Origin of the sequence: Proteus sp. G2609 (genome assembly GCF_963896135.1) — a bacterium.
Lineage (GTDB): Bacteria > Pseudomonadota > Gammaproteobacteria > Enterobacterales > Enterobacteriaceae > Proteus > Proteus mirabilis.
Genome location: NZ_CAWQNB010000025.1, coordinates 173,015 through 225,123, shown reverse-complemented (window position 1 = coordinate 225,123; position 52,109 = coordinate 173,015). Strand labels below are relative to the sequence as shown.

The following is a 52,109-nucleotide window of genomic DNA, read 5'->3' as shown; positions in this document are numbered from 1 at the left end:
ACAACGAGGACGCATTATAGGGAGTTTTCTGAGGCTGGCAATAGTTTTTTGAAAAAAAATGTTTGTTTGTTGGTTAATTAAACGAAGTGCCTATTTTTTGTGGCTTTTAAGCCATTTTGGCAAGTCGGCTAAGCTATCTAGAACAAAATCTGCACAAGTTTCGGCCTCTTCTGTAATCGCTTTTCCTGTGCGAACGAGAATTTTATGCCCAACGCCAGCCGCTTTTGCTGCCAACATATCTTCTTTTTTATCTCCCACCATATAAGAAGATGCCATATCGATGTTTAATTGTGCTTTCGCATCCATAAACATACCTGTTGCAGGTTTACGACAGTCACACTCTTTTTTGTATTCTTCTATAATTGCATCTGGATGATGTGGGCAATAATAAATACCGTCTAAATCGACGCCTCGATCAGCTAAAGACCAATCCATCCATTCAGTTAAATGTAAAAACTGATCTTCACTATAATACCCTCGACCAATACCTGACTGATTAGTCACTAGCACTAAAGCATATCCCATGGCTTTTAATTCAGCCATTGCTTCAATCACACCTTCGATAAATTCAAAGTTATCAATTTCAGATACATAACCATGATCGATATTAATCGTTCCATCGCGATCTAAAAAAATCGCAGAAATCCCCTTGCTCACAGCATTACTCCTTTTAGATATTTGCGCTTAGTATCGCATGTTTTTTCTTATATAGAGAAGCATATCCACCTTTCTTTCTTTTATTGACTATTATTACCTATTACGCTTCTGCTCTTTTTTGTTGACTTGGACGTCTAGACGCCTTAACATCTATTTTAACTCGGGCAGAATAGCGTGAATGTCCCATATTCTACTTATATAAAGAACAAGATGATTAAACTGACGAATATAAATAAAGTATTTAAGCAGGGAGCGCGTTCAATACAAGCGCTATCAAATATTAACCTGCATGTGCCACAAGGGCAGATTTTTGGTGTGATTGGATCGTCAGGTGCAGGTAAAAGTACTCTCATACGCTGTGTAAACATGTTAGAAAAGCCGACATCAGGTGAAGTTTGGGTTGATGGTCGTGATCTAACAAAATTATCTGATAAAGAATTAACCAAAGCACGTCGTGGCATTGGCATGATTTTCCAACATTTTAATTTACTGTCCTCAAGAACGGTATTTGATAATGTTGCCTTACCTCTAGAACTTGATAACACGCCGCGTGCAGATATTAATAAACGTGTTAATGAGTTATTAGAATTAGTGGGTTTAGCAGATAAAAAAGAGTATTACCCTGCCAATTTATCAGGGGGACAAAAGCAGCGTGTTGCGATTGCTCGAGCATTAGCTAATTCACCAAACGTTTTATTGTGTGATGAGGCAACTAGTGCTCTTGATCCTGCAACGACACGTTCTATTTTAGAACTGTTAAAAGATATTAATCGTCGTTTAGGGTTAACTATTTTACTTATCACTCATGAAATGGATGTTGTAAAACGTATTTGTGACCAAGTTGCCGTGATCAGTGGTGGTCAATTAGTTGAAAGTGATGCGGTAAGTGAGGTTTTCTCTCACCCTAAAACACCCGTTTCTCAAGCATTTATTCAATCAACATTACAATTGGATATTCCTGACGATTATAAAGAACGTATGAAGCCAGAGTGGGAAGAAGGCTTATTCCCGCTGTTAAAGCTTGAATTTAATGGGTTATCTGTTGATGCGCCATTAATGTCTATTGTTGCTCGTCGTTTTGATGCTGATATTAATATTTTAAGTTCTCAAATGGACTATGCCGGTGGAGTAAAGTTTGGCGTGATGCTAGCAGAATTACACGGTAAAAATGGTAACACAGAAAAGTCTATCGCGTTTTTAGAAGAGCATCATGTGAAAGTAGAGGTTCTCGGTTATGTCTGAAGGAATGATTTATTTATTAATTAGTGGGATCTGGGAAACCTTAGTCATGACATTTGTCTCAGGCTTTTTTGGTTTTGTCATTGGATTACCATTAGGTGTCTTACTTTATGTGACTCGTCCAGAGCAAATTATGGCGAACTCACCCGCTTATAAAGTAATTTCTGCTTTAGTTAATATTTTTAGGGCCATCCCTTTTATTATCTTATTAGTTTGGATGATCCCTTTTACACGTATGGTAGTAGGAACATCCATTGGTTTACAGGCGGCTATCGTTCCGTTAACTGTAGGAGCTGCACCTTTTATTGCACGTATGGTAGAAAATACCTTATTAGAAATACCTCATGGTTTAATTGAAGCTTCTCGTGCCATGGGGGCAACACCAATGCAGATAATCAAGAAAGTTTTATTACCAGAATCTTTACCAGGTTTAATTAATGCTGCAACCATTACACTCATTACATTAGTCGGTTATTCCGCAATGGGGGGCGCTGTGGGTGCCGGTGGTTTAGGTCAAATTGGTTATCAGTATGGTTATGTGGGCTATAATGCCACAGTAATGAATACCGTCATTGTACTACTTGTTATTCTTGTTTTTATCATTCAGTTTATTGGCGATCGTTTAGTTAAACTGACAACACATAAATAAATGAATTAAAGGTTTCTATTCATCTACTATCTAATCAATAAATGTAGTTTGTATGAAACCTTTTATTTAACCAGTTCAAAGAAAGGGTAAATCTATGTCATTGAAATTTAAATCACTTGCTGTAGTCAGTGCGTTAGTCGGTGCTTTAGCTTTAGCAGGTTGTGGCGAAAAAGAAAAAGATCCCAATCATATCCGTGTGGGGGTTATTTCTGGTTCTGAACAACAAGTTGCTGAAGTTGCTAAACAAGTCGCTAAAGATAAATATGGACTTAATGTTGAACTCGTCACTTTCAATGACTTTGTCATGCCTAATGAATCATTAAGCCGTGGTGATATTGATATTAATGCCTTTCAACATAAGCCTTATTTAGATCAACAAATCAAAGATCGTAATTACAAAATTACGGCTGTAGGTAATACCTTTATTTACCCTATTGCTGGTTATTCTAAAAAAATAACGGATTTAGCAGATTTACCCGATGGTGCACAAGTGGCTATCCCTAATGATCCAACTAACTTAGGTCGTTCACTGCTACTTTTAGAAAAAGTAGGATTAGTGAAATTAAAGGAAGGGGTTGGTTTATTACCGACTAAACTGGATATCATTGAAAATCCGAAAAACATACAATTAGTTGAGTTAGAAGCACCACAATTACCGCGCTCTTTAGATGATCAAAAAATCTACTTAGCGGTTATTAATACAACCTATGCGAGTCAAGTTAACTTAACTCCAGCAAAAGATGGTATTTTTGTTGAAGATAAAGATTCACCTTATGTCAATATTATTGTTGCCCGTGAGGACAATAAAGATGATGAAAATGTGAAGAAATTTATTCAATCTTATCAAACAGATGAAGTTGATAGCGCTGCGAATAAGATTTTTAACGGTGGTGCAGTAAAAGGTTGGTAATCATCTCACAACTCAACTTAATAATAAAAAAGGCGGACATTTGTTCGCCTTTCTCTTTTTTACTGGGCTAATTTGCATTAAATTAGGGCGGTTTAATTTTTGTATAGACAATAATAAAGAGGATATACCCATGCACATGCGCTTGCTACTTATTGGCATTATAGCGCTGTTTATGACCGGCTGTTCAATGCAGAAATCATCTGATGTTGATCAGTCTAAGTTTACGGATATGCGTTTAAATAAACCTGGCCAACCACAAAAGCCCAAACAGCAAACTTTATCTCCTGTTCGCATTGTTGAAAAAACAGAAGATCTTTTAGGTGCGCCTTTTAAAGATTTAGGTGTTGTTGCCGGTGAATCTTGCCGACAAACACTACAAGATCCACCCGCAAGCTTACCTGCTGCGAAAAAAAGAATGGCTATCAAAGCGGCTTATAAAAATGCGAATGCAGTTTTATTACATGAATGCCAAATAGTCACAGGAATGGGTTGCTATCAATCGGCAATCTGTGAAGGTTCAGCACTATTAATTACTCAATGAATAGCTACCAAATAACATCTATAGGGCATATTATCAGCCCTTATAAAGAGAAATTTGCCGTTCCTCGCCAACCTGGATTAGTCCAGGATGGCGTAGGCCAGCTAATACTACACACACCTTATAATCATCCTGATGCAGTAAGGGGCTTAGAACAATTTAGCCATCTTTGGTTATTATTTATTTTTCATCAAACAGCGCAACAAGGTTGGCATCCATTAGTGCGCCCACCAAGATTAGGGGGGAATAGCAAACTCGGGGTTTTCGCCACTCGCTCAACTTTTCGCCCTAATGCTATCGGCATGTCATTAGTCGAGCTAAAAGATATCATTATTGAAAAGCAATCGGTGATCTTGCAACTAGGCAGTCTAGATCTTATTGATGGAACCCCCATTATTGATATCAAGCCGTACCTTCCCTATGCTGAATCTATTGCTGGTGCAACAGCAGGCTTTGCCCAATATGCTCCTCATGAAGAGATGGAGATTCTTTTTTCTGAAGATGCCACACAGCAGTTACAATATTACTCTCATCAATATCCTCATCTTATGCGATTTATCACTCAAGTATTGCAACAAGATCCGCGTCCTGCTTATAAAAAAAGCGAACAAAGTGATAGAGTATATGCCGTGCATTTACTGGATTTTAATATTCGTTGGCAAGTCAATGGGCAGCAAACACTTGTTCTTAGTATAGAACCGCGCTAACTTGCACTTACTAACATTGAAACTTCTTGTCTTTAAGCAAATCAGATTGAAAAAAATGCTTTGCCTCTTTTGGCAAACCTAAGTCACTGGTAGACTAAAGACTTTCTCTATTTATATTGATGTAGACTGGCCTGACAGTCAGCCTAAGTATTTTTGTTCTAATGGAACCTAATAATGCGTACTAGCCACTATTTGCTCTCTACTTTGAAAGAGACGCCTGCTGATGCCGAAATTGTCAGCCATCAACTCATGCTTCGCGCAGGTATGATCCGTAAACTCGCATCTGGTCTTTATGATTGGATGCCGACCGGTGTTCGTGTCCTGAGAAAAATTGAGAAAATTGTTCGTGAAGAGATGGACAACGCAGGCTCACTTGAAATTTCAATGCCGGTTGTTCAGCCTGCTGATCTATGGCAAGAAAGTGGCCGTTGGGAACAATATGGCCCAGAATTGTTGCGTTTTACAGATCGCGGTGAGCGTCCTTTTGTTTTAGGTCCAACCCATGAAGAAGTGGTGACCGATATTGTTCGTAATGAAATCACCTCTTACAAACAACTACCACTCAACCTTTACCAAATTCAAACTAAATTCCGTGATGAAGTACGCCCGCGCTTTGGTGTTATGCGTTCACGTGAGTTTATCATGAAAGATGCCTATTCATTCCATATCTCTCAAGAGTCTCTACAAGAGACTTACGACAGAATGTATCAAGCCTATAGCAATATCTTTACTCGTATTGGTTTAGACTTCCGTCCAGTATTGGCTGATACAGGCTCTATTGGTGGTAGTGCCTCTCATGAATTCCAAGTATTAGCAGATAGCGGAGAAGATGATATCGTATTCTCAACAGCATCTGACTATGCTGCTAATATTGAATTAGCAGAAGCGGTTATGCCAGCAACACCTCGCTCACCAGCAACAGAAGAGTTACGTTTAGTAGATACACCAAACGCAAAAACTATTGCTGAATTAGTTGAACAATTTAATCTGCCTATTGAAAAAACAGTTAAAACACTTATTGTTCATGCAACTGAAGAAAGTGGTCATAAATTAGTGGCTTTATTAGTCCGTGGTGATCATGAGCTCAATGAAATAAAAGCAGAAAAATGTAGCATTGTCGCTTCACCTTTAGTTTTCGCGACTGAAGAAGAGATCCGCCAAGCTGTTAATGCAGGTCCAGGCTCTCTTGGTCCAATTAACTTGCCATTACCAATCATTATCGATCGCGCTGTATCTGTTATGAGCGATTTTGGTGCTGGTGCAAATATTGATGGTAAACACTACTTTGGTATTAACTGGGAGCGTGATTTACCTCTTGCTGAAATGGCGGATATCCGTAATGTTGTCGAAGGTGATCCAAGCCCAGATGGTAAAGGTACTTTACTTATCAAACGTGGTATTGAAGTCGGTCATATCTTCCAACTAGGTAAGAAATATTCTGAAGCATTAAAAGCGACGGTACAAAACGAAGAAGGCCATAACCAAGTTGTGACTATGGGTTGTTATGGTATTGGTATTACTCGTATCGTTGCAGCGGCAATCGAACAAAATCACGATGCTCGTGGTATTATCTGGCCTGATGCTATCGCACCTTTCCAAGTTGCCATTTTACCAATGAACATGCATCGTTCTTATCGTGTAAAAGAAGTAGCAGAGAAACTCTATGCTGACTTACGTGCACAGGGTATTGATGTATTATTTGATGATCGCAAAGAGCGCCCAGGTGTGATGTTTGCAGATATGGAACTGATTGGTGTACCACACACCATCGTGATTGGTGATCGTAATCTGGATAACGAACAAGTTGAGTATAAAGCACGCCGTAGTGATGATAAATCGCTGGTCAATGTGAATGATGTTGTTGCCTTTATTAAAGAGCAACTGGTTTAATCCATTTAATATTGTTTAGCCCTTATGGGCTAAACTGACCAAACTTAACGACTGCTGTTACCACTTTTGTTAACGTAAAAAAAACCGCTTTATTTAAAGCGGTTTTTTTATAATGAATTAACTTCTGCTATTACGACGGCTATTGCAAGAGCCATGACGATCAAAGCGTGGTTTATTATCGGTAACCACTAATGCACGATCATACTGTCCATCTTCCATTGAAGGACGAATACTATAGTAACCTCTGACCTCTAGATAGACAGGTGTTCCGCCATCAACGCCTGTAGCAAAATAGCCTTTTTCTAATACTAATCCATCAGCGGCATAGACACGTCCAGATTGGCAATCTTTAAAGGTTCCAGCGTCAGCAAAATAGGTAAATTCCCCCGCTAACTGCTTAGGTTGAACCTTTGCTAAGGTATAATTAAGACCCGAATTAATTACATTACCATCGATATCCAACATAACTAATTTATCTTCACGAGGTAAATAGTAACTCTTCTCGCCATAACTATTAGTCAAGGTCAGTTTATCTTTACTTAATGACCAAGTACCTGACTCAAAAAAACTTCGATTGTCATCAGAAGTGCCTTGGTAACTTTGCTCCATTACATAAGAGCCATCTTGATTGACAAGAATAGTCGTGTCGATACCAGAACAATCGGCACAAGGTAGAATACTGTTATATGTTTGATCAACAATTTTACCATCGAGTGACAGGCCAATATTATTCTGGCAGCCTGACATAATAAATAACCCTGCAGCAATGGCTGCAAATAAAAGTTTTTTCCCCATCATCAACTCCCTAAGTTCTGGGTACTTTCTAATTTCTCGTTTTCAATGCTAGTTTAGCATTTTTTTAAGCAAAAAGGGTGAATAAAACCCCCTTTAAGATAATTACACTACGTTTTAGTATAAATTCTTAAATCTTGTCGCAGAATGCACTATTTCAGAAAATTATCACAATAACTATTGTGATCACTTCGAATAACAGCATAATGATTTTATTCTGAATTATTCACTGGCGGCAATACCGCCACGAACGAGTGGTGAGGGAATATGTCAACAAATACAGAATATCAACCAATTAATTGTGATGATTATGAATATTTGGAGTTAGCTTGCCAACGAGGCTTAACACTCCATATTGAATTACATAATGGTGAGCAAATTGATGGTGTCGCAGATGATCTCTTTTTAAGTAAAAAAGTTGAATATCTGAAAGTAAAAACATCTGAGGGTGCAAAAGATTTACGACTGGATATTATTGCCAGTTTTTCTCATCCCGAACTTGGCACTATCATAATCAAATCTGAATAACTATTTACATAAACAACCGCCGTAATTGGCGGTTGTTTACGACGCTTGCCACTCAATTGTTATACTTTGTTCTGTTGTTGCATTTCCCTCTAAAGTCACAAAAGTATTAACCGCTGCAATTAATGTATCGTTATAATAAATCAATGGGATACGAGTTCTTTGCCATGGGGCAATATTAAGCTCTTGCCAAATTTTCTTGCTTGATCTGGCCAAATCTCGCCCAACAATACGTAAAGATGAAGCCGTTAAGCCAAAACGAACCGTCACTTTTTCATCTGCTAACGGTGCTCTGCAGATTGTTTTACCGCTATCACGACTCACCGCTAATATCCCTAACTGATTAGGCAAAATTAAAGGTTGTGATAATGACCATTCGATAACCCTATCCGTTAGTTCTTCCATAACTGGCACAAGATAGAGGCGTTGTTGATAACGCCTAACTTCATCTTGGAAAAAACGTAACCGTGGCTCTGCATCTGCTTTAGCTAAAGCAACTTCTTGCCATAGCCGCGACAATTGAGATCTTGATGGCATGCTTTTATTACATTTAGCAAACCAACGACGCAATAATGCATTACGTTTTATTTCGCTACAGCGAGACAATAAATTGATATCTAAACTCTGATGCTCATCAATCAATTGCTGCAATTCTACATCGAGTAACTCATCTAAGAGCGCTTCTTGTTCACCACACAGTGCGGCACTACGAGTGACAGCTTGAGAAAAATGTGGCCAGCGCTGAGTCAATAGAGGCATAACATGTAAACGTAAGAAATTGCGATCATAGCGATCATCTTGATTACTATCATCCTCAATCCATAATAAACCGTGCTCATGTGCATAAGCTTCGATTTGCTCACGTGTGATATTAAGTAATGGTCGTAATAAATACCCTTGTTCAAAAGGCATTTTTGCAGGCATTGAAGACAACCCAGCCGGTCCACTACCGCGTTTAAGCGCTAATAGGAAAGTTTCCGCTTGATCATCTTGATGTTGTGCCGTCACTAAAACTTGATTAGGCTGTAAATATTGGCGATAAGCTTGATAGCGCGCTTCTCTGGCACCCTGCTCAATTCCCCCTTCTTTCCCATTGACTTGTACTCTTTCACTGATAAAACTGACCTGCCAGTTATGACAAAAATGTTCGCAATGCGTGAGCCAATCATCGGCTTTTGAATTCAATCCATGATGAACATAAATTGCCGTTAATTCTAAAGGAAGTTGATATTTATCACGTAAGCAAACCAACCCATGCAATAAAACGGTTGAATCAACTCCACCACTAAAACCCACTAAAATATGAGCATGAGAGCCAATTTGTCGTTTAATTTCGTTAATAAGAGGACAATTTTTCAGTTCCATAGCATTATCAGTTATCGAGGAATTCAATGGGTTATGTTAAGCCTTTCCATTGCATTTTGCACGAACACAACCTTTCGCCGCAACATAATAAAAAAGAAAGCAGAATATAGCTTTTCACTTAAGCTGATAACGATACTAAGAAAATTCTGTCCTCATCGCTGTCATGGGTTTAAATTATGCCGTAAAACCACCATCAACGAGATAAGAAGCCCCTGTGACAAACGAGGCGGCATCACTTGCTAAAAAGGCAACAACATTAGCCACCTCTTCAGGTGTACCTAACCGACCAATAGGGTGTAAAGCGACGAGTTTTTGTTTGTCTAATTCACGCCCCTCTAATAAAGGAGTATCAATATAGCCTGGACAAACAGCATTAACACGAATACCTTGACTGGCATAATCAAGCGCTAACGTTTGTGTGAGTAATTTAATGCCCCCTTTAGAGGAGCAATAAGCAGGAAATGCATGCTGGCCGACAAAAGAGCAGATTGAACTACAGTTAACAATAGCGCCTGTGGTTTTAGTTTCTAACCAATGTTGAATAACCGCGCGGTTAATAAGAAATAGTCCATTAAGATTAACATCAAGCACTTTTTTCCATTGATCGTAATGTAATTTATCGGCAACGGTATCGGTTAAAACCCCCGCATTAGCAAATAAAAAATCCACTTTGCCATAATGTTTTACTACATGCTTAACCAGTTGTTGATTATCTTGCTCATTGGCGGCATCCATTTGTACAAATTCTGCGGAAAACCCTTTATCTTGCAAATACTTTTGTGCTTTTTCCCCACGACCTAAATGACTTCCTGTAATAACAACCGATGCCCCTAGTGATAAAAATTTTTCAGCGCTAGCTAAACCGATACCACTATTACCTCCGGTGATAATGCCTACTTTGTTGCTAAATGAAATCATAACTTTTCCTTCTTTGATTAACGATAAGCCTTATCAAATCATAGGTAGGGTTACGTATTTTTTAAGCAAAGATAAACATAAATCTTATATTTGAGATCGAGTTAACATATTGATATATAATTAAAAATGAAAGTATCACAATCTATTACTATTAATAATAGAAATAGTTTTATAAAAGAAAAATTAGCTGGAGTGATAGTGGCGTGATAATAGCCTGATCCTATTCGCCATAAAAAAACCCCATGCTATAGCATGGGGAGTGATCTTTTTAATAGCTAGCTAAGTACCCGCTCAATCAGCAATAGCCATATTCCATTAAGCGTTGATAACGGCGGTTAGTGAGCTCTTCTGTATCAAACTCATCTAACTGCGCTAAATCAGCTTTTAGCTGCGCTTTTAGTGATGCTGCCATTTCATCATAATGACGATGAGCACCACCTAAAGGTTCAGGGATCACCGTATCAATCAATTTTAATTCTTTTAAACGATTTGCCGTGATCCCCATAGCTTCAGCAGCTAATGGTGCTTTATCAGCACTCTTCCATAGAATAGAAGCACAACCTTCTGGCGAAATAACGGAATAGGTGCTGTACTGCAACATATTTACTTTATCACCCACACCAATCGCCAAAGCACCACCAGAGCCACCTTCGCCAATAACGGTACAAATAATTGGCACACCAAAGCGAGACATTTCTCTTAAATTACGAGCAATCGCTTCTGATTGTCCACGCTCTTCAGCGCCCACCCCCGGATAAGCTCCCGGAGTATCAATAAAAGTGATAATAGGTAATTTAAAACGTTGTGCCATTTCCATTAAACGCAGCGCTTTGCGATAACCTTCAGGAGCCGGCATACCAAAATTACGACGAATTTTTTCTTTCGTTTCACGTCCTTTTTGATGACCAATGATCATCACCGGACGACCGTCTAAACGAGCAATACCACCGACAATCGCTTTATCATCAGCATAAGCGCGATCACCCGCTAACTCCTGAAAATCAGTAAAAACACGATTAATATAATCAAGGGTATAAGGTCTTAATGGATGACGAGCAAGTTGTGCCACTTGCCATGCACCAAGATCAGAGAAAATTTTTCGAGTAAGTTCTAAACTTTTTTCTCTTAAGCGTGCAACTTCTTCATCAATATTAATATCAATTTTTTCATCATGTTGGCTAACTGCGGTTAGCGAATCGATTTTCGCTTCTAACTCGGCAATTGGCTGTTCAAAATCCAGAAAATTAAGACTCATAACATTCCTATTCTAGTCAAATTCTAATTCCACCTGCTCATTACCCAGCAGAGTTCGCAGATCGGTCAAAAGCATATCAGTCGGCGTTACTCGCCATGTTGCACCAAAACGCAAACGTGCACAGGCATCATTCTTTTGAAAATAAAGATGAACCGGGATCGTGCCTGAACGATGAGGTTCTAAAACGCCGCGAAGACGATTTAATAATTGCTCATTAATTTGCCTGTCTGATAACGAGATAGCAAGCCCTCGAGCATATTTTTCACGCGCTTCGTTAATATCCATTAATTCGCGGACTGTCATTTTAAGCCCACCGTTGAAATCATCAAAGCTGACCTGCCCGGTAGCAATTAAAATCCGATCTTGTTCCAATAGATGTTGGTATTTATCTAATGCATCGGAAAATAACATAATTTCCAAACGACCAGAACGATCATCTAACGTACATATACCAATTCTATTCCCTCGTTTAGTGGTAAAGACTTTCGAAGCAAGGACTAATCCTGCCACTTTTACCATCTGACCTCGGGGGGTAGGTACTAAATCTTTTAGACGGGTTCCTGCCGCATATCGTTCAATTTCTTTTAGATAACGGGTGATGGGATGTCCCGTTAAATATAAACCGAGGGTTTCTCGCTCACCTTCTAAAACAACTTGATCTGGCCATTTAGGTACATTGGCATAAGAACGTTCCACTTGCTCTGGGGCTTCTGCCAATACACCAAACATATCGGATTGCCCAATGGCTTCCGCTTTTGCGTGTTGATCTGCCGCCTTTAAGGCATCTTCCAGCGAAGACATTAATGCTGCACGGTGAGGCCCTAATTTATCAAATGCGCCTGACATTATCAGTTTTTCCATCACTCGGCGATTCAATTTTTTGGTTTCTGTTCTCGCACAGAGATCAAAAATATCTTTAAAATGACCACCTTGTTGACGCGCTTCGACAATTGCCTCAATAGGGCCTTCTCCAACCCCTTTGATGGCCCCTATGCCATACACTATTTCGCCTTCATCATTAACATGGAAATGATAAAGCCCACTATTAATATCTGGAGGAAGGACTTTTAAACCCATTCGCCAACATTCATCCACCAGACCGACCACTTTTTCGGTATTATCCATATCGGCAGTCATGACTGCCGCCATAAACTCCGCAGGATAGTGAGCTTTTAACCAGAGCGTTTGATAAGAAACTAAGGCATAAGCTGCTGAGTGCGATTTGTTAAATCCATAACCGGCAAATTTCTCTACCAAGTCAAAGATTTTCATGGCTAATTCGCCATCAACACCATTTTTAATCGCCCCCGCTTCAAACACAGAGCGCTGTTTTGCCATTTCCTCAGGTTTTTTCTTACCCATCGCGCGTCGTAACATATCCGCGCCACCCAAGGTATAACCGGCAAGTACCTGTGCTATCTGCATCACTTGCTCTTGATACAAGATAACACCATAAGTTGGCTCTAATACAGGCTGTAAGCTCTCATGTTGCCATTTAACATCAGGGTAGGAAATCTCTTCAACACCGTGTTTTCGGTCGATAAAGTTATCCACCATCCCAGACTGTAAAGGCCCTGGGCGAAACAGTGCAACTAACGCAATCATATCTTCGAAGCAGTCTGGTCGCAGACGCTTTATCAGATCTTTCATACCACGGGATTCTAACTGGAATACCGCGGTGGTTTCAGAGCGTTGCAACATATCGAAGCTACGCTGATCGGTTAATGAAATGGCTGATATATCAACAGGCTCAAGTGATTTTTTAGCCCGTCGAGCATTAATCATTTCTAATGCCCAGTTGATTATCGTCAGCGTTCTTAACCCTAAGAAGTCAAATTTAACAAGACCGGCATATTCAACATCATTCTTATCAAATTGTGTAACCGGGTTATTCCCTTCCGGATCGCAATAAAGTGGCGCAAAGTCGGTAATTTTGGTTGGAGAAATAACGACACCACCGGCATGCTTACCCGCATTACGGGTTACCCCTTCTAATTTACGCGCCATATCAATAAGCGATTTCACTTCTTCATCAGCTTCGTAAATTTCAGGTAACTGAGGCTCTGCGGCAAAAGCTTTTTCTAACGTCATTCCCGGATCAGGGGGAACAAGCTTGGAAATTCTATCAACAAAGCCATAAGGGTGTCCTAAAACACGCCCAACATCTCGAATAACAGCTTTGGCTGCCATAGTACCAAAGGTAATGATTTGCGATACGGCATCACGACCATACATATCCGCAACGTGATCGATAACTCTATCGCGCTTCTCCATACAGAAGTCAACGTCAAAGTCAGGCATTGATACACGTTCTGGATTAAGAAAACGTTCAAACAGTAGATCAAACTCTAGAGGATCGAGATCTGTTATCTTAAGCGAATAAGCCACCAGTGAGCCAGCACCTGAACCACGTCCTGGCCCTACAGGAACACCGTTATCTTTAGACCATTGGATAAATTCCATCACTATCAAAAAGTAACCGGGAAATCCCATCTGGTTAATAACTTTAAGTTCAATCTCAAGGCGCTCATCGTATTCAGGACGTCGCTTTTCTCTCTCTTGCGGATCAGGAAATAAAAAGGCAAGGCGCTCTTCTAAGCCCTCTTTGGACTTTTTAATTAAGAAATCTTCTGTACTCATATCCCCAGTCGGGAATTGAGGAAGAAAGTATTCACCTAAACGAATGGTCACATTACAGCGTTTGGCTATTTCAACACTGTTTTCTAATGCTTCAGGAATATCAGCAAAAAGCTCACACATCTCTTCTTCTGTGCGCATATATTGCTGAGGACTGTAGTGTTTAGGACGTTTAGGATCGGATAATGTGAAACCATCATGAATAGCCACGCGAATTTCATGAGCATCAAAATCATCACTATCCAGAAAACGGACATCATTTGTCGCAACAACAGGAAGCCCTTTTTCTGATGCTAAGGCTACAGCTTCGTGTAAGTAGCTCTCTTCATCCGGACGCCCGGTACGAATAAGCTCTAAATAATAGCTATCAGGAAAGTGCGTTTGATAATATTCAAGACATTGCTCAACTAAAGCTCGATTACCGCGTAGTAGGAATTTACCAACATCTCCCATTCTACCGCCAGAAAGCAACAAGAGACCTTCTTTATATGTTGTTAACCACTCTTGTTTGATAACCGGTCCGGCAGCACCATAACCATGTTTATAAGCTTCAGAAATCAATAGTGTTAGGTTTTGATATCCCACATTATCACGGGCGAGAATGGTTAAATGCGCGTATTCATCACCTAATAGTTCCGTTTCCAGATAGACATCTGCACCAACAATAGGTTTGATACCGGCACCATGAGCCGCACCATAAAATTTCACTAACCCACATAAGTTAGTAAAATCTGTAATTGCAAAAGCAGGCATACCCAGCGAAGCCACTTTCTTCACAAGAGGCCCTGTTTTTGCCAATCCATCGATCATTGAATAATCGCTGTGTACCCTTAGATGGATAAAACGAGGATCTGCCATATCTTATTAATTACTCTGTGGATTAGACTAAATTTAAAGCACGTTTTACAGGCGCAAAACTTTTACGATGATAAGGCGTTGCCCCTAATGAAGCCAGTTTTTCCATATGGAAGGCTGTTGGATAGCCTTTATGTTTGGCAAAGCCGTAATCAGGATAAAGTTTATCTAGCTGTTCCATTTCCCTATCACGGGTAACTTTAGCCAGTATTGACGCTGCGCTAATTTCTTGAACTAAACTATCACCTTTAATCACTGCTTGAGATGCCATTGGCAAGTTAGGGCAACGGTTTCCGTCGACTAAGACCATATCAGGCGTTATGGATAATCCCGCGACAGCACGCTCCATGGCTTTCATCGTTGCCCAAAGAATATTCAGTTTATCTATCTCTTCAGGCTCAGCACGTCCAATAGCCCAACATAATGCTTTTTCTTTTATTTCATCATAAAGCGCATTGCGTTTTTTCTCGGTCAATTTTTTCGAGTCCATTAATCCCTGAATAGGATTAGCTGGATCAAGGATCACCGCAGCAGTAACTACCGCACCCACCAATGGTCCGCGACCGACTTCATCGACGCCAGCAATTAGGTTTGCTTTAGGATAGACAAATTCCATTATTGACCTGCTAATTCTAAAACTGCATTCGCTGCTTGCTCATCAGCACGACAACGGATAGCTGAGTGTAATTGTAAAAATATCTCTTTTAAGTGTTGTACTTTTTCCGCATCCGTTAATAGGGGGAGTAATTGTTCTGCCAGTGCTTCTGGTGTGCACTCTTCTTGCAGCAACTCTTTAATTATTTCCCGTCCTGCTAATAAATTGGGTAAAGAGACATAGGGCGTTTTAACTAATTTTTTTGCTAACCAAAAGGTAAATGGTTTCATACGATAACCCACTACCATCGGGCATTTCGTTAACATGCATTCTAAGGCGGCTGTACCAGATGCTAATAAAGTCGCATCACTGGCGGTCATCGCCTCTCTTGCTTGTCCATCTAAGAGTTGGATTTCAAGTTTTGGGGCAACACTTTGATGTATTTGTTCAAATTGTGCCCGTCGCTTCGCATTTACCAAAGGGACAACAATATGTAATGCGGGGATCTGTTGCTTTAATCGCTGCGCTGTTTTTATAAAGTCCGCACTAAGCATTTCCACTTCAGAATGCCGACTTCCTGGTAGCAGAGCTAAACAGATTGCCTCTTGATCAATACCTAGGTGTTCACGAGCCGCTTTTTTATCAGGGTGTAAAGCAATTGCATCAGCCATTGTATGACCGATAAAGCGACAAGGAACCTGATATTTATCGTAAAACGCTTTTTCAAAAGGAAGGAAAGCTAAAACCAAATCCGTTGCTTTACCAATTTTAAAAACCCGTTTTTGACGCCAAGCCCATACTGATGGACTGACATAATGGATAGTTTTCAACCCTTTTTGTTTTAAGCGACCTTCAAGGGTGATATTAAAATCAGGAGCATCAATACCAACAAAAACATCTGGCTTAAGTTGTGTAAAGCGTTGAGTGAGATCTTTTCTGATCTTCAATAATCGTGGCAAACGTTCAAGTACTTCCACGATCCCCATCACCGCAAGCTCTTCCATTTCATACCAAGCTTCACAACCTTCTGCTTGCATCAAAGGACCTGCGACACCAACAAAACGAATATTGGGATGCATTTGTTTAAGAGCGCGGATTAATCCCGCGCCCAAGATATCACCGGACGTTTCACCAGCCACAAGGCCGATAACTAACGGACGCTGTTTTATAGATGATTGGCCTGACAAGGTCATATCCTAATTAGCGAATAATACCGCGGTTTGATTTTGCTGAATTTTCCAGAAAATCACTGAATATTTTTACATACTGATTATTATTGTCTGCGGCTAATTGAGCAATCTCTTCTCGCGCTTCTTCAAGCGTTTTACCATTACGATAAAGTATCTTATAAGCGTTACGAATGGCATGCAGATCTTCTTTTGCAAAACCGCGACGTTTTAATCCTTCAATATTCAAACCATAAGGGGTGGCATGGTTTCCTTGTGCAATTACAAAAGGAGGAACATCTTGTGCTACACCGGAACAGCCGCCCACCATGACATGTGAACCAATCTGACAAAATTGGTGAACCGCACTCATACCACCGATTATCACATAATCACCTAAAGTGACATGTCCACCTAAAGTACCGTTATTTGCAATAATACAGCGATCGCCAATGATACAATCATGAGCAACATGGGTGTTGATCATCAATAAGTTATCATTGCCAATTTTAGTAATATTACCGCCCTGTGTCGTACCACGATGAATAGTGACACTTTCGCGGATAAGATTGCGATCACCAATAATGACTTGGGTCGGCTCACCACGATATTTCAGATCTTGGTTTACTTCACCGATAGAGGCAAATTGGTAAATCTGATTATCACGGCCAATGCGTGTATGGCCATTAATAACCACATGAGATTTGATATCTGTGCCTTCACCAATCTCAACATGGCTACCAATAACGCAAAAAGGGCCAATGCGAACATTAGCACCAATTACCGCACCCTCTTCAATAATTGAAGAAGGGTGAATTACTGCGGATTTATCAATCATAAGCTAGACCTCACGGCGGCGAGCACACATCATCTCAGCTTCGCAGGCAATTTCTCCATCAACTTTAGCGACGCCTTTAAAGCGTGCAACGCCACGGCGTTCTTTAATGAATTCAACCTCAAGAACCATTTGGTCTCCAGGTAAGACAGGACGTTTAAAGCGAGCACCGTCAATAGCAGCAAAATAGTAAAGTTCACCGGGTTCCAGTTTTCCTACGCTTTTGAATGCTAAAATACCTGTTGCCTGCGCCATTGCTTCGAGGATCAGTACACCAGGGAAAATAGGTTTGCCTGGGAAGTGACCTTGAAAGAAAGGCTCATTAAAAGATACATTTTTTACTGCTCTTAGAAATTTCCCTTCTTCAAAATCAAGGACACGGTCAACCAATAAAAATGGGTAACGGTGTGGAAGTAAATCTAAAATTTCTTCGATTTGCAGAGTATGATTATCACTCATTGCAATACTCTTCCTGTCTAATAAAACTGAATCTAATTAAGAATGACACGACCTGCTGTGACTCAAAAAGGGAGTTAACGCGCAGGTCGCAAAATAGGTAACAACAACCGTCAAAGATGCTACTTGTTACTTGTCGCTATTTTCTACTTGACGTTCTAGCGACTTTAGCCTTTTTTGCATTTCATCAATTCGCAGCACCAGTGCTGCGGTTTTACGCCATGCTTTATTCGGTTGTAACGGAATGCCAGAAGAATAAACCCCAGGTTCAGTGATAGGACGCATAACCATCCCCATTCCTGTTACCGTAACTTTATCACAAATTTCCATGTGACCATTGATAACACTTGCTCCACCAATCATACAGTAACGCCCAATTTTCAGGCTCCCCGCCATGATGACACCACCTGCCACAGCAGTATTGTCACCAATAATGACGTTATGTGCGATTTGGCACTGGTTATCAATGATAACACCATTACCGATAACTGTGTTATCTAATGCGCCTCTATCGATGGTAGTACATGCACCAATTTCGACACGGTCACCAATGATCACTGAGCCTAACTGAGGAATTTTAATCCAATTGCCACGCTCATTGGCATAACCAAAACCATCAGAACCAATGACAGTACCAGATTGTACTAAACAATCTTTACCAATGATAACTTCATGATAAACAGAGACATTTGCCCACAAACGGCTATTATCGCCGATATGTGCTTTTTTACCAATAAAACATCCTGCACCAATAACTACGTTATTACCTAACTCAACACCTGACTCAATGACCGCATTGGCACCAATTGAGACGTTATTCCCTAATTTAGCATCAGCAGCAATAACAGCAGAAGGATGTATATCTTGTGCTGGCGCGGGCGTAGTATCCATAATCTGAGCCATTTGTGCATAAGCCAGATAAGGATTTTTCACCACCAGTGCAGCAACAGGACAAAAAGGAAGATCAGCCTCTGTTAATACCACCGCAGCGGCCTGACATTCACTTAGTTTTTCACGATAGCGACTATCGGAAAGAAAGGTAATTTGTTCACCATTTGCTAAGCCCATTGAAGCAAGACCGGCGATAGTGATATCACCATCGCCGTGTAACTGTGCATTCAATTGCTGAGCAAGATCAGCTAATCGAATTGAAAACATCTATTATTTAACCTGTTTTTGAACCTGAGCAGTAATATCTTTACCGTCTGCGAAATAAGGAACAGTGTTTGCATCTAAAATCACATCATAACCTTCTTTTTTCGCTACAGCATCAACAGCGTCTAATACGCGTTTCATGATTTTATTACGCTCTTCTGCTTGACGACGGCTAAAATCTTGCTCAAAAGCTTGTGCTTTTTGTGCATAAGCTTCACGTTTAGCAACCAGATCTTTTTCTGTATTAGCACGTTGTGTCGCATTCATGGTTGGTGCATCTTTTTGGTATTTCTCAACCGCAGTTTGTAATGCTTTACCTAAATTTTGCAATTCGGTATCACGTGATTTAAATTCATTTTCCAATTGTTTCTCTACCGCATCACGGTTAGGCACTTTTTGGAGAACTTGACCGATGTTCACAACACCTACTTTATCTGCAGCTTGAGCGCCTGCTGACATCGTCAATGCCATTCCTAGGGCAGCGGCACATAACAATTTTTTCACGATAGACTCCTTAAAACCCAAAATAAATTTTTTGTCAGATATGAGATGTCTTTTCTCAATATATAGAAAAGACATCAACTTTACTTACATCGCTACCACGTTCTACCAATATTAAACTGGAATTGCTCAGATTTATCGCCTTCGTAATCTTTAATTGGCTTCGCATAAGAGAAGACTAACGGACCTAAAGGTGATAACCACTGTAAAGCCACACCGGTTGAAACACGCACATCGCCAGCACGACTATAATCTGGCATACCAGCAGTCCAATTAGAGTTAGTGCTACTCCATTTAGTATCCCATACCGTACCCGCATCAACGAATACAGAGGTTCTGACTGATGAAGAATATTTATCATCAATAAATGGCGTTGGTGTGATCAGTTCAAAGCTAGCGACTGCCATAGCATTACCACCGATAGCATCGCTAGATGGCTCACCTGGTTTTGGCTTACCATCTTTATCTAAATAAATTGCTTTAGGACCGATATTATTGGAACGGAAACCACGCACTGTACCAGAACCACCGGCATAGAAGTTTTCATAGAAGGGTAATTCTTTACCCCCTAAACCGTCACCGTAACCTAAACGACCTTTGAACAAGGTGACCCAAGACTCTTTTTCATTTAGAGGGTAATAAGCCATACCGTCCCAAGTTACTTTATAGTACTTGTTATCAGAGCCAGGTATAGTAATACGCCCACTTAAATTACTTCTTGCCCCAGAGGTTGGGAAGAAACCACGGTTTAAGTTATTAAATGTCCATCCCATGCTGACAGTATAATCATCCGCATTAAAGGATTCGCGTTTATCAAAACCCGGGTTTTCCCCCATACTTTCAAGATAACGCCACATCGCCACTTGAGGTTCCATCCGTGACAAGCCGTTATGCGTATAGCCTAAGCCAAGACGAGCCGAGTTATATTCATTGATAGGGAAACCTAAGGTGCCGTCTAACCCATAAGATTTATTGGTATAGCCGGATAAATCCGCATCATTAGCTCGGAAATCGTTATAGAAAATACGACCGCCTAAGCTGACACCATTTACAGTAAAGTAAGGATCAGTGACTGACAATTCAGCATACGTTGAGTAATCATTTTTACTGGCGTTAATCGCAACAGCATTTCCCGTTCCTAACCAGTTATCCTGTGTTACCCCAACTTGGAAGCTGACACCACTTTCTGTACCGAAACCGACACCAAAGTTAAGTGAACCCGTATTACGCTCTTTGACACGATAAACGATATCAACTTGATCAGGTGATCCCGGAATACGCTGTGTTTCCGTTTCGACTGTTTCAAAATAACCTAAACGGTTTAAACGCTCTTTACCTTGTTCAACTAAATCGCTACCTAACCAAGCCCCTTCCATTTGACGCATTTCACGACGTAAAACAGAGTCCTTGGTTATATCATTACCCGCAAAACGGATTTGACGCACATAGAAACGATTCCCTGCATCAACGTTAACATGCAGTTTTACCGTTTTATTTTCATCGTTGATTTCAGGATTTGTCATCACCCGTGGATAGGCGTATCCGTAGCGACCTAATAGATTTTTAATCTCATTTTCTGTTTTGGTCACTTGAGCACCGTTATACAGTGAGCCTGGTGCGATTTGGATCAGATCTTCAATCTCTTTGGTATAGCCTGCGGTATTACCATTGATTTCGGTACTTTCAACCGTGTATTTATCACCTTCTTTCAGGTTAATAGTAATATAAATACCTTTTTTATCAGGCGTTAAGCTAACGTTTGTGGATTCAATATCAAAACGGGCATAACCACGATCTAGATAAAAACTTCGTAATGTCTCTAAGTCACCAGCGAGTTTTTGTTTCTGATATTTTTCATCAGCCGCTAAGTTCCACCAAGGCACATCATCACGTAGTTGGAAGCGGTTAACTAATTCAGCAGTACTAAATGCTTTATTACCAACAATATTGATTTGTTGAATAGTAGCTGAAACACCTTCGGCAAATACCAGTTTTAAATCAACACGGTTACGAGGAAGAGGAGTCACAACAACTTTTACTGTGGCGTTATATTTACCAACACTATAGTAGAAATCTTCAAGACCTTTCTCAATATTAGCCAACATTGTTCGGTCAAGTGTTTCACCAATACGGATATTGGAAGCATCAAGATTTTGCTTAAGCATATCTTCTTTAATTGCTTTGTTACCTGAGAAAGTAATACTCGCAATTGTTGGACGCTCTTTAACTTGAACAATAAGTACATTTCCGTCACGCAGAACCCGAACATCATCGAAGTTTCCTGTCGCAAATAATGAACGGATAGTTCGACTAATATCATCATCGCTGACCGAATCTCCAACTCGGACAGGCATGTTCAGTAATGCTGCACCAACGGCGACGCGTTGAAGACCTTCAAATTGAATGTCCTGAACTACGAATCCGTCTGAACCGTATGCAGTGGCGCTGCCCAGCAGCAGCGACGCTATAAGCAACTTTTTCATCGCCATCGTTGTTTTGTGTTTTCCTAACCGGTCCCTGCTTATTTTATTATAAGCGAGAGAAATCATTGAAAAGTGCAAGTCCCATTAACAGCATCAGTGCCATAACACCGAAACGATAACAGACATCTTGTACACGCTCAGATACCGGCCCTCCCTTTATCTTCTCGATAACCAGGAAAAGCAGGTGCCCACCATCTAAGACAGGCAGGGGAAACAAATTAATGATCCCCAGATTGACACTGATAAGTGCGATAAACATCAAATAGTAAACAAAACCTGAATCCGCAGACATTCCAGCGCCTTTAGCGATAGAAACCGGTCCACTAAGATTTGTTAACTTGACATCACCAACCACTAACTTGCCAATCATTTTGACAGTCAAACCCATTAACTGCCATGTTTTATCAGATGCTTCATATAACGCTGAAAATGGGTTGTATTGTTGCATTATCAAGTATTGCTCATCTGGCGGTAATACTTGTAGCTTCGCACCCACTTGTCCAACTTCGCTACCATCTTTCAGCGCTATTGCTGTAGGAGTAATATTTAACACCAAAGAAGCACCGTTACGTTCAACTAACAGTTCCAACGTTTTGTTGGGGCTTTGTCGAACAAAATAAGTAAATGGGTGCCAAGTATCAATTGGCTGACCATCGACTTTAACGATCCGATCCCCTGCTTGTAAACCTGCTTTTTCAGCCGCAGAGTCTGGTGTTACTTCTACAACTTTAGAGTCCAACCGTGCGCCAACAGGCATGATGCCTAGGGATACGATAGGATCTTGTCTTTCAGGATCAAAATTCCACTGTTGCAAATTCAGTATATTCTCACTCTCAGAAAGAGAGTTAGGCTGAGTTACAACGAAAGTCACCTCTTTTGCACCAATTTTACTCACTAATGCTAAACGAACAGCATTCTGATCAGGCGTTTCGATACCTGCAACGGATTTTAGTTCCATTCCCGGCGTTAATTTTGCTTGTTCTGCGATAGAGTCAGGGCGAATATCTGCAATTATTGGCTTTAATGCCGGCACCCCTATCATAAAAACAAGCCAATAAGCCACAATGGCTAATAAGAAATTTGCAATAGGTCCGGCGGCAACAATAGCGGCTCTTTGCCCGACGGTTTTATTGTTAAAAGCGAGATGACGACGCTCTGGTGCGACTTCGGCGACACGCTCATCCAACATTTTTACATAGCCACCTAAAGGTATCCATGCAACGACAAATTCGGTGCCATGTTTATCTGTTTTACGCCAAATCGCTTTACCAAAACCAATAGAAAAACGCTCAACATAAACGCCACAGCGTCTTGCTACCCAAAAATGTCCAAATTCATGTACCGTAATAAGAATACCTAAAACGATAATAAACGCGGCTAGATTCCACAGGATACCCATTGCTTACCTTTACATTTGAAAGCCAGAAGAAACTAAAAACACCAATCCAGCGAAAACAGGGATCGCCGCGGTCAAACTATCAATACGATCTAGCACACCACCATGCCCAGGGATAAGCTGACTACTGTCTTTTATGCCGGAAACACGTTTAAACATACTCTCAGCCAGATCGCCGAATACGGAAACAATCACCACGATGCCCGAAATCAGTAATAGATGGTTAGGCACTTCAGTAATTGGTGCGAAACGCGTAAATAGCCATGAAACAACACCTGCTGTGATTAACCCGCCCACCAGACCTTCCAAGGTTTTACCCGGTGATACTTTCGGTGCCATTTTATGTTTACCCATTAAACGGCCAAATGCATAAGCCCCTGAGTCCGCAGCCCAAACCAATAACATGACATACAGTAACCACCAGGCCCCTGTATATGAGTTTGTGCTATATCCCAACATACGTAGCGCCATCATGCCACAATAAAAAGGAACAATCGTCAATATACCGAACAATAACTTAAGAAGAACAGAATTTTTCCACATATTGGCTGAATTCGGATAACTGACAACTAATAAAATCGCCGCTACCCACCAAAAGAGCCCAGCCCATAAGCTATTCTTAATCATTGCTGTATCAAGCAGGTGATCAAAATCCGGTAACGAGGCTTGCATAAGAACTAAGAGTGCAGCAAATCCAACACCAGTAGCAATACGTTTGCCTTGAGAATGCCAGCCGATAAATTGAGCCCATTCCCAACCCGCTAAGCCTGAAATGGCAATAATAACTAATCCAAATCCTGCGGGAGGAAGAAGAAATAAAGCAGCAATAACAATAGGGATTAGTATTAATGCAGTAATGACACGATACTTAAGCAAATTATCCTCCCAGATTTACAGTATCTGTTTCCGATGTTGTACCACCGAAACGTCTTTCCCGTTTAGCAAAAGCATCAAGTGCATTCTGAAAAACTTGTTCATCAAAATCAGGCCATAAAACCTGTGTAAAATATAACTCAGCATAAGCAATTTGCCAGATAAGGAAATTACTTATACGATGTTCTCCACCTGTACGGATCACAAGATCTACAGGCGATTGATCGTGTAAACACAAGTGTGAGGATATCGCATTTTCATTAATATCTTCGATAGCTAACTCCCCTTTTGCGAGGGAACTCGCTAATTGTTGTACACTTTGTGTAATATCCCATCGTCCACCGTAATTGGCAGCAATATTTAAATTGAGTCCGGTATTATTTGCAGTCAGTGCAACAGAGTTTTTTATTCTATCTTGTAAACGACGACTAAAGCGGCTGATATCACCGATAATTGTTAATCTGACATTGTGTTTGTGTAGGCTTTTCACTTCATTATCTAATGCAAAAACAAACAACTCCATCAAAGAACTCACCTCTTGTTCAGGGCGATTCCAGTTTTCGCTGCTAAATGCATATAACGTTAGTGATTCAATTTTATGTTTGACGGAAAAGCTAACCGCATCTCGAACTGCTTTAATTCCCGCGCGATGGCCCGTAACTCGGAGTTTCCCTTGTTTTTTTGCCCAACGTCCGTTGCCATCCATAATGATGGCAACATGCTTTGGTTTTGATGCGGATGAATCGTCACTGGATAAGTTCACTCAATTTAACCCTTTGCTAATCTGATACTGATACAGACAGTCCTCTTCGGATAACCTACGCACAAAAAAACCGTGTGACTCCACGGCCTTTGGCAAAGCCTCAAAGTTGCTAAAGCGGTTGCTTTAGTAATGAACTGTTAATTTTCATTATTGTCTTTAGTGATTTGGCAACTATACCATTAGCCAGAAAGACGAACAAACACACTCTGGTAAATATCATCATCATTATACAATTTGTGCGATAATCTGCTGTGTTTGTAACCTTGCTAATTTATCAATTTCTAAAACATCGTCGATACTTTGAGGCTCAGAGAGGTCAAAATGTTCAACCACTTTGCGATTAATTTTAGCAATATCAGTGAATTTTACTTTTTCGTTTAAAAAAGCATCAACAACAACCTCATTAGCGGCATTTAATACCGTTGTTGAAGCTTGTCCCCGTTGCGAGGCTTCGATGGCAAGTGCTAAACAAGGATAGCGCTGATAGTCTGGACGGATAAATTCTAGGGCTTGTATCTCAAAAAAATCTAATGCTTTCGCGCCCGATTGGGTGCGGTGAGGATATGCCATGGAATAAGCGATAGGCGTTCTCATATCTGGCTCACCAATTTGTGCGATAATGCTACCATCACGATAGCGAACCATTGAATGGATCACCGATTGGGGATGAATAATGACTTCCATCTCTGCTTCCGAGGCATTAAAGAAATAACGAGCTTCGATATATTCCAAGCCTTTATTCATCATAGTGGCTGAATCAACCGAAATTTTACGCCCCATTGACCAGTTTGGATGTGCGCAAGCTTGGTCTGGAGTCATTGCATCTAGCTCATCTAAAGGCGTATAGCGAAACGGTCCACCGGAGCCTGTGAGTAAAATACTGGTGATGCCATGGGCTTCTAAAGATGCATGGCCTAAATTGTCTTGAATACCTGTAGGTAAACTTTGGTAGATAGCATTATGTTCACTATCAATAGGTAAAACCTTCGCACCATATTTAGCCACCGCATCAAAGAATAAACGACCACTCGTGATCAGAGATTCTTTATTGGCTAATAAAATTCTTTTCCCTTTTTCTATCGCAGCCAATGTAGGCTTAAGCCCCGCCACCCCTGTAATAGCAGACATCACTTGATCGGCTTCATCCAATGCAGCAATTTCATTAACAGCATTAGAGCCTGATAATATTTCCGTTTTACACGATGTATTGGCTAATAATCGTTTCAGCTCACCGGCACTTTTTTCATCTGACATCACCGCATATTTAGGCTGAAAAGCGCGACATTGCTGCGCCATTTTAGTTGCATTTTTTCCAGCCACTAAAGCAAGCACCTGAAACTCATCAGGGTTATTTTCAATGACGGATAACGTACTTGTTCCGATAGACCCTGTTGAGCCTAATATAGTTATTTGTTTCATTATTAATCAATCAGTATATCAATAACATTTTCATTAAAAGGAATTATATCAGCATGACGAGATAAATGAGGGGAAAGATGATAACTTTAATAAATAATGTGATAAAAAGAAGATATTAGGCATTTATTTTCCAGTAAATGCTCAAAAATAATGCCACATTTCAGTGGCATTATCAGAAAAAGAATAAAAATTAGAATTCCATTAACTCAGCTTCTTTCAGCGTTAATGCTTCATCAATTTTTTTAATGAACATATCAGTTAATTTCTGAATTTCATCTTGTGAACGGCGTTCATCATCTTCACTAATTTCTTTATCTTTCAGTAATGCTTTGATTTTATCATTAGCATCACGACGGATATTACGAATAGAGACACGACCTTGTTCTGCATCTCCACGCACAACTTTGATTAAGTCTTTACGACGCTCTTCAGTTAACGGAGGCAGTGGAACACGGATGATCGCGCCTGCAGATGAAGGATTTAAGCCTAAATCTGATGCCATAATCGCTTTTTCAACAGCAGGTGCTAAAGTACGATCGAACACCGTAATTGCCAATGTGCGGCCATCTTCTGCCACAACGTTAGCAACTTGATTTAATGGAGTTGGTGCGCCGTAGTATTCTACAACAATACCATCTAATAGGTTTGGAGACGCACGGCCAGTACGAACTTTATTAATTTGGCTTTTTAGTGCTTCAACGCTTTTGTCCATGCGTTCTTGAGCATCTTTTTTGATTTCATTAATCACGTTATAAACCCTTGGGAACTGGTTATCTTCCAGACGATATCAAATTATGATATCGACATAAATGAATTGGCGTACTTTAAGATGTTAACGCCAAATTATACCATTGTCTCTGTGTATTAAGCGTGAGAAATCAAAGTTCCTTCACTTTCACCCATTACAACCCGACGTAATGCACCCGGTTTATTCATATTGAATACGCGGATAGGTAAATTATGATCTCGGGCTAATGTGAATGCAGCAAGATCCATGACTTTCAATTCACGTTCTAATACATCCTGATAAGTCAGCTTTTCATATAATACCGCATCAGGATCTTTGGTTGGATCGGCTGAAAATACACCGTCAACTTTTGTCGCTTTCAATACAACGTCAGCTTCAATTTCAATACCACGTAAACACGCAGCTGAGTCAGTCGTAAAGAATGGGTTGCCTGTACCTGCCGAGAAGATAACAACTCGGCCATGGCGTAATAAGCTAATAGCCTCAGCCCAACTGTAGTTATCACAAACACCATTAAGTGGAAATGCTGACATTAATCGTGCATTGACATAAGCACGATGCAATGCATCACGCATTGCTAAGCCATTCATCACTGTGGCGAGCATTCCCATGTGGTCACCCACAACACGGTTCATACCTGCAGCTGCTAGACCAGCGCCACGGAACAAGTTACCACCGCCAATTACGACACCGACTTGTATGCCCAATTCAACGAGTTCTTTAATTTCCTGAGCCATGCGATCAAGTACGCTCGCATCGATACCAAAACCTTCTGCGCCTTGCAGGGCTTCGCCACTCAGCTTTAATAAAATTCGCTGATATACGGGTTTTGCATTGGTTGCCATGGTGTTCTGTCCTAAGCAGATTAGTTAATTGGAGGTTTTAGATAGCCTTACTCTTTTCAAAGAAAAGCAAACTGTCAGTGGAGATTGTAACAAAACAGAACCGCCTTAAGGCGGTTCTATTAACGCAAAGCGTTATTATTTGCTCATTGCCGCAACTTCTGCTGCGAAATCAGCTTCAACTTTCTCAATACCTTCACCAACTTCGAAACGAACGAAGTTAATGATTTCAGCATTGTTTTCTTTCAGCAGATCGCCAACAGTTTTGCTTGGATCCATAACGAAATGCTGACCAGTCAGAGAGATCTCACCGGTGAATTTGTTCATACGACCAGTAACCATTTTTTCTGCGATTTCGCGTGGTTTACCTGATTGCATTGCGATGTCCATCTGGATTTGGTGCTCATGCTCAACAACATCAGCAGGCACATCTTCAGGGCGAACATATTCTGGTTTGCTTGCAGCAACGTGCATAGCAATGTGTTTGATCAGTTCTTCGTTAGCGCCTTTAGCTGCAACTAAAACACCGATGCGAGCACCGTGCAGGTAAGTACCTAACTCTTCGCCTTCTAAAATAGCAACGCGGCGAATGTTGATGTTTTCACCAATTTTTGCAACTAATGCAGTACGAGCGTCTTCGAATTTCGCTTTCAGTGCTTCGATATCGTCAGTTTTGTCTGCTAATACTGCAGCCATAACATCTTTACCGAATGCGATGAAGCCAGCATCTTTAGCAACGAAGTCTGTTTCACAGTTCAGTTCAACCAGCGCACCGAATTTACCATCAGCAGCAACTTCTGCAAGGATGATACCTTCAGCAGCAACGCGACCTGCTTTTTTAGCCGCTTTTGCTTGACCTGATTTACGCATGTTGTCGATAGCTAATTCGATATCACCGTTAGCTTCAACCAGCGCTTTTTTACATTCCATCATGCCTGCGCCAGTACGTTCACGCAGTTCTTTTACCAATGCAGCGGTAATTCCAGACATTTGTTTCTTCCTCGACTTTTCTATGGGCGAGCCATAGATGTTCTCATAGCAGATGTGTAAAGGGGGCCTATTGAGGCCCCCTAACCAATATATAGCAATACCTGGTTAAATAAGGGCTCTTACGAGCATGCCTTATTATTCAGCTTCGACTAAGCCTTCTTCAGCCTGAACAGCCAGATCTTGAGAACGACCTTCACGAACAGCTGTTGCTGCAGCGGTCAGATATAATTTAACCGCACGGATTGCATCATCATTACCAGGGATAATGTAGTCGATACCATCTGGATCAGAGTTAGTATCAACGATAGCAAATACTGGGATACCCAGGTTGTTTGCTTCTTTGATAGCAATGTGTTCGTGCTCAGCATCGATAACAAACAGAGCGTCAGGTAAACCGCCCATGTCTTTGATACCACCCAGGCTGTTTTCTAACTTACCAAGTTCACGAGAACGCATTAACGCTTCTTTCTTGGTCAGTTTGTCAAAAGTACCGTCCTGAGATTGAGATTCTAAATCTTTCAGACGTTTGATTGACTGACGAACAGTTTTCCAGTTAGTCAGCATACCGCCTAACCAGCGGTGGTTTACATAAAACTGGTCACAGCTTTCTGCTGCTTCTTTAACAGCTTCAACGGCAGAGCGCTTAGTACCAACAAACAGGATTTTGCCTTTACGAGAAGCAATTTTGTTCAGTTCAACCAGAGCTTCATTGAACATTGGAACAGTTTTTTCCAAGTTAATGATATGAACTTTGTTACGCGCACCAAAGATGAATGGTTTCATTTTTGGATTCCAGTAACGAGTTTGGTGACCGAAGTGAACACCGGCTTGCAGCATATCGCGCATTGAAACAGTTGCCATTTTAGACCTCTATAAGTTTAAATTTGGGGTTATTTCCTCCACAAATCCCATACGACCGACTCATCAGCTGTAAAGATTAAACCTTTACATAAGAGCACCCCGGCGTATGTGTCGATTTGTGTGTGTCATTAACACAATTGAATGTTTTCAGATTTACTGCTATTTCTTAAACCTCACATGGTGAAGCCATAGCCAATAACAGAACTCCGGCGCGCTTTATACCATAAATAACCTCAAGAAACCACTATTAGTTACGGTTTCACTGCCAATATATCGGTTAACAACAGCGAATAAAAAAGCGCAATATGTAAAGACAACAAACAATATAAGGCGTAATGTGCCTGATTATTGGCGATATCAAACAGATTACTCCTATCCTCTTTGATTGGCACACCCACTTTCTGCTGATATCATAAATGGTAATTAGAATTATTTCTCACCATCATAATTCATAGACCTGCAATACCATGCAATAATGATTGTATTGTGGCTTTTAAATCTATTAATGAAGAACTCAAATGGCTATTGTAATCAAGACTGAAGAAGATATTCAAAAAATGCGCGTCGCGGGTCGTCTTGCGGCTGAAGTCCTTGAAGTTGTCGCACCCTATGTAAAACCCGGCGTAAGTACAGCGGAATTAGATCGTATTTGTCATCAACATATTGTTGATGTTCAGCAAGCTATCCCTGCTTGCTTAAACTATCATGGCTTCCCTAAATCAGTGTGTATTTCTGTTAATGATGTTATTTGCCATGGTATTCCTAGTGAAGACAAAATTTTAAAAGACGGCGATATTGTTAATATTGATGTTACTGTCATTAAAGAGGGTTTTCATGGCGATACGTCAAAAATGTTTATCGTCGGTAAACCGACTATTCAAGGTGAGCGTCTGTGTCGGATCACCCAAGAAAGTCTCTACCTTGCAATAAAAATGGTAAAACCAGGTATTCGCTTACGTGAATTAGGTAAGGCCATTCAAAAATTCGTTGAAGGGCATGATTTTTCTGTGGTACGCGAATATTGTGGACATGGTATTGGCGAAGGTTTCCACGAAGAGCCTCAAGTATTACACTATGATGCTGATGACGGTGGTGTTGTGTTACAAAAAGGCATGGCATTTACTATCGAGCCGATGGTCAATACTGGAGATTACCGTATTCGTACCATGAAAGATGGTTGGACAGTAAAAACCAAAGATCGCGGTTGGTCTGCTCAATATGAGCATACTTTAGTGGTTACCGACAATGGTTGTGAAATCATGACACTGCGTAAAGAAGAAGAGCCATTTATTTCTGCCGTATTAGTCAACGAATAAATCGCACTCTTCTAAAATGTAAAAACGACATATTTTTTCGAGGTATGTCGTTTTTTTTATTTTCAACTTTGGTAAGAAAATAGAAATGCTAGTCAGGTTACCGTTTTAACATTACTCTTAATATAATCAGCATATATGAGTGAGATGATTAACTATGATAACCTCTAATACCTTTCAAACAGCACCACCGTCCCCTTCGTTGCTGACTGAAAATACGCTAGATAGTACTTTACTAAAACACTCTATTGAACAATTTCAGTTATGGTTAGCAGATGCTTTTCATCATGATGCTGATGTTGCTTTGTTACTACAAGCTCGTAGTCACTTTATCGACCAACTACTCACACAATTATGGCGTTATACTGAATTAGCGGATCACCCTGATCTCTGTATCATTGCCGTGGGGGGGTATGGTCGCCAAGAATTACACCCTCTTTCTGACATTGACTTGCTATTTTTAAGTCAACAGCCTCTTCCTTCCCAAATTGCCGAAAAAGTGAGTCAATTAATTACCTTGCTTTGGGATATCCGTTTAGAGATAGGTGTCAGTGTGAGAACGATGGAAGAGTGCCTTTTAGAAGGACTGTCTGATTTAACTATTGCCACCAATTTACTAGAAGCGCGTCTTGTTTGTGGTAATAACGCACTCTATCAACAATTAATTAAACATATTTTTAGCCAAGGTTTTTGGCCATCGCCTGATTTCTTTGCAGCTAAAATTGAAGAGCAAGAACAACGTCACCAACGCTTTCATAGCACCAGTTATAATCTAGAGCCTGATATTAAAAATAGTCCTGGAGGACTTCGTGATATTCACACCCTTATATGGGTCGCTCACCGTCATTTTGGCGCAACATCAATATCTGAAATGGTCAACTTTGGCTTTTTAACCCCTGCCGAAGGACAAGAATTACTCGAGTGCCAATATACCTTATGGAAGATCCGTTTTGCGCTACATTTAGTCCTTAATCGTTATGATAATAGGTTACTGTTTGATCGCCAATTAAGCGTTGCCCAACTTTTAAATTATCAAGGTGAAGGCAACCAACCTGTCGAAAAAATGATGAAGGATTACTATCGCGTTACTCGCCGTGTGAGTGAGCTAAACGATATGCTACTGCAACTCTTTGATGAAGCAATCCTCGCATTACAACCCAATGTTAAACCTCGCCCTCTTGACAAAGAATTTCAATTAAGAGGTACATTAATTGATGTTATAGACGATGAATGTTTTCTTAATGATCCTATTGCCATTATGCGGTTATTTTTACGTATGGCAGAGCATGCAGAGATAACCGGAATTTATTCGACCACACTACGCCATTTGCGTTATGCCCGTCGTCATTTAGTACAACCTTTATGTGAGTACCCACTAGCTAGACAAGTATTTATGCAAATCTTACGTCATCCTAGGGCGGTTTCGGGGGCATTTGTCCCAATGCATAAACATAGTGTATTAAGTGCTTATTTCCCACAATGGAACAATATTGTCGGTCAAATGCAGTTTGATCTATTCCATGCTTATACAGTTGATGAGCATACTATCCGTGTATTACAAAAACTTGAAAGTTTCGCTGATGATGCAAATCGAAACCGACATCCTCTTTGTGTCGATATCTACCCGAAACTACCTCAAATTGAGTTATTAAGACTTGCTGCTCTATTTCACGATATTGCTAAAGGGCGACATGGTGATCACTCTTTATTAGGTGCACAGGATGTTATTAGCTTTGCTCAACAACATGGACTAAATCAACGAGAAATCGCTTTAGTTGAATGGCTTGTAAGTCATCACTTACTTATGTCTGTAACGGCACAAAGACGTGATATTCAAGATCCCGATGTTATCTTCCAATTTGCCTCTGAAGTCAAAAATGAGAGCCGTTTACGCTATTTACTCTGTCTCACTGTTGCTGATATTTGTGCAACAAACAGTAGCTTATGGAATAGTTGGAAGCAAAGCTTACTGCGTGAACTATTTCTCGCTACGGCCAATCAATTACGCCAAGGGATGCACTCTATTCCAGATTTACGGGAACGTATCCGTGATCACCGTCAGCAAGCACTAACTATTTTACAACAGCAACAGGTCGATGAAGAAAAACTGCAAGCGATTTGGGCTCGTTGCCATGCGGACTATTTTTTACGTCATACTCCAGAGCAAATTGCTTGGCATGCTCAGGCACTTATTGAGCACAATAGTGCTGAGCCTATGGTATTGATTAGCCAACAAACCGAGCATGGTGGTACAGAGGTTTTTATTTGGTGTGCTGACCGGCCTTCTCTGTTTGCTTCTGTTGCAGGTGAGCTAGATAGACGTAATTTAAATATTCACAACGCACAAATTTTTACTAATCGCGACAATATGGCAATGGATACCTTTATCGTTTTAGAGCCTAATGGTAAACCACTGGCGATTGATCGCTATCATGCTATACGCCAAGCGCTTATTCGCGTTGTATCAGCCCCTTATAACGCCAATGCCAAAACCCGTGCTTTACCGGCTAAATTACGCCATTTTGAGGTACCCACTAAAATTAACTTTATCGCCTCTAACCATAATAAACGAACTTATATGGAATTATTTGCGCGCGATCGCCCAGGCTTATTAGCTATTATAGGTAAGGTTTTTGCCGATCTTTCTCTTTCGTTACATGGCGCAAGGATCACCACTATTGGTGAGCGTGTTGAGGATTTTTTTGTATTAACAGATAACGAAAATAATGCGTTAAACCAAAAAATGAAGGATGAAGTCGTAGAAAGGTTGACAAAAGCCCTCGTTTCAAAGGATAAAATATAGAAACCCACGACAATACATATAGGAAATACTATAGATGCAAGCATTACAATCTATTATTGATAACGCCTTTGAACAACGCGCTGAAATCACACCAGATAATGTTGAACCACAGGTACGCGATGCGATTAATAACGTTATCGCTCAACTAGACAGTGGAAAATTGCGAGTTGCTGAGAAAATTAATGGTCAGTGGGTTACTCATCAATGGCTAAAAAAAGCGGTTCTACTCTCTTTTCGTATCAGTCACAATCAAGTGATCGACGGTAGCGAAAGCCGTTATTTTGATAAAGTGCCAATGAAATTTGCAAATTACGATCAAGCTCGTTTTGAAAAAGAGGGATTTCGTGTTGTGCCACCTGCTGCCGTCAGACAAGGGGCCTATATTGCTCGTAATACGGTTCTAATGCCTTCTTATGTCAATATTGGTGCTTATGTTGATGAAGGAAGTATGGTGGATACATGGGCAACCGTTGGTTCATGTGCGCAAATTGGTAAAAATGTCCATTTATCCGGTGGCGTTGGGATCGGTGGCGTATTAGAACCTTTACAAGCTAACCCAACCATTATTGAAGATAACTGCTTTATTGGAGCACGTTCTGAAATTGTTGAAGGTGTGATTGTTGAAGAAGGATCTGTCATTTCAATGGGTGTTTATATTGGACAAAGTACCAAAATTTATGACAGAGAAACTGGCGAAATCCATTACGGTCGTGTTCCTGCTGGTTCAGTGGTGGTTTCTGGTAATTTACCGTCAAAAGATGGTCGTTACAGTTTGTACTGTGCTGTGATTGTAAAAAAAGTCGATGCTAAAACACGTGGAAAAGTGGGTATTAATGAATTGTTAAGAACTATCGACTAATATAATAACAGCGGATAGAATGAATTCTGTTCGCTGTATCTCATTCATCTTTCTATCTGGTGCCAATATATGTACGATAATTTAAAAAATTTAGGGATCCAACATCCTGAAGATATTGATCGCTATACCCTACGTCAAGAAGCTAACAACGATATTTTAAAAATTTATTTTCGCAAAGATAAAGGTGAATTCTTTGCAAAAAGTGTAAAATTTAAATATCCACGCCAACGTAAAACAATTTCTGATACTCAATCAGGACAAGGTTTTAAAGAAGTCAATGAAATCAACACTAACTTACGTTATGTGATTGAAGAATTAGATCAAATTTGCCAGCAAGATCAAGTGGAAGTGGATTTGAAACATAAAATCCTCGATGATTTACGTCACCTTGAGCACGTTGTTGCCAATAAAATTGCTGAAATTGAAGCCGATTTAGAAAAATTGACTCGTCGTTAATTAATTGTCTCAATTTTATAAGAAACACCGCTTATAACTATTCACAACTTAATAGTAAGCGGTGCTCTTTAATAAGATAGCCATGATCCATCAATTTATTGCTCAAGTAACCGATTAATTTAATTCAATAATGTAGCCCAGTTTTCCAGCCAATTTATAGCAAATACTTCTGGCTCGGCAATATCCATACTGTCTATTTTTAATATTTCACCAATACGCTTTGCTTGATGCTCTTGTAATAACGCTTCAAATTGCATACCTGCACCACAAAAATTATCGTAACTGCTATCACCTAACGCAATTAGGCCATAATTTAAATTAGGTTGATAACCAACATTATCTCGTAGCTCATAAAATAAAGGTGCTATTGTATCGGGTAAATCGCCTTGGCCGGTTGTAGAGCTTATCACCAGTACTGTTGAATATTTTTGCCAATCGGCAAGTGTACCTTCTTCATAGATATTAGCTTGATGTTTATGCTCAAGCAAAATGCGCTGCGCTTCTTCAGCAACCGCCAATGCATTGCCATAAACAGTACCAACAAAAATGCCAATTTTAGCCATAATATCCCCTATTTCATTTATCTCTAATCATAGTAAATCACATACTATATTATTGATATACAATTTATGCTCTATATTTCTTCTCTCTTTCTCTCTACAATAAATGATTTATAAATTTTATTCCATTCTATGCGCTCTTTAGAGAATCGCCAAAAAATATCGTTTCTAGGCATTGATTCATTTATTATTTTAGCTACTAATTTGCAAGCCCAGTCAGGTACATAATTATTTTTAAAATCTTTAGATTCAAGCAAAAAGAATAAGTCCTTATCCAATACTTCTAATTTTTTAACAGCATTATCATTTATCTCTTTTTTTCTTAGGTATTTATTTTTAAATAAGAATTTATATAATTTAAGGAAAAAACCTTTATTTTCCTTTAATGATTTATTATAAGAAGATAATTGAGAAGACATATCTTTTATATTATTAAAAAAAACCTTTTTAAAATCAATATTAATCTCGTTAACTGTAGTAAAATTAGATTTATATATTTCTTGATAAAAATAATGTAACTGATTAGATTTAAAATCATTCATCTTTTTTATAATTTCATTAAGTTTTTCAATTGTTATTTTTATGTCACTTAACTCTATCTCAATATCTTTTTCAGGTAAAAAATGACTATCTTTGTTAAAGACATTACATTCTTTTACTAAGGTTTCAATAGACATTTTGAATTGGTCAATGAGGTCGGAATTACAAGTACCATTATCAGTTTTAGAACTAATTAAATTAGATAGATTATCTATATACTCTACAGTTTTTAATAACCCTTGGCTAGAAGTAGCTAACAACTCATTCATTTTCTGTTTATCTTCATCAAGTTGTTCCATCAGGGCTGCTTTTTTTGATTTTTGGTTTTTTTTGGGGGGGGCTTTTTCTTCTATTTTATCAAGATTATTTTTATTATGAGAATCATCGTTTGTTATATCAGTATTCTCTGGTTCCTTAAAAATTTTATTCGAAATGGTAGTTATATGTTGATATTTAAGAGAATTATTATTATATAATGTAAATTCTGGGTTACGCCTAATTTTATTTACTATCTTTTCTATGTTATCAGAAATCTTTTTTTCTTTTTTAGAGATAAAATTATTAATTATTATATTATCATTACTAAATACTTTATTAAAAAGTGTACTAGAATTATCTTTATTCTTTAACAAAGAGGAAAATAATACATTTATATCATTAGTATCTTTCATTCCTGATACAATTACCTTATTATCAAGTATTGTTATTTTATCAGTTAATCTTTCTTTTTCAAGAATATCTTTTAATTCCTTTAGCCTATCTTTTTTTTTATTTTTTTCAAGTATGTATTTTTCCAGAGCACATTTCAACTCTAATTTAAATTTAAGAAATAAAACTTCTTTATCTTTATTAACAATCATAAAGTCTCTATTACTATTGCTTATAAGTAAAGATAAATCTTTTATTCCTAAAGAAATATCATTTTTTCCAAAAGAGATGTTTTTTTTATCCCCTATAGAGAGCACAAAAGTTTTATATTTATCATCTTTTCCAAATAATTTCATTGTCATTTAATCTCTTAAACTCTGTTTATGTTCTAAAATAATTACATAATTAACACCTATATTATTTCAATAAAAAAACACTCTTAGCTGATGCATAAGAGTGTTTTCTAATTTAGTCAAAAATAATTTATTTTTCAGTTGTACCTATAGACCTAATATATTCATCCATTTCAGTTTTTAAATTATCAGACTTAGGGCCAAAAATTGCTTGAATACCGGATCCAACCACCACAACACCAGCCGCTCCCAGTCTTTTCAACTCATCACGATCGACCTTATCAATCTCTTTTACACCAATACGCAAGCGTGTAATGCAAGCATCTAAGCTACTGATATTATCTTTACCACCGAAAGCAGCGACTAAAGATTGTCCCATCGCACTTTTATCCGCTTGTTTCGCGTTTTTATCTTCTACTTCTCGCCCTGGGGTTTTCAGGTTGAGTTTCACGATTAAGAAACGGAAAATAGAGTAATAAGTTATCGCATAAAGTATGCCAATAATTGGGAATAGATACAGTTTACTGCTATTGCCACTCAATACGATAAAGTCGATTAAGCCATGAGAAAAACTTGTACCGTCACGCATACCTAACAAGATACAAATAACAAATGCTAAACCGGCAAGAATGGCATGAATAACATAAAGAATAGGTGCTACGAACATAAATGAGAATTCAATTGGCTCTGTGATCCCTGTTAAAAAGGCAGTCAATGCCGCAGAAATCATGATCCCGCCAACTTTTACACGGTTTTCAGGACGTGCTGTATGCCAAATAGCAATGGCCGCAGCGGGTAGACCAAACATTTTAAATAGGAAGCCACCTGATAACATCCCCGCAGTTGGATCACCTGCCATATAACGTGGAATATCACCGTGGAACACTTGTCCTGCGCTATTTACATACTCACCCACTTGCATTTGGAATGGTACATTCCAGATATGATGCAGACCAAATGGCACTAACGCACGCTCAACAACACCATAAATACCAAATGCAACGGCTGGATTTTGATACGCTGCCCACTCAGAAAAACGTTGAATAGCAGTACCAATAGGAGGCCAAATAAAGGATAAAAGAATACCGACAAAAATCGCAATCAGACCAGAAATAATAGGTACAAAACGTTTACCTGCAAAGAAGCCTAAATACTCAGGAAGTTTAATACGATAAAAGCGGTTAAACATTGATGCGGCAATAATACCGGCAATGATCCCACCTAGTACCCCCGTATCAGTTAAACGTTGTATTTCAACACTATCAGGAGATAATCCTAAGACCCAAGGTGCCACCACCAGCATGGTTTTTGACATGATGCCATAGGCAACGACGGACGCAAGAGCTGAGACACCATCATTATTGGTAAAACCTAACGCCACACCAATAGCAAAAATCAGTGGCATATTAGAGAAAACCGAACCACCCGCTTCTGCCATCACTTGAGAAACAGAGACAGGGATCCATGATAGCCCCGCAGACCCAACCCCTAGTAAGATACCGGCAATAGGCAGCACAGATACCGGTAACATTAAGGATTTTCCAATTTTTTGTAAAACAACAAATAGGTTTTTAAACATCAAGCAGACTCCCGAATATGGGTTGTATGTGTTATAAGTTTTTTATTTGTTTAAAGTTAAGGTAGGTTTATTCAATTAACTTATCTAATAATAAGCTCTATTTATTTTACATCATAAAATAAATCCATTATTGAATATATGATAGCTGTCACGTTTCAGTTCATATCTTTTATCAATAAAAGTAACTTTTTATATTACAACCAGTTATTGAGGAATAAATATTGCGCAAACTATCAAAACTTAAGTAAATAAGTCTTGATAGTCACGAAAGGTAAGCAATATTCAAATATCAGAAAGTACAAAATGGTGAGCTAAATCCTCACCGAATTGCTCTAATTCGGGCTTTAGACCACGCCAGCCAAACTGATTAATCAGATGTTGCCATGGCAGATCCCACTTCGCTGTTAAGTTAAGTGGCTGTTGAGTGATCGGATGAATTAAGTTTAGCTGACTTGCGTGTAACATCAAACGATGTGATTGAAAATGATTTACGACCCCACGATTTTGTCGTAAATCGCCATGGGCTGTATCCCCAATAATAGGGTGACGAATATGAGACATATGACGGCGCAATTGATGCTTACGCCCCGTTTCAGGACGTAATTCCAATAAGCTAAAACGCGATGTTGGATAGCGCCCTATCGCCACTTCTTTTTCCACTTTTGCAAGTGGCACACAATGCGTAATACAGTGTTGAATTTTAGGGGGTTGAGAGGCAAATTTGTCAGCGATTTTGTCATGCTCTTCAACAAGTGGGCTATCAATTATCATTGGCTCTTCAACATAGCCACGCACAACCGCATGATACACTTTCTCCATTTGATGTTGTTCAAAATAGACTGAAAGTGTTCTTGCAACCTCGGAAGAGAGCGCCATTAATAGCACTCCGGATGTGGGTCTATCTAAACGATGAACAGGAAAAACATGCTGACCAATTTGATCTCTTAATGTCTGCATCACAAACACGGTTTCATGCCTATCAAGCCAACTGCGGTGAACAAGCCATCCCGCCGGTTTATTCACCGCCACAAGATATTCATCTTGATAAATAATATCTAGCATCATTGACCTTATTGCTTAAATAACGCATCAAGTTCACGAAGGTGATTGAGTAAATCAACATAATCACGCGTCTCATCGTCTTTAAATGCTTCTTCATAATAAGGTGCGATAGCAAAAGCCGTCGGCAATGCCATACCACTGTCAATAAGAGAAGATAAACGAGGGATCAGAACCCATTGCAACCATTCATGCGCCTCCATTGTATCAATACAAAAAGGCTCTGAGCTTGCAAAAGCCTCATCATTAGGTGCATCCAATTGCCATAACCCTATGTTTTTCATCTCTTCTTCAATTAATAACAGCCTTGCTAAAATGTGTTGTTCTGAGGTCATTGTTTATTCCTTATATAAAAACAGAATAAGCATAACATTGGGGCTGAAAGAGTGAAAAACAAATAGAAAATAAAGGGGCCGTAGCCCCTTTAGACAAGAAGATATGATTATCTAATATAATACCTGCATCCTAGCAGAACCGTTTTATTATCATCTGTCATCCATGATGATGAAAGTCTATATCCTGTATTAATGGAAATATCCTATTTCCTACATCCTTGATTACTTTCTTTATCACGGTTACCAAATAATCCCTTAGTTGGCGGAGGTAGAATGCCAATAATTGGTTAGTGAAACAACCCACAAAACAAAAGTAATCAATAAAGAAAAATCATCACGAAAAACAATGTATTATTAATCCATTGAATTTATTTAACAAACAAAAAAAGCATTACGCAACATTTGCATTTAGTAAGCTAAAGACGCTCTTTTTGTAAGATATATCTCACAGAAAAAATAGCTAAATGATTACCTTACTTATCAAAAACAGGGATTAATTTTGTTAAAAATAGTGATAAATTATCTGCAAGCACTTCCCTTTTCTTTTGACCAAAAGTTTCTAGTATTACTTCACCTGAAAGATTACATACAGAAATAATATCGTTTTCAGAGGCTGTTGTACCGATAAACAAAGTCGGGGTGAGCTTCAATCGTTTTTGTGTCACAAGGTGTCCGATCATGTTCTCTTGTAGGCGAATAAAATCCTCTTCACTCCAAATTTGAAGCAGAGTAAAGTTGAGCGAATCAAAACGGACTTGCATATCACCAGCATATTGCGTAGTAAAATAGTCATGTAATTCAGGGCGAATAATAATTCCCATCGCTTTTTCAACTTTTTCTAATTTATCTCGACCCGTAAAAGGCTGTGGTAACCAATAAACCACATTATCTCCGGTACGAGAAATACAAGGAGAAGGAACACCATAAAGCTCATGGCTGGCAGGAGGAAACCCTGAATCTTGTTGCCATAAATCAACATAATTTTGCGTAAGCTGTTTTAATTCAGTGGAAATATCATTCATCGTTATCATCGTCTGTAGGCATAAAAAAGAGAAATATATCCCTTATGTTACCTGATAATACCGGTAATTTTGAGCGCCAATAATAAAGCGTTCATATACTCTTGATATTTCGCTAGTATAATCACGGCTCTTTCCATTTTTTGATGACATTAGGATATCGATTATGTCTTTATATCAGGGAGATAAGGCTCTCGAAGCACTATCATTAGGCAAAGAAACACAATACCACACACACTATGATGCGAGTCTATTACAAGGTGTACCTCGTCGCTTAAATCGAGATTCACTCTCTTTAACTGCTGACAATCTACCTTTTCATGGTGGTGATATCTGGACAATGTATGAGCTATCTTGGCTCAACAGCCAAGGCTTACCTCAAGTGGCTATTGGCCATGTAGAATTAGATGCAACGACAGAAAATCTCATCGAATCAAAAAGCTTTAAGCTCTATCTCAATAGCTTTAATCAAACTCGTTTTGAAAATTGGCACATTGTTGAAGAAACATTACTCAAAGATTTAACTGCTTGTGCTAAAGGCAGGGTGCATCTAACACTTTACCCACTTTCCCATTTTACCTCACAGCCTATTGTCGATTTTGTAGGAGAGTGCATTGATAACCAACCTATTGAAATTGATAATTACCAATTCGATAGCCAATGGTTAAACGGATCAACAACAGATACACTGGTTGAGGAGACGCTTGTTAGTCATCTGCTAAAATCAAATTGCCTGATCACGCACCAACCTGATTGGGGATCTGTGATGATCCAATATAAAGGCAAAAAAATCGACCGTGAAAAACTACTACGCTATCTTGTATCCTTTAGACAGCATAATGAATTTCACGAGCAGTGTGTTGAGCGAATATTCCACGATATTATGACATTTTGTTCACCAGACACATTAACGGTTTATGCAAGATACACTCGCCGTGGAGGATTAGATATTAATCCTTGGCGTAGTAATTGTGAGTTTGTTCCAGAAACTGGTCGCTTAGCCAGACAATAACGTGAATAATGCCTGTATGTTAATATGATCTATGTTATACAGAGATCAGTTGCACTTCAGTTTGTTATTTCGGGAGAAAAAGGAGTCCTACGTGATAACTCATGTCAGCCCATTAGGTTCCATGGATCTGCTTTCACAGCTAGAAGTTGATATGCTTAAAAGAACAGCCAGCAGTGATCTTTATCAACTGTTTCGTAACTGTTCACTTGCAGTTCTCAACTCTGGTAGCCTTACTGATAGTAGTAAAGAACTGTTATCTAAATACCAAGATTTTGATATTAACGTACTGCGTCGCGAACGTGGTGTAAAATTAGAGCTAGTTAATCCCCCAGAAGATGCCTTTGTTGATGGAAAAATTATTCGCTCTCTACAAGCAAACCTATTTGCTGTACTGCGCGATATTTTGTTTGTGCATGGGCAAATAACTACGGCAAAACGCGACCTACATTTAAACCTTGAAAACAGCGCCCATATAACAAACACCATTTTCTCTATCTTACGTAATGCAAGAGCGCTGCATATCGATGAAGATCCAAATATGATCGTTTGCTGGGGCGGACACTCCATCAATGAAACAGAGTATCTTTACGGTAGAAAAGTCGGTAATGAATTAGGGTTACGCGAACTAAATATCTGTACTGGGTGTGGACCTGGAGCTATGGAAGCTCCCATGAAAGGCGCTGCAGTGGGTCACGCTCAACAACGTTATAGAAATAGCCGTTTTATTGGTGTTACAGAGCCATCAATCATCGCCGCTGAGCCACCAAATCCTCTGGTTAATGAACTTATCATTATGCCAGATATTGAAAAACGTCTGGAAGCTTTTGTTCGTATTGCTCACGGCATTATTATTTTCCCGGGGGGGGTAGGAACCGCAGAAGAGCTACTCTATTTACTTGGTATTCTGATGTCACCAGAAAACCAAGAACAAGTACTCCCACTGATTTTAACGGGTCCTAAAGAGAGTGCAGACTATTTCCGAGTACTCGATGATTTTATTGTTAATACCTTAGGTGAAGATGCACGACGTCATTATCAAATCATCGTCGATGATGCGGCTGAAGTGGCTCGTATTATGAAGAAATACATGCCATTGGTAAAAGATAACCGTCGTAGCACAGGGGATGCTTACAGCTTCAATTGGTCAATAAAAATTAATGCGGACTTACAACATCCTTTCGAGCCAACTCATGAAAATATGGCATCACTTAATTTAAGCACGCACCAATCTCCTGAAAAGCTGGCGGCTGATTTACGCCGTGCATTTTCCGGTATTGTTGCAGGTAACGTAAAAGAAGTGGGAATGAAGGCGATAGAAGCTCATGGCCCTTATAAAATCCACGGCGAAAGCGATATTATGCGCCGTATGGATATTTTATTGGCGGGTTTTGTCGAACAGCATCGTATGAAGCTACCTGGTGGTAGTGCCTATCAACCTTGTTACGAGATCATCAGCTAATTAATTATGGTACATTTGCTGATCATTGATGCATTAAACCTGATCCGCCGTATTCATGCGGCATCAGGTTCTTCATGCCTGACAGTGTGTGAACATAGCGTGAATCAATTGCTTAATCACACACGGCCTACTCACGCGGTTGCTGTTTTTGATGAAGATGATAGGGAAAATAGCTGGCGCCATCAGTTATTGCCGGAATATAAAGCAGGCCGCTCGCCGATGCCGGCTGATCTGCACCAACAGCTTCCAGAAATTAAAGCAATGCTACTTAACTTAGGTATAAAAAGCTGGCATTCAGGAGGCGATGAAGCGGATGATGTAGCCGCAACCTTGGCCACGAAAGTCGCTCAAGCCGGACATAATGTGACCATTATTTCAACAGATAAAGGTTATTGCCAATTACTTTCTCCTGCCATACGTATTCGTGACTATTTTCAAAAACGCTGGCTCGATCTTGAATTTATTAGTCAAGAGTTTGGTGTTAAACCGACACAATTAACTGATTATTGGGGATTAACAGGCGTTAGCAGCAGTAAAGTTTCCGGTGTCCCCGGTATTGGCCCTAAAAGTGCAACAGAACTTTTGCAACTTTATCCTAATTTAGAGTCACTGTATCAACACATTGATGAAGTGCCCAAAAAATGGCAAACCAAATTGAGTGATAATAAAGAAGTTGCTTTTATTAGCCGCCAAATCACCACACTTCGTACTGATATTCAGTTAAACGGTAATTTACAACAGTTACGTTTAAAATAGTTTAATCAATAAAAAGGCTAACGCTCTGTAATAGAGAATTAGCCTGTTAATGATTTACTCATCAAAAGATGAACTTAACTCTATGAAGTTAAAACTCGCGATCAGGACGATAAGCAGCCCAGATATTTTGGATATGTACCGTGATCTCTTCTCTATCATGATATAAATGCTTAGCCTGAATTTTAGCATTAATGCCTTTCTCAGCTAATTCAGCTCTAATTTTATCAAGGATATGCGCAACTTCTTCATAACGCTTTTTCATCGGTAATTTTAAGTTGAAGATTGCTTCACGACACCATTCATTAACTATCCACGTTGTCATTAATGCAGCCACTTTGGCAGGCTTCTCAACCATATCACACACCAGCCAAGTAATATTCTTTGACGTCGGCTCAAACTTAAAACCATCAGCTTGATGGTGGCGCACTTGTCCTGTTTCCATTAAAGAAGGAGCCATAGGACCATTATCAACGGCATGCACCATCATGCTACGTTTAACTAATTGGTAAGTCCATCCTCCCGGACAAGCCCCAAGATCAACCGCACTCATCCCACTGGCTAAGCGCTCTTCCCACTCTTCATAAGGAATAAAAACATGGAACGCTTCTTCAAGTTTTAAAGTTGAACGACTTGGTGCATCGGCTGGGAATTTTAATCGGGGGATCCCCATATAGAATGGCGAGTTATTAAAGCTATAGGAATAGCCCACGTAACAACATCCCGGAGCAATAAAAAAGACATGGATCACCGGACGGCTATAATTTTCAACTTTTAATAAGATCTTTTCTTTACGTAATTGATTACGCAAAGGAACCGTGAATTTGCGGCAAAACTTTAATAACTCTTTGCTTTCATTGGTATCAGCGACTTCAACACGTAATTCACCTGCTTTTTCTGTACTACCTTTTAGCTGGTCAATAATGGGAGTAATACGATCTTCTGGTGGTAAGTTCTTTAATAATTCACCACAAACAAATAATTGGCGTGCGAAGATAAGTCCTCTAAAATCCACATCACGAGCAATTTTATCTGCATCACCTTCTTGATAGCATTCAAAAATGACGTAACCACTTCCCTCTTTCACTCGAGAAAAGCCATAAACACCTATTTGTCCTGCCTTATCCGTTATCTCCGCCGCGCACTCTTTTTCAAAACCAGGGCGACAATATAATGCTACTTTATTCATGGCGAGATGCCGGTGTCCTTAGACGCAAAGCGCCAATAAAAATTAAAATCCAACCAATAAGAAAACTAAATCCACCAATTGGCGTAAAATAAGATAATAACCTAACCTGTGTTAGCGCCATACAATAAAGGCTACCACTGAAAAGTAAAATGCCTAAACCAAAGAAAATACCTGCCCAATAAAGCCATAAAATGGTTTTGCGCATTAATATCGCCGCTAACCCTACAAGTAGTAAAGTATGTACGATTTGATAACGCATAGCTAACTGAATATATTCCCAATGCTGTGGCGATAAATGAGGGGCTAATTTATGGGTAGCGAATGCCCCAAAAGCCACATAAAAAAAACCACTGATTGCGGAAAACATAAGCAATGTACGACTATTCACTGTTTATTCCTTCCTGTTAGGAGCTAATTTACCTAAACAAATATTAAGAAGTTGCCAATAATCCTAATTTTTCCTGTTCATTTGCCGCTTGAGATAAAATCCATTGACGGAAAGCAGCAATTTTTCCTAATTCAGCCTGACTGTCTTGGCAAACTAAATAAAAGGCATTTTTACTGACAAGCACATCTTGAAAAGGCCTAACTAATCGACCTGATTCAATTTCACTACGAGCCATAACATTATTAACTAATGCAACACCTTGTCCGTGTACTGCAGCCTGTATCACCATAGAGCTATGGCTAAAGATAGGCCCTTGTTGCACATTAATCTGGTTTTGGATCTCCAATTGACGAACATAAGCTTGCCAATCACGACGCGATGTATCATGTAACAGTGTATGATAAATCAGATCGGACGGGGTTTTTAGTGGTTTTTCACCTGTCAGCAAAGAAGGAGCACAAACCGGAATTAAATATTCGGCGTAAAGACGATCAGTACGCAATCCAGTCCAGTTCCCGCGGCCATAAAAAATAGCCACATCCACATCATCAGCAAGCTTATCTTCTTCGCGATCAACCGCCTGAATACGGACATCAATCCCCGGATAAGCCTGATTAAACCCTGATAACCTCGGTACTAACCACTGAATAGCAAAACTCGGCGATAAGCTCACTGTTAAAGCCCCTTTCGCGCTTCGTGCAAGTAATTTTCTTGTCGCTTCATTAATTGAAGAGAAAATTTCTTTGATATCAAGATAATAACTTTGACCTTCTTCGGTCAGTAACAAAGAACGATTGCGTCTTCTAAATAATTTTAGCCCAAGAAATTCTTCTAATGTTTTAATTTGATGGCTAACCGCTGCTTGAGTCACGAATAATTCTTCAGCCGCTTTAGTAAAACTTAAATGACGTGCTGCCGAATCAAAAACTCTAAGGGCATTTAGTGGAGGTAAACGTTTAGACATATTCTGTTGTGAAACCCCTATTTTGGCTGTTGGTAAACCCTAACGTTAGTTATTAGTTTTTTTTATGCGAAGCATTATAATTTGTCCCTTGATGATTAGCCAGTAAATACCTATAGTACTCGCACTTCCTAAGCCGGAACGAAAAGTTGTGTAGTAGCAATACTGCAAAACTTTTGGCTTTGTGGTTGTGATGTTGTGTTTGCAAGTTGTCTGGAAATTCCAGACTTTGTAGCTGATGCTACTGTTTTTTTTCACTTCCTGTACATTTACCCTGTCTGTCCATAGTGATTTTATAATGCACCGCCAAGGCGGTGCTTTTTTTATATATTATTTTTCTCCAACTTCGCAACGCTGACGGACTGCACATCCTATTTTTATGCTAAATGCGCACCTACTTAGCTATTATTATGCTAAAAAAAGTGCAACATCTTTTCTCCATAGGCAATAACAGCGCTCAGTAGATAAACATCTATTCCATTTTCGATGCTATAAACAAGCTCACCTTTATCGTGTTACCATAAGAATCTATCGCAATTCACAGTAAACAAATTAGCAATTTCATTATAAATAAATATTATTAACCGTATAATCTCGCGGTTAGATTTTTACTTACTATAACGGCGTTTTCTAGACTGACTAACACAAGCTCATTATGAAACCATTTTCCCCTACTGTTTTTCGCCAACAATTTCCTGCTATTGAGGAAAATATTGTTTATCTTGATAGTGCGGCTACCGCGTTAAAACCTGTAGCTATGATTGAAGCTTCAGATGAATTTTATCGCCATAGCTCAGCGACGGTTCACCGTAGCCAATATCAACAAGCTAAAAAGATGACACAACACTTTGAGCAAGCACGTCAGCAAGTCGCTCAATTACTTAACGTCGCAGATAGCGATACTATTATTTGGACGCAAGGCACCACAGGCTCACTTAATCTTATTGCTCAAGGCTATTTCCGCCCACGATTACAAGCCGGTGATGAAATTATTGTTAGCGAACAAGAGCATCACGCCAATCTTATTCCTTGGTTAATGTTAGCAGAGCAGACTGGGGCAAAAATTATTCGTTGGCCGATTGAAGATAACTTTTTACCTTCAATCGCCACACTGGCGACATTACTTACGGCAAGGACAAGAGTAGTGGCAATAAGCCAAATGTCGAATATCACCGGTGCACAAATCGCCTTAGATAAAGTTTCTCAATGTGTACATCAATATGATGACTGTTTACTCGTGGTTGATGGTGCACAAGGCATAGCTCATCATGCAACGGATATCAGCGCCCTTGATATCGATTTTTATGCTTTCTCTGCCCATAAATTATATGGTCCCAATGGCCTTGGCGTATGTTATGGAAAGCGCGAACTTTTAGAAGTGATGTCTGCATGGCAAGGGGGCGGAAAAATGTTAACCACGGCAAACTTTAACGGTTTTGTACCCGCGGCTATTCCTCATCGCTTTGAAGCAGGCACCCCTAACATAGCTGCTGTAATTGCTTTTTCAGCAACATTAGATTGGTTACAAACGCAAGATATGGCGCAAGCCAATCAATACGCCTTAACTCTGGCAGATAAAGCACAGGCGCGTCTTGAACAATTAGAGGGGTTTATCAGTTACCGCGCGCCTCATTCACCGGTACTCGCTTTTAATTTTGAGGGTATTCATCACAGTGATTTAGCGGCCTTAATCGCGGAACAAGGTATTGCTTTACGCACAGGGCAACACTGCGCACAGCCTTTAATCGATGCTTTAACCATTTCTGGCTGTTTACGCGCTTCTTTTATGCCATATAATCAACTTTCTGATATTGATAGGTTAGTTGATGCGGTTAAATTCGCACTGTCCTTATTAAAAGATGAAGATTAAATATGAGTAATAATACACAACACCCTTTTGGTCATGACATTACCTTAGATGGATTATTTCAAGACTTCCAGAAATCCAAATCATGGGAAGATAAATATCGTCAATTGATCCAACTTTCAAGAAAATTACCCGCATTACCTGATGAATTAAAAACAACAGAAAACGAAATCAAAGGGTGCGAAAATAGAGTATGGCTAGGTGTTGAGTTAAACAATGACGGCAAATACCATATTTATGGTGATAGTGATGGGCGAATTGTAAAAGGCTTACTGGCGGTTATTTTAACAACAGTTGAGAATAAAACAGCACAAGAAATAGCCAATATCGATATATTAGCTATTTTTGAACAATTAGGATTGACTAATCAAATTAGCCAATCACGCACTGATGGTGTCAATGCCATTATTGCGCGATTAACGTCGCTCACACAGACATCTCAACCCTAACAAGTCAATGTGTACAGCTTGTTGTATGGTGGATCAATACGCTTAAATGCTCCAAAGTGCAACTAGGTGACTAGTGCGATTGAGCACCATCAACATCGCTACAACTTGAAGTATCACGAGTACTACTCTAAATAATTCAAGGTGTAGCTAGGCGACAAGTGAATGAGTCGCTAGGAGCATACATCAGTATGTGACTAGTGCGAATGAATGCGGTCAACAACGCTACAACTTGAAGTATGACGAGTACGTTGCGCCTTAGCTAACATCTTCTTTAATACATGAGAAACGGCAATAAAACCAAAGGAAGCAGTTACCATTGTCACCGCGCCAAAACCCGCTGAGCAGTCCATACGCTTGACACCATCGGCAGTACTTTTGGCCGCACACACCGTACCATCTCCTTGAGGGTAGACTAATTGCTCGGTTGAAAAAACACAATCTATGCCTAATTTACCTTTGCTATTTTTCACAACATTAAAATCAGATTTTAAACGCTCACGTAATTTAGCGGCTAATGGATCTTGAATGGTTTTCGCTAAATCGACGACTTGGATTTGAGTTGGATCAATCTGTCCGCCTGCGCCACCAGTGGTGATAACAGGAATTTTATAGCGACGACAGTAAGCTAATAATGCAGCCTTTGGTCTAACACTATCAATAGCATCAATCACATAATCAAATGAGTTTTGCATCATTTCTGCCACATTATCAACCGTAACAAAATCATCAATACAAGTAACTTTGCATTCAGGATTAATTTGCAAAATTCGCTGCTTCATCACTTCACATTTAGGCTGCCCGACATGCTCTTTTAGCGCATGAATTTGTCGATTGGTATTGGTGACACACACATCATCCATATCAATTAACGTAATAGCGCCGATCCCACTGCGAGCTAAGGCTTCTGCAGCCCAGCTACCAACGCCACCAATGCCGACAACACAAATATGTGCCTGAGAAAAATAATACAGCGCTTGTTGTCCATAAAGACGGCCAATACCAGAAAAGCGTTGCAGATAGGAGTCTGATAATGAATTTTGCATAATGCGATAACAACCTAGATAGCAGAAATAATCATGGCTATTGTTAATCAATAGCCATGGCGTTTGCTCATTTTACCGTTAATATGACAATATAAATAGTCAATCGTTTTACTGTATGGGGTTCAGTAAGGTGGGTTGCGATTTTTTTAATACCCATACACGTCCATAATGATTATAAAAACCCGCCATTTGTCCGGCTTCTTTACCAATACCATGATAAATATCGAAATGATGTCCTTTAATGGCTCCCCCCACATCCAAAGCAACCATTAAACGCATTTGGTATTGTCCAGTAAACTTACCGGTATTATCTAAAATAGGGATTTCCGCTAATAATACGGTTCCTGCGGGGATAATACTTCTATCAGAAGCCACTGACGCTTTAGCAATCAGCGGAATAGCACTTGCCCCTCTTACTGGCGTAAAAGGTTCAGGTTTAAAGAAAACGAAAGAGGGGTTTTGTTCTAATAATTTTCTGACTTCTTGTTCACTATGCTTATCGGCCCACTCTCTAATTGCCAACATTGACATCGCTTCTTTTTCAACTTCACCATTGTCAATCAGCACTTTGCCAATACTGCGGTAGGGATGACCATTTTTCCCAGCATAACCAAAGAAGGTTAAAGGTTTACCATCACCATAATCGACATAGCCACTGCCTTGCACTTCCATCATAAAGTTATCCATGATGGAATTACTATAAGCGGCAATTAAAGTAGGGCTTAAAGCACCGTTATAGATAGCCGCTCGTGAAGGCAATTTACCACGCACTTTGGCTGGCATACGGTAGAGCGGATATTTAAAGTCACCTTGTGGCGTTAAACGTGCTTCTAAAACAGGGGTATAATATCCGGTAAATTTTACATTCCCATAATTATCTTCCCCTTCCATTTGAAAGGCTGCGATATTAAATTGACGTAATTGACGCGTATCTGCCCCTGAGCGTAACCAATTTTCCACTGCTTGATAAGTATCTTGATTACTATTGTATAGACGTGAAGATGTTTGATTTATTTGGTTAACTTGTTCAAGGTAATCTGAGCCATTAATGGGCTTGCCTTGCGTATTTGGCGAGTTAACTTCAATAAGATCTTGCTTAAGCTTACCATCTTTATACTGTTGCCCCTGATCTGTTGGACGATGGCAGCCTGTTAAGGCAAGCGCTAATATCCCCAAAAGCAACGATTTTCGCCAAGTAACCATTTTTTACTTATATTCCTACTTTAAAAAGAGTTGATGACAAGAAAGATACCAAAGCCAAATCAAGAAAGATATCGATACAGAAGTGGTTGCGGTTTTTTTAATTATCGGCTTCACCATTTAGTGTGTTATCTAAAGTATAACTGTCTAAAATTACACCTCTGTGTATTATTTCTGACCGTTTTTAAAAGAAAATGGCAAAAATTACATAAAAAACTTGCAAGTTATCAGATCCTGAGTATAG

The 52,109-nt window shown here is 39.6% G+C and carries 48 protein-coding genes; 16 read left to right on the top strand and 32 right to left on the bottom strand.

The features are described 5' to 3' along the window. Nucleotides 1–90: 90 nt before the first annotated feature. Entirely contained in the window at nucleotides 91–657 is a 567-nt protein-coding gene (gene gmhB, locus AACV01_RS07540; RefSeq protein WP_004245445.1) for a D-glycero-beta-D-manno-heptose 1,7-bisphosphate 7-phosphatase, read from the bottom strand. Between the two features lie 210 nt (nucleotides 658–867). Here gmhB and metN point away from each other — a divergent pair, with 210 nt between their 5' ends. The 6 genes from metN (at nucleotide 868) to proS (ending at nucleotide 6,590) form a co-directional block, all read left to right on the top strand. Further along, complete coding sequence (gene metN / locus AACV01_RS07535; protein WP_004245446.1) at nucleotides 868–1,899, top strand: methionine ABC transporter ATP-binding protein MetN; 1,032 nt, start codon at nucleotides 868–870, stop codon at nucleotides 1,897–1,899. Then, a complete protein-coding gene (locus tag AACV01_RS07530) occupies nucleotides 1,892–2,545 on the top strand; it encodes a methionine ABC transporter permease MetI (RefSeq protein WP_004245447.1) in 654 nt (217 codons plus the stop codon). Before metN ends, AACV01_RS07530 begins: the two co-directional genes overlap by 8 nt. Nucleotides 2,546–2,639: 94 nt before the next feature. Then, entirely contained in the window at nucleotides 2,640–3,455 is an 816-nt protein-coding gene (locus AACV01_RS07525; RefSeq protein ID WP_004248707.1) for a MetQ/NlpA family lipoprotein, read from the top strand. A gap of 130 nt (nucleotides 3,456–3,585) precedes the next feature. Then, the gene (gene rcsF, locus AACV01_RS07520; RefSeq protein ID WP_004248708.1) at nucleotides 3,586–3,996 is read left to right on the top strand and encodes an Rcs stress response system protein RcsF; all 411 of its coding nucleotides are present in this window, start codon (nucleotides 3,586–3,588) and stop codon (nucleotides 3,994–3,996) included. Beyond that, entirely contained in the window at nucleotides 3,993–4,700 is a 708-nt protein-coding gene (tsaA, locus tag AACV01_RS07515) for a tRNA (N6-threonylcarbamoyladenosine(37)-N6)-methyltransferase TrmO (RefSeq protein ID WP_017628595.1), read from the top strand. Before rcsF ends, tsaA begins: the two co-directional genes overlap by 4 nt. Nucleotides 4,701–4,874: 174 nt before the next feature. Next, nucleotides 4,875–6,590 (top strand): proline--tRNA ligase, encoded by a 1,716-nt coding sequence (gene proS, locus AACV01_RS07510; RefSeq protein ID WP_004245451.1) that lies wholly within the window; start codon nucleotides 4,875–4,877, stop codon nucleotides 6,588–6,590. Nucleotides 6,591–6,707: 117 nt separating this feature from the next. On the opposite strand, the gene nlpE is transcribed toward proS, so the two are convergent. After that, a complete protein-coding gene (gene nlpE / locus AACV01_RS07505; RefSeq protein WP_004245452.1) occupies nucleotides 6,708–7,388 on the bottom strand; it encodes an envelope stress response activation lipoprotein NlpE in 681 nt (226 codons plus the stop codon). Between the two features lie 261 nt (nucleotides 7,389–7,649). On the opposite strand from nlpE, the gene rof reads away from it, so the two are divergent. Then, nucleotides 7,650–7,910: a Rho-binding antiterminator gene (gene rof / locus AACV01_RS07500; protein WP_004245453.1), complete on the top strand. Its 261-nt coding sequence runs from the start codon at nucleotides 7,650–7,652 to the stop codon at nucleotides 7,908–7,910. Nucleotides 7,911–7,946: 36 nt separating this feature from the next. Here the strand turns inward: rof and tilS are convergent, their stop codons facing one another. The 19 genes from tilS to rpsB form a co-directional block, all read right to left on the bottom strand. Next, nucleotides 7,947–9,272: a tRNA lysidine(34) synthetase TilS gene (gene tilS, locus AACV01_RS07495; protein WP_060554851.1), complete on the bottom strand. Its 1,326-nt coding sequence runs from the start codon at nucleotides 9,270–9,272 to the stop codon at nucleotides 7,947–7,949. 174 nt (nucleotides 9,273–9,446) lie between these two features. Beyond that, nucleotides 9,447–10,190, bottom strand: coding sequence for an SDR family NAD(P)-dependent oxidoreductase (locus AACV01_RS07490; RefSeq protein WP_020946165.1), 744 nt, complete (start codon nucleotides 10,188–10,190; stop codon nucleotides 9,447–9,449). A gap of 295 nt (nucleotides 10,191–10,485) precedes the next feature. Continuing rightward, a complete protein-coding gene (gene accA, locus AACV01_RS07485; protein WP_004245456.1) occupies nucleotides 10,486–11,445 on the bottom strand; it encodes an acetyl-CoA carboxylase carboxyl transferase subunit alpha in 960 nt (319 codons plus the stop codon). A gap of 12 nt (nucleotides 11,446–11,457) precedes the next feature. Next, the gene (gene dnaE / locus AACV01_RS07480) at nucleotides 11,458–14,940 is read right to left on the bottom strand and encodes a DNA polymerase III subunit alpha (RefSeq protein ID WP_161682654.1); all 3,483 of its coding nucleotides are present in this window, start codon (nucleotides 14,938–14,940) and stop codon (nucleotides 11,458–11,460) included. A 22-nt stretch (nucleotides 14,941–14,962) separates the two neighbouring features. Then, the gene (rnhB, locus tag AACV01_RS07475; protein WP_004245458.1) at nucleotides 14,963–15,553 is read right to left on the bottom strand and encodes a ribonuclease HII; all 591 of its coding nucleotides are present in this window, start codon (nucleotides 15,551–15,553) and stop codon (nucleotides 14,963–14,965) included. Next, nucleotides 15,553–16,725, bottom strand: a complete 1,173-nt coding sequence (lpxB, locus tag AACV01_RS07470) for a lipid-A-disaccharide synthase (RefSeq protein ID WP_020946167.1) — start codon at nucleotides 16,723–16,725, stop codon at nucleotides 15,553–15,555. The genes rnhB and lpxB overlap by 1 nt, the downstream gene beginning before the upstream one ends. A 7-nt stretch (nucleotides 16,726–16,732) precedes the next feature. Next, nucleotides 16,733–17,536: an acyl-ACP--UDP-N-acetylglucosamine O-acyltransferase gene (gene lpxA, locus AACV01_RS07465; protein WP_004245460.1), complete on the bottom strand. Its 804-nt coding sequence runs from the start codon at nucleotides 17,534–17,536 to the stop codon at nucleotides 16,733–16,735. A 3-nt stretch (nucleotides 17,537–17,539) separates the two neighbouring features. Next, nucleotides 17,540–17,992, bottom strand: coding sequence for a 3-hydroxyacyl-ACP dehydratase FabZ (fabZ, locus tag AACV01_RS07460; RefSeq protein WP_004245462.1), 453 nt, complete (start codon nucleotides 17,990–17,992; stop codon nucleotides 17,540–17,542). A 126-nt stretch (nucleotides 17,993–18,118) separates the two neighbouring features. Then, entirely contained in the window at nucleotides 18,119–19,147 is a 1,029-nt protein-coding gene (gene lpxD, locus AACV01_RS07455; protein WP_004245463.1) for a UDP-3-O-(3-hydroxymyristoyl)glucosamine N-acyltransferase, read from the bottom strand. 3 nt (nucleotides 19,148–19,150) lie between these two features. Then, a complete protein-coding gene (locus tag AACV01_RS07450) occupies nucleotides 19,151–19,648 on the bottom strand; it encodes an OmpH family outer membrane protein (RefSeq protein WP_004248713.1) in 498 nt (165 codons plus the stop codon). Nucleotides 19,649–19,740: 92 nt separating this feature from the next. Continuing rightward, a complete protein-coding gene (gene bamA, locus AACV01_RS07445) occupies nucleotides 19,741–22,134 on the bottom strand; it encodes an outer membrane protein assembly factor BamA (RefSeq protein WP_004248714.1) in 2,394 nt (797 codons plus the stop codon). 40 nt (nucleotides 22,135–22,174) lie between these two features. Continuing rightward, nucleotides 22,175–23,527, bottom strand: a complete 1,353-nt coding sequence (gene rseP / locus AACV01_RS07440; RefSeq protein WP_004248715.1) for a sigma E protease regulator RseP — start codon at nucleotides 23,525–23,527, stop codon at nucleotides 22,175–22,177. 9 nt (nucleotides 23,528–23,536) lie between these two features. Next, the gene (gene cdsA, locus AACV01_RS07435) at nucleotides 23,537–24,400 is read right to left on the bottom strand and encodes a phosphatidate cytidylyltransferase (protein WP_004245467.1); all 864 of its coding nucleotides are present in this window, start codon (nucleotides 24,398–24,400) and stop codon (nucleotides 23,537–23,539) included. 1 nt (nucleotide 24,401) lies between these two features. Continuing rightward, on the bottom strand, nucleotides 24,402–25,103 hold the full coding sequence (ispU, locus tag AACV01_RS07430; RefSeq protein WP_004245468.1) for a (2E,6E)-farnesyl-diphosphate-specific ditrans,polycis-undecaprenyl-diphosphate synthase: 702 nt from the start codon (nucleotides 25,101–25,103) through the stop codon (nucleotides 24,402–24,404). A gap of 282 nt (nucleotides 25,104–25,385) precedes the next feature. Continuing rightward, the gene (gene ispC, locus AACV01_RS07425) at nucleotides 25,386–26,579 is read right to left on the bottom strand and encodes a 1-deoxy-D-xylulose-5-phosphate reductoisomerase (protein ID WP_161682652.1); all 1,194 of its coding nucleotides are present in this window, start codon (nucleotides 26,577–26,579) and stop codon (nucleotides 25,386–25,388) included. Nucleotides 26,580–26,769: 190 nt separating this feature from the next. Continuing rightward, nucleotides 26,770–27,327, bottom strand: a complete 558-nt coding sequence (gene frr, locus AACV01_RS07420; RefSeq protein ID WP_004245470.1) for a ribosome recycling factor — start codon at nucleotides 27,325–27,327, stop codon at nucleotides 26,770–26,772. 116 nt (nucleotides 27,328–27,443) lie between these two features. Beyond that, nucleotides 27,444–28,172, bottom strand: coding sequence for a UMP kinase (pyrH, locus tag AACV01_RS07415; protein ID WP_004245471.1), 729 nt, complete (start codon nucleotides 28,170–28,172; stop codon nucleotides 27,444–27,446). 135 nt (nucleotides 28,173–28,307) lie between these two features. Further along, entirely contained in the window at nucleotides 28,308–29,159 is an 852-nt protein-coding gene (gene tsf, locus AACV01_RS07410) for a translation elongation factor Ts (protein ID WP_004248719.1), read from the bottom strand. A 135-nt stretch (nucleotides 29,160–29,294) separates the two neighbouring features. After that, a complete protein-coding gene (gene rpsB / locus AACV01_RS07405; protein WP_004245475.1) occupies nucleotides 29,295–30,020 on the bottom strand; it encodes a 30S ribosomal protein S2 in 726 nt (241 codons plus the stop codon). 518 nt (nucleotides 30,021–30,538) lie between these two features. Between rpsB and map the strand changes: the two genes are divergently transcribed. The 4 genes from map to AACV01_RS07385 all read left to right on the top strand — a co-directional run bounded on the left by map (nucleotide 30,539) and on the right by AACV01_RS07385 (nucleotide 35,451). Then, the gene (map, locus tag AACV01_RS07400; RefSeq protein WP_004245478.1) at nucleotides 30,539–31,336 is read left to right on the top strand and encodes a type I methionyl aminopeptidase; all 798 of its coding nucleotides are present in this window, start codon (nucleotides 30,539–30,541) and stop codon (nucleotides 31,334–31,336) included. A 154-nt stretch (nucleotides 31,337–31,490) separates the two neighbouring features. Continuing rightward, nucleotides 31,491–34,136, top strand: coding sequence for a bifunctional uridylyltransferase/uridylyl-removing protein GlnD (gene glnD, locus AACV01_RS07395; RefSeq protein ID WP_161682650.1), 2,646 nt, complete (start codon nucleotides 31,491–31,493; stop codon nucleotides 34,134–34,136). A 34-nt stretch (nucleotides 34,137–34,170) separates the two neighbouring features. Continuing rightward, nucleotides 34,171–34,995: a 2,3,4,5-tetrahydropyridine-2,6-dicarboxylate N-succinyltransferase gene (gene dapD / locus AACV01_RS07390; protein WP_004245480.1), complete on the top strand. Its 825-nt coding sequence runs from the start codon at nucleotides 34,171–34,173 to the stop codon at nucleotides 34,993–34,995. A 69-nt stretch (nucleotides 34,996–35,064) separates the two neighbouring features. Next, complete coding sequence (locus AACV01_RS07385) at nucleotides 35,065–35,451, top strand: DUF3461 family protein (RefSeq protein WP_004245482.1); 387 nt, start codon at nucleotides 35,065–35,067, stop codon at nucleotides 35,449–35,451. A gap of 119 nt (nucleotides 35,452–35,570) precedes the next feature. Here AACV01_RS07385 and AACV01_RS07380 read toward each other — a convergent pair whose 3' ends face one another. The 6 genes from AACV01_RS07380 to syd form a co-directional block, all read right to left on the bottom strand. Continuing rightward, the gene (locus tag AACV01_RS07380) at nucleotides 35,571–36,014 is read right to left on the bottom strand and encodes a flavodoxin (protein ID WP_161682648.1); all 444 of its coding nucleotides are present in this window, start codon (nucleotides 36,012–36,014) and stop codon (nucleotides 35,571–35,573) included. 71 nt (nucleotides 36,015–36,085) lie between these two features. Beyond that, a complete protein-coding gene (locus tag AACV01_RS07375; RefSeq protein ID WP_161682646.1) occupies nucleotides 36,086–37,561 on the bottom strand; it encodes a hypothetical protein in 1,476 nt (491 codons plus the stop codon). A 121-nt stretch (nucleotides 37,562–37,682) separates the two neighbouring features. After that, entirely contained in the window at nucleotides 37,683–39,131 is a 1,449-nt protein-coding gene (gene ptsG, locus AACV01_RS07370; protein ID WP_004249509.1) for a PTS glucose transporter subunit IIBC, read from the bottom strand. A 282-nt stretch (nucleotides 39,132–39,413) separates the two neighbouring features. Next, on the bottom strand, nucleotides 39,414–40,193 hold the full coding sequence (truC, locus tag AACV01_RS07365; RefSeq protein ID WP_041701694.1) for a tRNA pseudouridine(65) synthase TruC: 780 nt from the start codon (nucleotides 40,191–40,193) through the stop codon (nucleotides 39,414–39,416). Between the two features lie 8 nt (nucleotides 40,194–40,201). Continuing rightward, entirely contained in the window at nucleotides 40,202–40,525 is a 324-nt protein-coding gene (locus AACV01_RS07360) for a YqcC family protein (RefSeq protein WP_004245488.1), read from the bottom strand. 473 nt (nucleotides 40,526–40,998) lie between these two features. Next, nucleotides 40,999–41,547, bottom strand: a complete 549-nt coding sequence (syd, locus tag AACV01_RS07355; RefSeq protein ID WP_046334732.1) for a SecY-interacting protein — start codon at nucleotides 41,545–41,547, stop codon at nucleotides 40,999–41,001. A 163-nt stretch (nucleotides 41,548–41,710) separates the two neighbouring features. Here syd and queF point away from each other — a divergent pair, with 163 nt between their 5' ends. The 3 genes from queF (at nucleotide 41,711) to xni (ending at nucleotide 44,771) form a co-directional block, all read left to right on the top strand. Next, nucleotides 41,711–42,556, top strand: coding sequence for an NADPH-dependent 7-cyano-7-deazaguanine reductase QueF (gene queF / locus AACV01_RS07350; protein ID WP_004245492.1), 846 nt, complete (start codon nucleotides 41,711–41,713; stop codon nucleotides 42,554–42,556). Nucleotides 42,557–42,647: 91 nt separating this feature from the next. Beyond that, nucleotides 42,648–44,015, top strand: a complete 1,368-nt coding sequence (gene ppnN, locus AACV01_RS07345) for a nucleotide 5'-monophosphate nucleosidase PpnN (RefSeq protein ID WP_004249505.1) — start codon at nucleotides 42,648–42,650, stop codon at nucleotides 44,013–44,015. 6 nt (nucleotides 44,016–44,021) lie between these two features. Further along, on the top strand, nucleotides 44,022–44,771 hold the full coding sequence (xni, locus tag AACV01_RS07340; RefSeq protein ID WP_017827597.1) for a flap endonuclease Xni: 750 nt from the start codon (nucleotides 44,022–44,024) through the stop codon (nucleotides 44,769–44,771). An 88-nt stretch (nucleotides 44,772–44,859) separates the two neighbouring features. On the opposite strand, the gene rlmM is transcribed toward xni, so the two are convergent. Genes rlmM through AACV01_RS07325 form a run of 3 tightly spaced genes read right to left on the bottom strand, consistent with a single transcriptional unit; the run spans nucleotide 44,860 to nucleotide 47,309 of the window. After that, entirely contained in the window at nucleotides 44,860–45,957 is a 1,098-nt protein-coding gene (gene rlmM, locus AACV01_RS07335; RefSeq protein WP_004245495.1) for a 23S rRNA (cytidine(2498)-2'-O)-methyltransferase RlmM, read from the bottom strand. Next, nucleotides 45,950–46,345 (bottom strand): DUF423 domain-containing protein, encoded by a 396-nt coding sequence (locus tag AACV01_RS07330; protein WP_004245496.1) that lies wholly within the window; start codon nucleotides 46,343–46,345, stop codon nucleotides 45,950–45,952. The genes rlmM and AACV01_RS07330 overlap by 8 nt, the downstream gene beginning before the upstream one ends. Before the next feature lie 43 nt (nucleotides 46,346–46,388). Continuing rightward, on the bottom strand, nucleotides 46,389–47,309 hold the full coding sequence (locus tag AACV01_RS07325) for a transcriptional regulator GcvA (protein ID WP_004245498.1): 921 nt from the start codon (nucleotides 47,307–47,309) through the stop codon (nucleotides 46,389–46,391). Between the two features lie 652 nt (nucleotides 47,310–47,961). On the opposite strand from AACV01_RS07325, the gene csdA reads away from it, so the two are divergent. Beyond that, a complete protein-coding gene (gene csdA / locus AACV01_RS07320) occupies nucleotides 47,962–49,176 on the top strand; it encodes a cysteine desulfurase CsdA (RefSeq protein ID WP_046334729.1) in 1,215 nt (404 codons plus the stop codon). A 2-nt stretch (nucleotides 49,177–49,178) separates the two neighbouring features. Further along, nucleotides 49,179–49,622, top strand: coding sequence for a cysteine desulfurase sulfur acceptor subunit CsdE (csdE, locus tag AACV01_RS07315; RefSeq protein ID WP_074561627.1), 444 nt, complete (start codon nucleotides 49,179–49,181; stop codon nucleotides 49,620–49,622). A gap of 194 nt (nucleotides 49,623–49,816) precedes the next feature. On the opposite strand, the gene tcdA is transcribed toward csdE, so the two are convergent. Both tcdA and mltA read right to left on the bottom strand, forming a co-directional pair. Then, nucleotides 49,817–50,665: a tRNA cyclic N6-threonylcarbamoyladenosine(37) synthase TcdA gene (gene tcdA / locus AACV01_RS07310; RefSeq protein ID WP_004245501.1), complete on the bottom strand. Its 849-nt coding sequence runs from the start codon at nucleotides 50,663–50,665 to the stop codon at nucleotides 49,817–49,819. 108 nt (nucleotides 50,666–50,773) lie between these two features. Beyond that, entirely contained in the window at nucleotides 50,774–51,868 is a 1,095-nt protein-coding gene (gene mltA / locus AACV01_RS07305; RefSeq protein WP_017628579.1) for a murein transglycosylase A, read from the bottom strand. Between the last annotated feature and the right edge of the window lie 241 nt (nucleotides 51,869–52,109).

Coding starts and splice junctions, on each gene's coding strand:
- map (WP_004245478.1), top strand. CDS start 30,539: ATGGCTATTGTAATCAAGACTGAAGAAGATATTCAAAAAATGCGCGTC.
- ptsG (WP_004249509.1), bottom strand. CDS start 39,131: ATGTTTAAAAACCTATTTGTTGTTTTACAAAAAATTGGAAAATCCTTA.
- tsf (WP_004248719.1), bottom strand. CDS start 29,159: ATGTCTGGAATTACCGCTGCATTGGTAAAAGAACTGCGTGAACGTACT.
- tcdA (WP_004245501.1), bottom strand. CDS start 50,665: ATGCAAAATTCATTATCAGACTCCTATCTGCAACGCTTTTCTGGTATT.
- rof (WP_004245453.1), top strand. CDS start 7,650: ATGTCAACAAATACAGAATATCAACCAATTAATTGTGATGATTATGAA.
- ispU (WP_004245468.1), bottom strand. CDS start 25,103: ATGGATGGCAACGGACGTTGGGCAAAAAAACAAGGGAAACTCCGAGTT.
- xni (WP_017827597.1), top strand. CDS start 44,022: ATGGTACATTTGCTGATCATTGATGCATTAAACCTGATCCGCCGTATT.
- dapD (WP_004245480.1), top strand. CDS start 34,171: ATGCAAGCATTACAATCTATTATTGATAACGCCTTTGAACAACGCGCT.
- lpxB (WP_020946167.1), bottom strand. CDS start 16,725: ATGACCTTGTCAGGCCAATCATCTATAAAACAGCGTCCGTTAGTTATC.
- queF (WP_004245492.1), top strand. CDS start 41,711: ATGTCTTTATATCAGGGAGATAAGGCTCTCGAAGCACTATCATTAGGC.
- AACV01_RS07380 (WP_161682648.1), bottom strand. CDS start 36,014: ATGGCTAAAATTGGCATTTTTGTTGGTACTGTTTATGGCAATGCATTG.
- proS (WP_004245451.1), top strand. CDS start 4,875: ATGCGTACTAGCCACTATTTGCTCTCTACTTTGAAAGAGACGCCTGCT.
- AACV01_RS07385 (WP_004245482.1), top strand. CDS start 35,065: ATGTACGATAATTTAAAAAATTTAGGGATCCAACATCCTGAAGATATT.
- fabZ (WP_004245462.1), bottom strand. CDS start 17,992: ATGAGTGATAATCATACTCTGCAAATCGAAGAAATTTTAGATTTACTT.
- dnaE (WP_161682654.1), bottom strand. CDS start 14,940: ATGGCAGATCCTCGTTTTATCCATCTAAGGGTACACAGCGATTATTCA.
- ispC (WP_161682652.1), bottom strand. CDS start 26,579: ATGAAACAAATAACTATATTAGGCTCAACAGGGTCTATCGGAACAAGT.
- rpsB (WP_004245475.1), bottom strand. CDS start 30,020: ATGGCAACTGTTTCAATGCGCGATATGCTGCAAGCCGGTGTTCACTTC.
- bamA (WP_004248714.1), bottom strand. CDS start 22,134: ATGGCGATGAAAAAGTTGCTTATAGCGTCGCTGCTGCTGGGCAGCGCC.
- nlpE (WP_004245452.1), bottom strand. CDS start 7,388: ATGATGGGGAAAAAACTTTTATTTGCAGCCATTGCTGCAGGGTTATTT.
- AACV01_RS07360 (WP_004245488.1), bottom strand. CDS start 40,525: ATGACCTCAGAACAACACATTTTAGCAAGGCTGTTATTAATTGAAGAA.
- glnD (WP_161682650.1), top strand. CDS start 31,491: ATGATAACCTCTAATACCTTTCAAACAGCACCACCGTCCCCTTCGTTG.
- pyrH (WP_004245471.1), bottom strand. CDS start 28,172: ATGGCAACCAATGCAAAACCCGTATATCAGCGAATTTTATTAAAGCTG.
- rseP (WP_004248715.1), bottom strand. CDS start 23,527: ATGGGTATCCTGTGGAATCTAGCCGCGTTTATTATCGTTTTAGGTATT.
- AACV01_RS07525 (WP_004248707.1), top strand. CDS start 2,640: ATGTCATTGAAATTTAAATCACTTGCTGTAGTCAGTGCGTTAGTCGGT.
- AACV01_RS07490 (WP_020946165.1), bottom strand. CDS start 10,190: ATGATTTCATTTAGCAACAAAGTAGGCATTATCACCGGAGGTAATAGT.
- syd (WP_046334732.1), bottom strand. CDS start 41,547: ATGAATGATATTTCCACTGAATTAAAACAGCTTACGCAAAATTATGTT.
- csdA (WP_046334729.1), top strand. CDS start 47,962: ATGAAACCATTTTCCCCTACTGTTTTTCGCCAACAATTTCCTGCTATT.
- tsaA (WP_017628595.1), top strand. CDS start 3,993: ATGAATAGCTACCAAATAACATCTATAGGGCATATTATCAGCCCTTAT.
- AACV01_RS07375 (WP_161682646.1), bottom strand. CDS start 37,561: ATGACAATGAAATTATTTGGAAAAGATGATAAATATAAAACTTTTGTG.
- rcsF (WP_004248708.1), top strand. CDS start 3,586: ATGCACATGCGCTTGCTACTTATTGGCATTATAGCGCTGTTTATGACC.
- metN (WP_004245446.1), top strand. CDS start 868: ATGATTAAACTGACGAATATAAATAAAGTATTTAAGCAGGGAGCGCGT.
- csdE (WP_074561627.1), top strand. CDS start 49,179: ATGAGTAATAATACACAACACCCTTTTGGTCATGACATTACCTTAGAT.
- mltA (WP_017628579.1), bottom strand. CDS start 51,868: ATGGTTACTTGGCGAAAATCGTTGCTTTTGGGGATATTAGCGCTTGCC.
- lpxA (WP_004245460.1), bottom strand. CDS start 17,536: ATGATTGATAAATCCGCAGTAATTCACCCTTCTTCAATTATTGAAGAG.
- tilS (WP_060554851.1), bottom strand. CDS start 9,272: ATGGAACTGAAAAATTGTCCTCTTATTAACGAAATTAAACGACAAATT.
- AACV01_RS07530 (WP_004245447.1), top strand. CDS start 1,892: ATGTCTGAAGGAATGATTTATTTATTAATTAGTGGGATCTGGGAAACC.
- AACV01_RS07325 (WP_004245498.1), bottom strand. CDS start 47,309: ATGTCTAAACGTTTACCTCCACTAAATGCCCTTAGAGTTTTTGATTCG.
- rlmM (WP_004245495.1), bottom strand. CDS start 45,957: ATGAATAAAGTAGCATTATATTGTCGCCCTGGTTTTGAAAAAGAGTGC.
- lpxD (WP_004245463.1), bottom strand. CDS start 19,147: ATGTTTTCAATTCGATTAGCTGATCTTGCTCAGCAATTGAATGCACAG.
- rnhB (WP_004245458.1), bottom strand. CDS start 15,553: ATGGAATTTGTCTATCCTAAAGCAAACCTAATTGCTGGCGTCGATGAA.
- accA (WP_004245456.1), bottom strand. CDS start 11,445: ATGAGTCTTAATTTTCTGGATTTTGAACAGCCAATTGCCGAGTTAGAA.
- truC (WP_041701694.1), bottom strand. CDS start 40,193: ATGCTAGATATTATTTATCAAGATGAATATCTTGTGGCGGTGAATAAA.